Origin of the sequence: Gemmatimonas sp. (genome assembly GCF_027531815.1) — a bacterium.
GTDB lineage: Bacteria > Gemmatimonadota > Gemmatimonadetes > Gemmatimonadales > Gemmatimonadaceae > Gemmatimonas.
On sequence record NZ_JAPZSK010000004.1, the window covers coordinates 115,072 to 170,423 of the forward strand.

A 55,352-nucleotide genomic window follows, 5' to 3' on the forward strand; every position below is an offset into this window, starting at 1 on the left:
ACTCCACGTCGGCCACGATATGCGCGGCCAGCGCCTTGGCCACCGGCTCGGCGTTGCCCATGGCCACGGGCCACCCCACAATCCCGAGTGCCGGTGTGTCGTTGAGGCCGTCACCAACGTACATCACTTCGTGAAGCGCTACGCCATACTCGGCGGCGATCACCCGCAGGGCATACCCCTTGTCCACGCCGCGCCGGGTGAGATTCACGAACACCTGATCCGGGAGTGCCGGGCCCATCGCCGGAGAGATTTCCAGCCCTTCGTGCGGCTCGGCGACGAGGGCGTCCAGCTCGTGGTGTGGCACGATCCACTGCGCGCGCACGATAGGCGGTGACAGTGATTCGTAGGGCTGCGGCGCATACGGCAAGCCGAGCACTTCGGCGTGCACGCGTGCCACATGTGTCTCGCTCTCCGTGACGTACTGCGCGTCGGTGTACAGTTCGAGCAGGCGATTCTTCTCGCGCGCGCGCGCGATGAGCATGCGAATGGTGTCGTCGGGGAGCACCGCCGACTGCGACTGCCCGTCGTGCAACCGTACGATGCTGGCCCCATTCTGGAAGCAGTGCCATCCGGTAGCGTTCACACGATGTGCCAGCTCGCGCGTGACCCCCAAGCCCGGACGCCCCGAGCACATGGTGAGCTGAATGCCGGCGCGGCGCGCCATCTCCACCGCGTGCCAGACCGCAGCGCGCACGGTACCGGACGCACCGAGCATGGTGCCGTCCACATCCAGGCACACCATGCGCACGGGGCGTCGCGCGTCGACACCGATGTCCACGGCGCGCTGCTTTTGTGCGTTGCTCACCGCGATGCGGAAACGGAGGGCAATATGGCCGCCGCGATGCCGGCGGCGTCTTCGCCAACGATGAGGTGCACGACACCCTCGTCCACGCGCATTACGCCGCGTACACCGGCGGCTGTGAGTGTGGACTCATGCAGTCGTGACGGGTCGTGCAGGACCACGCGCACGCGGGTGAGGGCCACGGCTTCGGACGCGGTGATGTTGCCGATACCGCCGAGGGCGGCCGTGATGGCGGCCGCGCGGGTACGGTGCCCGTGTGTGATGACGACGGCTGGTGCGTCAGCGATGGCAGCCGACGCGACGTGGGGTGCAGGAGAGGGGCCGCGGGCGGACGTCAGCGGCATGGTCCGCATGAACTCTTCCATGTCCGTCTTGAGGTTCTCCGACCGGGTCCCGAAGATGGCTTGCATGCCATCGCCCACCTGCATCACGCCGGATGCGCCCAACCCCTTGAGGGCCGCGGCGCTGGCGCGCGAGACGTCGTGCAGGTCTACCCGCAGCCGGGTGATGCAGGCGTCGAGATTGCGGATGTTCTCGGGGCCACCAAAGGCCGCCACCAGTTGTGCCGCGAGACTGCCGCCTACTCCAGCGCCACTGCCCGAGACCTGCTCGGCATTCGCCGCCTCGTCGGACACCGTGGTACTGTCCTCGACTTCACGCCCCGGGGTCTTGAGATCGCGCTTGAGGATCATGGTGCGGAACAGCGCGAAGTACATCGCCGCCCACAGGGGGCCCAGCCACAGGAACCAGAGCCCGCGCGTGGAGTTGGGAAAGAGGACGATGTAGTCGATGAGTCCGTGCGAAAACGTGGTACCGTGCCGGATGCCCAGCTCCACCGCCACGAAGTACGCTGCGGCGGCCAGCATCGCATGCATGGCGTACAGCAGCGGCGCCACGAACATGAAGGCGAACTCGATGGGCTCCGTGATCCCGGTGAGGAACGAGGTGAGCGCCGCCGAGATCATGATGCCACCCACCTTGGTCCGATTTTCCGGACGCGCGGTGCGCCACATGGCGAGGGCGGCGGCGGGGAGTCCCCACATCTTGAAGAGGTAGCCGCCCGCGAGGTAGCCCGCGGTGGGATCACCCGCCGCGAACCGCGGGATCTCTCCAGTGAGTACTTGCCCCGTGGCCGGATCGGTGAACGATCCCACCTGGAAGAAGAAGGGCACGTTCCAGATGTGGTGCAGGCCGAAGGGAATGAGTGACCGTTCCACGACGCCGTACACGGAGAAGGCCAGCGCGGGGTTGCTGTTGGCGGCCCAGTGCGAGAACAGGTCGATCTGGTGACCAATGGGCGGCCAGACCACGCTGAGCACGATGCCGGTCACCACCGCCGCAAGAGCGGTGAGAATGGGCACCGAGCGCTTGCCGGCAAAGAAGCCCAGATACGACGGCAGCGTGATGCGATAGAACCGATTGAACAGCAGCGCCGCGATGGTGCCAATGAGGATGCCGCCGAATACGCCGGTCTCGATGGACGGCATGCCCATGATCTGCTTGGGCTCGTAGCCCACCAACGGAGCCATGACGCCCATGGTCGCCACCATGACCGCGAAGCCCACCACGGCGGCCAGCGACGCCACGCCGTCGTTGCCGGTGAGACCCAGCGCGACCCCGATGGAGAAGATCAACGGCAGGTTGCCGAAGATCGCTCCGCCTGCCTGCGCCATGACGCTCGACATGGCCGCCGGCAGGATGCTGAACTTGGCGCTGCCCACACCCAGCAGGATGCCCGCAGCCGGGAGCACCGACACGGGGAGCATCAGCGACTTGCCGATTTTCTGCAGCCACCCGAAGGCGGCGCGACCCTGACTCATGTGGATAAACTCCGGTTCGAGTGCCGCGTCATGTCTCGCCTCATGTATCGCATCATGAATGACGCTGCGTAACGATCGCCCGCACCTCCGCACCATCACCCGCCTCGAGGGCCAGGCGCGCCGTCTCCCGGCACTCGGCCAACGAAAGCGAACGCACGCGCGCCTTGACGGCCGGCACCAGCGGAATGTCGGCGCTCAATTCGTCGACACCAAGGCCAACGAGGATGGGCACGGCGTGCAGATCACCCGCCAGCGCGCCGCAGACCCCCACCCAGCGTGCGTGGGCGCGAGCGCCCGCCACCGTGCGCTCGATGAGCCGCAACACCGAGGGGTGCAGTGCGTCCACCTGCGGCGCGAGCCGCGGGTTGGTGCGATCCATGGCCATTGTGTACTGCGTGAGGTCGTTGGTGCCGATGGAGAAGAAGTCGGCCTCACGTGCGAACTGCTCGGCGATGAGCGCCGCCGCGGGAACTTCCACCATGATGCCCACTGGAACGGGCGCCACTCCCAACGCCTCACGTTCACGCTCCACGAGCGCCTTCGCGGCCCGCCACTCCGCCAAGGTGGCAATCATGGGAAACATCATGGCCACCTTGCCGGACCCGGACGCCCGGAGAATGGCGCGCACCTGCGTGCGAAAGAGCTCGGGACGCGCCAGCGTGAGACGCACGCCCCGTTCACCGAGGAAGGGATTCAGCTCGGCGGCGACATCGAGGTAAGGCAGCGGCTTGTCGCCGCCGACATCGAGCGTGCGAATGACGAGAATGCGGTCGTGACCCAAGGCACGGGCCACCGTGGCATAACTGGTGGTCTGTTCGTCCTCATCGGGTGCCGTGCGCCGGTCCATGAAGAGGAACTCGCTGCGCAGCAGCCCCACCCCTTCGCCGCCAACGTCGGCGACGCGCGCGCCCTCGCTCACGGCACCGATGTTGGCCACCACCTCCACGCGATGTCCGTCGGTGGTGGTCGCGGGCTCCATGGCCACGGCGAGCTCCCGCTCGCGGCGTTCGCTGTCCACCGCCTGCCGCGCGACGATGCGACTGTCGTCGGCGGCGCTGGGGGTCGTGTTCACGATGCCGCGATCTCCATCCACCACCACGCGCGTGCCGGCCGGCACCGCGAGGATGCGCGGATCCACGCCGGCCACCGCCGGCAGTCCCAGCCCGCGGGCGAGGATGGCCACATGCGAGGTGGCGCTCCCCATCGTGGTGCAGAGCGCCCGCACCTTGGTGCGGTCGAGCGCGGCCGTATCCGACGGGGTGAGGTCTTCGGCCACGACAATGGAGTCGGCCGGGACGTCCACCGGCGCCGAGCCGCCCACGAGCAGGTGCAGCACCCGTCGCCCCACATCGCGCAGGTCGGTGGCACGTCCGCGCATGACGGCATTGGAGAGCGCCGAAAGCCGGTCGGCTTGCGACGTATAGGCCTGTTGCCACGCCCAGGCGGCGGAGTCGCCCGCGCGCACCTGCGCGGCCGCGCGGTCGAGTACTTCCGGGTCTTCCAGCAGTTCCTGATGCGCTGCGAAGATGGCCGCGTGGTTGGCGTCGGCTTCTTCGGTGAGACGTTGCCGTAACCCTTCCAGCTGCAGATGTGCGGCACTCAGCGCCGACTCGAGCGCGCGCTGCTCCTGCACCGGGTCGGCACCCCGCTGTTCGACGACGGCGTCGTCGTGACGCAGGTGGAAGACCTGCCCGATGGCCAGCCCCGGCGACGCGGCAACGCCGCGCAGTACCCCGTCGGCGACTGGCTCGGTGGTGGAGGGGGCGACAATGGGCACTGGGGCTGCGGGCGCGGATGCGCCATGTGCCGCGTCGGCACCACCATCAAGATCTGTTGCGAGCAGCGTGACCAGCGCCTGAATGGCTTCGGCGGCGTCACCACCGCGCCCGACCACCGTGAGAGTGTCGCCGCCTCCCACTTCGAGCGCCATGATGGAGACGACACTGCGCGCGTTGGCCTCCTGCTCGCCTTTGCGCAGCCGGAGGTCGGCGGCAAAGCGCCGAGCGGCTGCCGCGACCACCGCCGCGGGACGTGCGTGCAGACCCGTGCGCGCCCCCACGATAACCGGGGCCGACGTGATGGCCGTGTCGGCGGAGGCCGGCGCCGCGGGGCTGCTGGGGGCGGTCTTGAGCTCCACTTCGAACAGCACGTCGTGGCCCGCGACCACCATGCCCGAACGCGGCCGCAAGGCGGCCACGAGGTCCATGTTGGAGATGACCACCTCCGTGAGCAGCGCGCGCGCGCGCCGAGCAACGGCGTCAATGTCGAAGCGGAGGAGCACGTCGCCGGCGCGCACCGGCTGGCCAGCCTTGACCGCGGGGTGGAATCCGGCCCCCTGCAGCAGCACCGTATCGAGCCCCACGTGGATGACGATTTCCAGGCCGCACGCCTCGAGCGTCACGGCGTGCGAGGCGCGATGGACCTGCCGCACCACGGCATCACAGGGGGCGACCACCTCGCTCCCCAGCGGGTCGATCGAGAGCCCGTCGCCGGCCAGTCGTTGGGCAAAGACCGGGTCGGGCACTTCGTCGAGGGGGACGATGACGCCTGAGACGGGGGCGAGCAGGGCGAGCGTCGCGCGACCGGGGGTGGGCGCGAGGGGGGACTCCGGCATCAGACGGGCGTGGCTGTGGGGGGCGAGGGCGGGGAGGAATCGTTGCTCCAAGCGCAGCCGCACGGAAGGGGGGTCTGTTACTGTGGGTCGCTTGAAGAGACAGGAAAAAGGTATAGTTTTTATACCGAAGAAGGGGGTTCTGTGGAGTTTGAGTTCGACCCGCTCAAGAGCGCCAGCAACTTCGCCAAACACGGCATCGACTTCGACTTCGACGCCGCGCAGGCGCTGTGGCGTGACGACCGACTGCTCGAAGTGCGAGCGAGGACCACCGATGAGCCACGCTGGCTGGTCGTGGGACGCATCGCGGGCGTCGTCTGGTCGGCGGTGGTCACGTATCGTGATGACCGCGTTCGTCTGATATCCGTGCGCCGCGCGCGCGCTGAGGAGGTGGCGTTGTATGAAGGCGAAGGACTTTGACCGCAAGTTCGACCGCGAGGTCGACATCACGGATGATCTCGACCTGTCCACAGTGCGCCGCCCGACGCAAGCACCGCGTCGCGTGAACGTCGACTTTCCCGTCTGGATGATTGATTCGCTCGATCAGGAAGCCGCGAGACTCGGTGTCACACGGCAGTCGATCATCAAGGTGTGGATCGCTGAACGCCTCGAGAAGCGGACGTCCTGACCAACCGCAGCGGTTGCGCGTGACGCCCGCGAGACTGGCGGCGACCCTGTCCGACCGCTACCGCCTCGACCGCGAGCATGGAAACCGGTTTTCAATTGCGCGGTGTTCGCCGCCCGCTGAGACGCGACTACGGCACCAAGGACACCAGGCGGCTTCCGTTCGTGCGCACCGCGGTGAAGTGACGCCGGTCGGTGGTTAGGATCTCGCGCGCACCGAGTCGTTCAGCCACAGCAATCACCGTTGCGTCGACGAAACCCAAATGGAAATCGAGATACTCGCGCATCAGAGCCGATGCCCGCAGCACGTCGTCCGACTCCACCGGCTCGATGATCAGCTCACCGTTCGCCACGGATCGTACGAATGCCTGCTCCGCCTGCGCGCTGATTCGCGTCTGTAGCAGGTAGGACACTTCGGGCAATACGGTGATGGGCACGCGAACGTGACGCGCCTGTGCGGTCCACCACGCGGTGACCCGCGTATGCCACGCATCGCTGCGATCGACCAGCGCATACAGTGGTCCGGTGTCGGCAATGACCATCAGCCGTGCGGATCCTTCCAGAGCAGGGTGTCCACCTGCTCGGACGTGTCGCTCGTGCCGCTCGCAAACTGCCCGGCAACGGACGGCAGCGGCGACGTGGCCCCCGGAGCGGCGAGGTACATGGCAACGGCCTCCCGCACGAGAGACGCTGTACTCACGCCCGTGCGCTGCGCGGCCCGCTGCAGCTGGAGCATCATCTGATCGTCAAAGAACACGGTAGTACGCTTCATGCCATATGTATGCTGGATATATATGGCTCAGGCAACCTGTTGCCGGGGAACCCGGTTCGCCTGGCGCCGCTTTCTCGCTGTATGCATGCCGCGATGCGCTTACTCCTCCTGCTCCTGCCTGTCCTGTGGCTGGTACTCGGCGCGTCCGCCGGGCCTCAGGGCGCCCCCATAGACCCCCTGCCCATGCCCGCGCCCGTCACGCTCTTCACCTTCGACCGTACCGACGAGGCCGAGTGGGACGTGGTCAACGACGGTGTCATGGGTGGCCGTTCGGCGGGCTTTGTGGCGGTCGAGCAGGGCGCCCTGCGCTTCACCGGCACGCTGGTCACGCAGGGGGGTGGGTTTACCTCGGTGCGGGCGCGCCGCGCCGTGGATCTCACCGGTCAGCTGGGTATCGAAATGCGAGTCCGCGGCAGTGGACGCCAATTCGAGGTGGAGCTCGACGACGGGGTGCGCGCCTACGGCCGCACCGTGTCGCGTCGGGCGCCCTTTGCCACGTCGGCCGAGTGGACGGTGGTGCGCGTCCCCTTCAGCGCGCTTCGCAGCACGATTTTCGGGAGAGCGGTGAACGCCCCGGTCATTGATGTGGCGCGTATTCGTGGCATGGGGCTCTACATGGCCGACGGGCAGGACGGGCCCTTTCGCCTCGACGTGGACTACGTGCGGTCGTACGGGGCGGGCAACGAATAACGACGCGGCCAACACGGTGCGTCAGCTGGCGTTCATGCCGATTCTGCGCAGGTAACGGCCGTGCCGTCTCACGCTCCCGAGCACTCTCGGCTGTCGCGTGATTTCCTCAACGATCCCGATCGGTATCGGCACCATCTGTTGGCCCACGACGAGGGGGAGCGCCCGCGAACCGCTGTTGCACCCACGCGGGGATCAGGAGATTGTCGGCGATGGCCGCGATCTCCTCGGCTTCTTGCCACGCGCGTTCGAGGGCGGCAAGGTCGCCTTCGAGTGCGACGCGTTCGGTGTCTTCGTGGAGGGCCATCTCGAGCGCGAGTTGCCGTTCACGTGTGCCGTCGCGCCACGAGCCGGAGAAAACCCCCTTGCCGGTCTTGATGTATTGCTGAATGAAGGCCTCGGCTGAACCGGCTTCGGCCAGCCGCGTCACGGCGGACTTCACGGTGTCGGCCGAGCCGCCCTCTTCGTTGGCGACCGTGAGCAGCTTGCCAAGGAGGCGCTGCGCCTCGTCACCGGCGAGGATCGTTCGTCCTTTCTTGTGCATCACGTTCAGGCGCCACGACTGTTCGTGGTCGTCGAGCTCGAGCTTGATGTTGCCGATGTCAGGGCGTCGGAGCGTGACGAGGCCACTCTTGTACGGCACGCGCCCCACGGGGCGCAGAAGCTGCCGATACATGGCCAGGTAGTTGACCAACAGATGCGAAATCGTCCCGGCGGCGGGGATGGCACCGTGCAACGCCGGGTCGATCCACTTGAGGGCCATCATGCCCATCGCGAGGGTAAAACTCCCTCCGACGATCGCCCATGTCTTCACTCGCCGTCGCACGAGCTCGCCGCCATACCGCCACGCCGCGAACTCCGGCCTGGTCGGCTGTCCCACGCGCACGAGCTGCAGCCCCTCGCTCAGCTTGGCGAGGCCGATGTTGTCGGTGCTGGCCTTGAGGGGGGTGGCGCGGTACAGGCGCTCGCAGGTCTCGATGGCCTCCCACCGCTCTTCGAGCGGCGAGAGGTTCCAGCGGGCGCAGCGCGGGCAGACGGCCCAGAGCCGGCCGCGTGCCGCGTCGAAGGCGAGCTTGCGCCCCACGGGGAACGACTCGACGACGTCGTTGGCGCCGAGGGCGCTGTGGCAATAGACACAGGTAGAGAACACGCGCGGAATTTAGCCCGGGCGCTGTGGCGTCCGCCCGCCACGTCGCGGGCGGACCTACGTGCCCTCAGCCGAACACCAGCCCGCCGTCCACGATGAGGTTCTGCCCGGTCACCGATCGTGCCCACGGGCTCGCGAAAAAGAGCACCGTATCAGCCAGCTCCTCGGGGGTCGTGACACGCCGCAGCGGCGTGTTGGCGGCAATGAGGTCGAACACCGCGTCGGGGGTGGCCGCACTGGCATCCGTGGTCCGCAGCAGCCCGCCCGACACCATGTTTACCGTGATGCCACGCGGCCCGAGCTCGGCCGCTGCCGTTCGCGTGAAGGCCAGCAGGGCGCTTTTGGCCGCGGTGTAGTCGTGGTACGGCACCACCGGGTTCTGCACGAGGTTGCTGCCAATGGTGACAACGCGCCCGAAGCCGGCCTGCGCCATGGCCGGCACCGCGCGCTGCAGCAGCGTGAGTGCGCCCACGCAGGCCGTGTTGGTCTGCTCCAGCAGCTTGTCCGGGGTGAGCGTGGCGATGGTGTCGCGCGCGTCGCCATTGAACCGGTAATCGGCGAGCGCGTTGTGGACGACGGTCGTGACCGGGCCCATCGTGCGCTCGATGGTATCGAACATCGCGCCCACCTGCGACGCATCGCGCACATCGGCTTGCAGCGCTACCGTGCGCGGCCCCAGCGTGGCCGCCAACGCCTCGGCCTGGGCCCGACTGGCGCGATAATTCACGACGACCTGCGCGCCCTCGCGTGCGAACGCGGCGGCAATGGCGGCACCCAGTCCGCGACCGGCACCGGAGACAACGACGACCTGCTTGGAGAGAGAATGGGACATGATCAGTCCTGCCAGAGCGTGTGGAAGTGGTGGGTGGGACCGTGGCCGTGTCCCACCGTGAGCTGATGTGCCGCCCCGATGGCGGCCGTGACGTACGTCTTGGCCGTGTGCACCGCGTCGGGGAGCGAGGCGCCGTGCGCGAGCTGTGCGGCGAGCGCGGCCGAGAGCGTGCACCCCGTGCCGTGCGTGTGCGTGGTGGGCAGGCGTGACGACTCGAACCAGTGCACGCCACCGTCGAACACCAGACAGTCCGGGCTCTCGTTGGCGTCCAGGTGTCCGCCCTTGAGCAACACGGCCCGGGCTCCCAGCGCGAGCAGCGCTTGCGCGTGTGCCATCATCTCCGCGCGCGTGTCGGCTACGGTCGTGCCAAGGAGCCGCGCCCCCTCCGGCAGGTTTGGAGTGATGACGGTGGCCAGCGGTACGAGGCGCGTGCGCACGGCGTCGATGGCGTCATCGCGCAGCAGGGGCGCCCCACCCTTGGCGATCATCACGGGGTCGAGGACGATCGGTACGCCGGGGTATGCCGAGAGCGAGTCGGCGACGGCGCTGGCGATGTCGGCGGTGGCGATCATGCCGATCTTCACGGCGTCTACGCGAATGTCGTCGAAGATGGCGGCGATCTGCTGCTGCACGAACGACGGCGGCACCAGATGCACACCCGACACGCCGCGCGTGTTCTGCGCCGTCAGCGCTGTGATCGCGGCCATGCCGTAGCAGCGCTGGGCCGCGAAGGTTTTGAGGTCGGCCTGGATGCCGGCACCGCCGGACGGGTCGGAGCCCGCGATCGAGAGCGCATTGGGAATGCGGGCGGGCGTCACGAGAGGGTTTCCGGTGAGAAGGGGAGGGAGCGGGCGATCGTATCGCTGAGTGCCTGGGCTGCTGCCTGTACATCGGGCTGGCCGCAGATGGCGGAGACCACGGCTACGCCCGCCACGCCGGTGGCCAGCACCGACGTGAGGTTCGTGCCGTGAATGCCGCCAATGGCGACCGCCGGCAGCGAGGTCGCGGCTCGCGCTGCGGCCAGGTCGTCCAGCCCCATGGCCGCGGCGTGATCGGGCTTGGTGCTCGTGGCGAACACGGGGCCGAGGCCAACGTAGTCCAGCACGGACCGGTCGGCCGCCACGGCGTGGGCAACCGTTTCGCACGAGAGGCCCACGATCGCGTGCGGGCCTAGACGCGCGCGTGCCTGGTGCGGCAGCACATCCGATTGCCCCACGTGCACGCCGTGGGCGCCAATGGCGACGGCGGCCTCGAGGTCATCGTTGATCACGAGCGGGACGTTGGTCCCCGCGAGCACGTCCATGAGCGCCCGCCCCAATGCCACACGCTCCGCTGTGGTGGCGTCCTTGTCACGGAGTTGCACCATGGTCACTCCACCACGTACGGCATCGCGCACCGTGTCCACGACGCCCCGCGCGGCACACAGCGCGGGGTCGGTGACGAGATAGAGGCGCAGCTGTGGGGCGATCACCCCCATGTCACGCGCTCGGTGGCGGCGAGCTCCGCCGGGGAGGTCGCCGCCAGGGCATCGAGGAAGCGCCACCCGAACGATCCCGGGCCCTCGGCCTCGCGGCCAGCGCGCTCCCCCGCGTGCGCGAACAGTACGAGCGCCGCCACCGCCGCCTCGAGTGGCGCGGCGACGGCCGCGTACGAACCGATCAGGCAGGTCAGCGAGCAGCCGAGAGCGGTGACCTGCGGCATGAGCGGCGAGCCACCTGTGATGGTGGCCACACGGGCGCCGTCGGTGACGAGGTCGATGGCGCCCGTCACCACCACCACGCCGCCCGTCTGCATGGCAAGGGCGCGGGCCGCTGGCTCGGCGGCCATGACCGGATCGGCCGCGTCGACCCCGCGGGCCGTGGTGTCACCACCGGCCAGGGCGAGGATTTCGCTGGCGTTGCCGCGCAGAATGGTGGGGCGCAGCGCCAGCAGCTCGCGTGCGGCCTGCGCCCGGTACGGCGAGGCGAAGTGCGCCACGGGATCGAGCACCCACGGCGTGCCCACCGCGTTCGCCGCCGTGGCGGCGGCCAGCATGCCCTGCACCCACGCGGGGGAGAGCGTGCCGATGTTGATGGTCACGGCGCGCGCGATGCGCGCGAAGTCGCCACTCTCCTCCACGGTGTGCACCATGGCCGGCGCCGCGCCCGCGGCGAGCAGCGTGTTGGCGGCGATGTTCATCGCCACATAGTTGGTGATGCACTGGGTGAGTGGCGCTTCGGCGCGTAGTGCGCCGAGCGCGTCAGCCGGGGTCAGTGTGAGTCGTGGCATGAGGCCTCGGGCGACGCAGGCCGCCGCGCGCGCCGGGCCGCAACTGCGCCCATGGCGACCGCGACTCCCTACGCCAGCATGATCTGGGTCAGGTTCAAAGGGTGCTTCTCAGCCCCGCGCACTACGGGACGCCCCTGTCGAGTGTGGGCAATCTAACGAACCGCACACGCCGAAACGAAACCCCGCTGGGCAAACTGTCGTTGGGACCGCCACCCCTACACATTCCACACATCGTCGGCTTCACGTCTTTCATCGGTCCGCATGGCCGCACCGCTCATCACTGCCCGCTCGCTGACGCGTCGCTACGGCGCCGTCACGGCGCTCGATGCCCTGACCGTGGCCATCGAGCCGGGGATCACCGGCCTTGTCGGCGCCAACGGTGCCGGCAAGAGCACTTTCGTGAAGATCCTGCTCGGCATCGTCGATCCGTCGGAGGGGGACGCCGCGGTCATGGGGCACGATGTCGTCCGTGAGCGCGCGAACATCCGGGCGCTGGTGGGCTATATGCCCGAACACGATTGCCTGCCCCCCGACATGAGCGCCACCGAGTTCGTGAGCTTCATGGCGCGCTGCAGCGGCCTGCCGGTGACCGCCGCTCGCGAGCGCACCGCCGAGGTGCTGCGGCACGTGGGGCTCTTCGAGGAGCGCTATCGCCCCATGGGCGGCTACAGCACCGGCATGGCGCAGCGTGTGAAGCTGGCCCAGGCGCTGGTGCACGACCCCCGGCTGCTCATTCTCGACGAACCCACCAACGGCCTCGACCCCGAGGGGCGCGACGAGATGCTGGCCCTCGTGAGTCGCACTGGTCGCGAGTTCGGCATCTCGGTGCTGGTGTCGTCGCATCTCCTGGGTGAGCTCGAGCGCATCTGCGAACGCATCGTGCTGATCGAACAGGGGCGGCTGTTGCGCGCCGAACAGGTGGGGGCACTCACGAGCGAAACCGCCACGCTGGTGGTGGAGCTTGATGGTGACGCGGCGGCGTTGGCCGCGTTCGTGGCGCGGGTGGCCGCGGCGGGGCTGCTGGTGCAGGCCGAGCGGCAGCGCGTCCTGGTGGAACTGCCCGATACGGCCACACCGGCAGCGCTCGACGCGGCCTACGATGCCGTGCGCGACGCCGCGGCCATGTCCGACACGGGTATCCTGCGCCTCGAGCGCCGGCGTGGGCATCTGCAGGATCTGTTTACCGGGGCGGGCGCATGACCACCACCGATTCCACCATTCACGACCTCGGCTATCGCCGCTATGACGGCGAGCGCGAGGGCGCGCGCGGGGCGTTCCGCGCGCTGTACTGGCAGGGGTTCCGTGCCATGTTTGGCGTGGGGCGCCCCATGAAAACCAAGGCGGTGCCGGTGTTCGTGAGTGTGGTGACGATGCTGCCGGCGCTGGCGAGTGTGGCCGCCAGCGGTGCCACGCAGGGGCAACTGCCCATCACCTACGCGAATGTCATCGGCGCACAGGCACTGCTGTTCCTGCTGTTCAGTGCCGCACAGGCGCCGGAGATGCTCTGCCGCGATCAGCAGCACCGCGTGCTGCCCCTCCTGTTCACCCGCGACGTGACGCGCACACACTACGCGCTGGCGCGGCTGCTGGCGCTGTTCACGGCCATGTTCCTGGTGGCGCTCGCCCCGCTGCTTATTCTCTATCTCGGCGAGATCGGGGTGGCCAAGGACCCGGGCGCCACCTTCGCGAAGATGGGGAACAAGCTTGGGCCGGTGCTGCTCTTCGCCACGCTGCTGGCGTGGGTGATGAGCACGGTGAGCGCCTTTCTCTCCAGTCTCACCCCGCGTCGCGCGTACGCCACGGCCGCCGTGATTGGCGGCTTTCTGGGCACGGTGGTGATTTCGCAGGGGCTGCAGGATCTGGCGGGGATGTCGGAAGCGGCAACCAAGATGATCGATCCCATCGAAACGCTGCGGACCACGGCGATGCAGCTGTTCGGCGAAACGAAGCGCTGGATGGAACTCACGCCGCCCCCCTCGGTTTGGGTACACGTGGCGGCGCTCACGGCGCTGGGTTTCGCGGCGGCGGCCGGACTCGTATGGCGCGTGCGGCGGGTACCGGTATGAGCGTGCCTTCGGTATCCCTCGGCGCCACGCCGCTCGTCTTCGACCACGTCTCGCACTGGTACGGCGAGGTGGTGGCCGTGAACGATGTCACGGCAGAGGTGCAGGCCGGGATTACCGGCCTGTTGGGTCCCAACGGCGCCGGGAAGACCACGCTGCTGCAACTGGCCGCGGGGTTGATGGGCCCGAGCGGCGGCGCGGTGCGAGTGTTCGGCGCGTCGCCGGTGCGCAACCCGGAGATCTTCCGTCACGTGGCGCTCGTGCCCGAGCGCGAGGCGTTGCCGGGCATGCTGTCGGCACGCGCTTTCGTGGAAGCGCGCGCCACACTGTTGGGGCTGCGTGATCCGCGCGCGGCGGCCCGGGCGGCGCTCGAAATGGTGGAGATGGACACGGTGGCCGACCGTGCGGTGTCGGGTTTCTCCAAGGGGATGCGCCAGCGCACGAAGCTGGCGGCGGCGCTCGTTCAGCAGCCGCGGCTGGTGCTGCTCGATGAGCCGTTCAACGGCCTCGATCCGCGGCAGCGTCTGCACATGATGCAACTGCTGGAGGCGCGCGCGGCCGAAGGGACCGCGGTGCTGCTGTCCAGTCACATTCTCGAGGAAATCGAAGGGGTGGCGTCGCGCATTCTGGTCATGATCGCGGGGCGCCTCGCCGCCAGCGGCGACCATCGCACGCTGCGACGCCTCATGACCGATCGTCCGCATTCGGTGCGGATCCGCGCCAGCAACGTCCGCGCGTTGGCCGCGCAGCTCGTCGTGCAGGCGCCGGTGGTGAGTGTGGAGGTGGATGGGGCCGACGCGCTCACTGTGCGGACGACCGACTACACCGCCTTCTCGCGCCTGCTGGTGCAGTCTGCGCGTGGCGCCGCGGTGACGCTGTACGATGTGCAGCCCACCGACGAATCACTCGAACACGTCTTCGCCTACCTGGTGCAGCGCTGATGCCCACCGTCGCCACTTCCACTGCGCCGCCGTTCGGGCGCGTGTCGTTCCCGCGTACGGCCCTGGTGCTCATGCGCCTCGCGTGGGCCCGTACGGGCTCGCCGCTGCTCATGCTGGGGGTGCTGGTGGTGCTGTGCCTGCCGGTGCTCTTCTCGCTCATGTTCGCGAGTCGCGGCGCGCTGTCAGGCGACCCGATCGACTTCCTGCTGGCGCGCTACGATACCATCGTGGCGGGGCTGGCCACGCCGCTCATTGCGCTGCTGCTGGGCACCAGTGCGTTCAGCGCCGAGACCGACGATGGCACGCTGCTGTACCTGGTCACCACGACCACGCCCCGCTGGTGGATCGTGATGGCGCGGTTGCTCTTCGCGTCACTGCTGACGGGGGTGCTCACGAGCCTGTCGGTGTTCGCCTCCGGGGTCGTGGCGGTGGGCCTCAGTGACCCGGAGGGGATCGTCACGGCGTACACCGTGGCGGTGTTCTACGGCGGCGTGACGTATGCCGCGCTGTTCACGATGCTGGCGCTGCTCACTCGGCGCTCGCTTGTGGTGGGGCTCATTTACGTGCTCTTCTGGGAGGGCGCCTTGAGCGACACCTTTCAGGCCATCCGCTATCTCAGCGTACGCCAGTGGATGAATGCCGTGGCCGAGCCGATGATCGCGGGTGGTGGCGATGGCGTGGGGCCGTCGGCCACTTACGCGCTGGTGGGCGCGGTCGTGGTGGTGGCAATCACGGTGTACGTGGGCGGCCGCCGACTGCACGAGCCGCGTATGGGGCGCATCGGGTCGTAGCCGACGGGCGTGCAGGGTGTGGGGTGGGCGTGACATCAGCCCACAACCCTGCACGCACAACCCGTTACGCTGAACGGGTGTGCTGTCGGTCGCGCACGCCCAGGCTGTGGCGGCCTCGTGTCAGCTCTGTTTTCTCAGCGCCGCCTGCAGCTCGAGTTCCGGAATGGCCTTGCGCAGCACCGCATCGATGGTGGTAAGCCGGGCCGCGGGGTCGCGCTCGGCGAGCAGCCTATAGCGTGATTCCAGATCGAGGTCGATCATGGCCGCGATTGTCCAGGCCAGCTGCGTGGGGTCGTCCGGCAGTGGTGGTACGGGGCCGTCGTTGCCGTTGATGACGTGCACCGCCTTCACGACCTGCTTGAAGTGCTGGGCCACGTCATCGCTGCGCACGGCGAGCGCGACGGCATTCGCCGTGGCGATATCGGGCACGCTCGTCACGGACGCCACATGATAGGGCGCCTCGCTGTCGAGGAACTGCTCGAGGGCAAATCGCTCGCGTCCTACGACGACGATGTTGGCGCGGCCGTCGGGCATCATCTCCACCTCCGTCACTTCGGCCACGCACCCCATGCGTCCGGGCGGGAGGTCGCGCTCGGCCACCCCGCTCATGGCGGTGAGCACGCCGAAGCGCGAGTCGCCGGCGCGAACGTCGGCGAGCAGCTGCCGGTAGCGCGGCTCGAAGAGGTGCAGCGGGAGCGCCGTGCCCGGGTAGAGCACGACGCCCAGCGGAAAGATCGGGAGGGACGACCGTGACATCAGAGAAATGTGGCGACGCGATCGACGGCGTGCCGGCGTGAGCGGACCCCGTCGTCGACCTGAACGCCGAGCATGGCGATGGTGCTTGCGTTCGGGTCGGCCGGGAGATCGGAGTGCCCCACCCGAAGTCAGCTCCCGGAGTTACCGGAGTTGCCGGAGTTGCCGGAGCAATTGCGATGTACCCCCTGGAGCAGCTGCAGCAACTGTCGACGCTCGTTTTCGCTGAGCCCGGCGAACAGCGTCTGCTCCGCGTTGGCGACGGGTGGACCGGCCGCGGCGATGAGCGCGCGCCCCTGATCGGTGAGCTTTGCGTGCACCACACGGCGATCTTTCTCATCGCGGTATCGGCTCACCAACAGCGCAGTCTCGAGCCTGTCGAGCATTCTGGTGACATCGGGGCCCGGTGCCGCGAGCTGTCGCCCCAGCTCGCTGCATCCCGCGTCGGACGCGGCGAGCCGGTCAACGACGAGCAGCAACTCGAACTGCGCGGCCGTGACGCCAAAGGGCTCGAGCACCCGAGACAGGGCGCGTTCCACATGAGCGGCCGCAGCGCGCAGGGCAAAAACGGTGCTGCTGAGGCAAACCGCCGACCGGGGATCGGTTGAGGCATTCATCTTACTTCTACGTTTACTGTTAAAACGAAGATTGTCAAGGAATTCAATACGGCAAAATGCCTTCTCCGCTACCCCTGACCGTTCGGGCGCCATACATTGCGTCTCCTCGACGGCCGCCGGTACGGGCCGCCGAGTGGTACGGCGCCGTCGCCAAGTGGTAAGGCAGGAGACTGCAAATCTCCCACCGTCGGTTCGATTCCGACCGGCGCCTCTCGACGACCCGTCGCCCCTTCGCGGGGCGGCGGGTTTCGTGTCTCCCTCCCCGAGTGGCCCGCCATGCCCAGCCGCGACGACCAGATTCTCCGGACATGGGAGGCGAATGTGCGTCCATGGACCCAGGCCGTGCGCGCCGGGGACATTGCCAGCCGTGTGGCCGTGACCAACGGCGCGGTGCTGGGCGCGGTGCGGGCGCTTGCCCCGCGCCGGCTGCTCGACCTGGGCTGTGGCGAAGGGTGGATCTGCCACACCTTGGCGGCTGAGGGGGTCCATTGTGTGGGTACCGACGCCATTGCCGGGCTCATCGAGGCCGCGCGCGCCGGTCATCCGGTCACCGGCACGCCCGCCCACTACGAGGTGGTGCCGTACGCCGACGTGGCGGTCGGCGCGCTCGCCGCTCGCCACGCCGGCGCCTTCGATGTCATCGTGTGCAACTTTGCCCTGTTCGGCGCCGAGTCGGTGGAGGCGCTGGTGACCGCGCTGCCGCCGCTGCTGGCGCCTGAGGGCCACTTTGTCATGCAGACGCTCCATCCGGCCGCCGCCAGCACGGACGCGCCGTACACGGATGGCTGGCGCGAGGGGTCGTGGGCCGGCTTCAGCAGCGACTTTCGGGATCCGGCCCCCTGGTACTTCCGCACGATCGGCAGCTGGGTGGCGCTGCTTCATCGGTGTGGCTTTCAGCTGACCGCGCTGCGGGAACCTGTGCATCCGCACACCGGAGCGCCCGCGTCGCTGCTGCTGGTGGCCGAACCCCGCCCCTGACCTCCGACGCCCGGAGCGGCGGGGCGTGCTGTGCGCACAGGTGAGGGAATTAACGGGGTACCCAATTGCTGTGACTGCCGGGGCCAACTAGCGTCCGCACACAACTCGTTCTGCAGTTCCGTCCCGACGAGTGCCCCCCTCCTCGGAGTGTGTGCATGCTCTTCCGATCGGTTCTGGGCCGCCTGGCTGTTCAAGGCGCCCTGTTGACCATACCCGTAGCCGGAGTACCGGCCCTTCTTGCTGCGCAGGCGGTCGCCCCCACGGGCACTGTGCGTGGCCGTGTGACCGACGGCGCGACCGGCCGCCCGCTGGCCGACGTGCAGTTGCTCGTGACCGGCACCCGCATAGGCGCCGTGACCAATGCCAGCGGTGACTTCACCCTTGTGGGGGCGCCCACCGGCCCGCGCACCGTGGTGTTCCGCCGGATCGGCTACCAGCCGGTGACGCGCGCCGTGACCGTGACCGCCGGCGGCACCGCGACGCTCGATGTCACGCTCACGGTGAGCGCCGTCAACCTGAGCGAAATCGTGGTGACCGGCTCCGCCGCACCGACCGAGAAGCGCAAGGTGGGTACGAGCATTGCCTCGCTCGACAGTACCATGATCAGCCGGGCGCAGGCGGTGACGGTGGACCAGGCGCTGCAGGGTAAGATCGCCGGCGCGCAGATCTCACAGAACTCAGGTGGCCCGGGTGGTGGCGGCATTTCGGTGCGCCTGCGCGGCACCAACTCCTTCATTTCTGGGTCCGACCCGCTGTACATCATCGACGGCGTGATCGTGGACAACGGCTCGGGACAGCTGGCCGACCTCGGTGGCCGCTCGAATCCGCAGAACCGCCTGGCCGATCTCAACCCGCAGGACATCGAGCGGGTGGAAGTGATTCGTGGCGCGGCGGCAGCGGCGCTGTACGGCTCGCGCGCCAACAACGGCGTGGTGCAGATCTTCACAAAGCGCGGCAGCATCGGCAAGCCGCGCTTCTCGCTCAACACCCGCTACGGGATCAACGAACTGCGCGAACAGCAGCCGTTCAACCTGTACCCGTTCGATGTGAACGGCCTGCCGGTGTCGCGCTTCAACTATCAGGACGACATCTTCCGCCGCTCGCCCAGCTCGGAGCAGAATCTCACGATCGAAGGCGGCAACGACCAGACCCGCTACTTCATCAGCGGCAACTACGCCGATGACCAGGGGATTCTGCGTTCCACCAGCTCGCAGCGCACGGGCGCGCGCATCAATCTCCAGCAGCAGCTGGCGAGCAACCTGGTGGCCAACGTCACGTCGAACTTCGTGACCACGAACAACCAGTTCCAGGCGTTCGGCGAACAGAACGACTACGGCATCATGGGGTCGCTCTTCTTTGCCCCCACGAACGTGAACTTCCGCCCGGTCAACGGCGTGTATCCGCTGCCGCCGTCGCTGGGCACCAACCCGCTGCTCGCTATCGATCGCATCCGCAATCCGCAGACGATCAACCGCTTCATCGGCAGCACGAAGCTCACCTGGACGCCGCGCAGCAACCTGCTGCTCGATTACACGCTGGGCGTGGACAACTCGAGTTTCGAGCAGCGCCAGTTCGTGCCGCGCAACGCGGTGCTGGGCACGAGCCCGTTGGCGACCGGCCGGTCGCAGTCGGTGTTCCAGGATACGCGCGTCATCAACCAGGACGGTGTGGGCTCGTACTCGTGGCGTCTGGGCGACGACTTCGGCATGCGCACCACGGCTGGCTTCAACTACACCTCGCAGCGGCTGCGCACCACCGTGGCCACGGCCAACGGCCTCGCCCCGGTGGGTGAGCTGGTGAGCGCCGGCTCGGTGTTCGCCGCCGGCCAGACGGACATCGAGCTGCGCACCCTCGGGTTCTATGCGCAGCAGGAAGTGGATTGGAACAACCGCCTCTTCTTCACGGGTGCGGTGCGCTACGACGCCTCCAGCACCTTTGCCCCCAGTGAGCGCTGGCAGGCGTTCCCCAAGCTGTCGTTGTCCTACGTGGCGTTGGAGAATCGCCCCGGTCTCGTGAACAGCCTGCGCCTGCGCACGGCCCTCGGCTGGGCGGGGTCGCAGCCGGGCATCGTGAACGCCTACTCGCAGTACATCACGTTTGCGCAGCTCCCCTTCGCCGGACGTCCGGGCTTCGTGAACGACGTGACCTTCGGCAACCCCACGCTGCGCAACGAGCGCGCGCGCGAGGCCGAAGTGGGCGCCGAGGCCGGATTCCTGAACGGCAAGGTGGGCGTGGAAGCCACCTACTACGACCGGCAGGTGAACGACCTGCTCTTCTTCCGTCCGCTGGCCACCAGCACCGGGTTCTCGCGCCAGTTCGCGCCCATCGGCTCGATGAGCAACAAGGGCGTGGAGCTGCTGGTGCGCACGGTGAATGTGGACCGCAAGAACCTCAAGTGGGAATCGACGGTCACCTACACGCGCAACCGCAATCTTGTGGAGAGCCTGAACATCCAGGACTTCCAGTCGGCCGGCGGGTATCCCAACCGCATCCGTGTGGGTGAGCCGGCCGGTGTGTTCTATGGGTCGTACGCGGCGCGCGACTGCGTGACGGGCAGGCTGCTGGTGGACTCGCTCGGGCGCTACCGGCGCAGCAACCAGGCGGCCGACATGGGCGCCACGCTCGCGCAGCGCCGCGCAATCAGCAACGGGACCTGCAATGACTCGCTCAACGCCGTGATCGGCGATCCGAATCCGGCGTGGATGGGCTCGTTGCTCAACGAGTTCACGATCGGCCGCAAGCTGCGGGTGCGCGTGCTGCTGGACGGTGTGTTCGGCAACGACGTGATGAATCTCTCCACGCGCGCGCAGAACGCCGGCATTGCGAGCAACTCGAAGACGTTCGAGAACGAGCTGCTGCCGTACGGCGACCCGCGGAAGTCGGCGCCGGGGTTCAACGCCCGCACGCAGGGGATCTTCGAATACTGGGTGGAAGACGGCAGCTTCGTGAAGCTGCGCGAGCTCTCGGCCACCTACGCGGTGGAGTGGGCGCCGTTGCGCCGCGTCTTCAAGGAAGGGGTGGACCTCACGCTGTCCGGCCGCAACCTCGCGGTGTGGACGAAGTACAGCGGCTACGATCCCGAGATCAACCTGTTCGGTACGAATGCCGGCGGTGTGGGTAGCGGGCAGACGACGGCGGCCGACCGTGGTTTCGACTTCGGCGGGTATCCCATTCCGCGCACGTGGTCGCTCAGCGCCCGCTTCACCTACTGACAACCGGAGACTCCACCTCATGCGCATGACATCTTCGCGCGCGGTGCTCTCCACCGCGCTTGCTTCCCTGGTGCTGGGTGCCTGCAGCCTCGACCTGCAGAACCCGAACTCCCCCACGGAAGTGCAGGTCACCACGAGCGCCGACGGCGTGATCGCACTCGCGACAGGGCTGCAGGGGCGCTTCGCCGCCTCGTACGGCAACTTCGCGTACATGGCCGGTCTTGTGACCGACGAGTTTGCCTCCACCAGCGCCGCGCTCATATCCATCAGCGATGCCGAACAGGGCGCCGTGGCACCCGGTACCGGCATTGCCGACAACGTGTTCAACTCGGTGTATCGCACCGTGCGTACCGCCGACGACCTGCTGGCAGGCGCCAACGCGCTGTCGTCGCAGTTCGACCCGGGTACGCGCAGCGGTCTGATCGCGCTGGCGCAGGCGCTCAAGGCAGAAGCCATTGGCGAGGCGCTGCAGAGCTACCAGCGCGTGCCGATCAACACGTTCGGCCAGACGACGCCGCAGTACGTGACGCGCGCGGAGGCGCTGCCCTACGTGCGGGCGCTGCTCGACTCGGCGAACGCGCAGATCACGGGCACCCCGCCGAGTGCGTTCTTCACCGGCAGCATCCTCACCCCGGGGGTGAACCTCAACGGCATGATCCAGCTGTTCCGCGCGCGGTATGCGCGGATGGCGAACGATCATGGCAATGCGGTGACGTTCGCCAACCTCGTGCCGCGCAGTGGGCCGACGGCATTCTCGCTGCTGCAGTTCCCGGCTCCCACGGTGAACTTCTACGCGAATGTCACCGGTGGAACGAACGGCATTGCGCCGCGCCGGCAGTGGCGGACCGGGATGGCGGCGGGCGATCAGCGCTTCACGTGGTTCGTGGCGCCGTCCACCACGCTCTCCGGGCGTGTCGGCGCGCTGCTGGACAACTGGAACCGCTATGCCAATGCGCAGGCGCCGTTGCCGGTGTACTTCCCCGACGAGGCGTTGCTGATCAAGGCCGAAGGGCTGGCGCTGCAGGGGCAGCCTGCGGCGGCGCAGGCGGCGCTCGACTCGGTGCGCACCGACTGCACCGGCGGCCGCGGGTTGGATGATCCCAAGGCGTGCCTGACTCCGCTCACGGGCTCGCTCACGCAGGCGCAACTGCTCGACGAGATCTACGTGCAGCGTCGCTACGAGCTGTTCGGAACCGGGCTGCGCTGGGAAGACGCCCGCCGTCGCAACGCGGTGCGCGGTCCGGTCGCGGCGCCGAGCGTGCCGCTGGACGGTCAGCGGTGCTGGCTGCCGTACGCCATCGGCGATCGCAATGCCAACCCGAATGTGCCAGCCGACCCGACGGAGCCGACGTCGTTCCCCACCGGCTGCCAGCCGTGAGGCCGCTCACCATGAACAGACCTGCCATGATGAAGTCTTTCCGTCCCGTGCTGATGACGGCGATGGTGTCCCTGACCGCGGCGCTGGCTGCCTGCGGCACCACCGACGCCGCCGACCCGCTGGCCCCCACCGGACCCACGGGGCGCGTGCGCTTCGTGAACGTGATCACCGATACCACGCGCGGGCGGGTGAACGCGATTCTGGAGAATGTCCCGTTCGGGGTGAACCTGACTTACACCCAGAGCACGCCCATTACGCTCGCGGCGCCCAACACGGGTAACTACTCGCCCATTCTCGCGGGGAGTCGCACGCTCGTGCTGCGGCGTACGGCCGACACCAATACCGTGGTGTCCACGATCGGCTTCACGGTAACCGGCGGACAGGATCAGACGATCTATGCCACCGGCGGCGCCGGCGCGTCGGCCATCGGCAGCTACATCACCACCGATGACAACGCCCTGTCGGCCACGCAGGCGCGGGTGCGTGTGGTGCACCTGAGCCCCACCGCGGGCGCCGTGGATGTGTTCGTCACCGCGCCGGGTGCCGACCTGGCGGCCGCCACGCCCACACTCACCAACGTGACGGTGCGGAGTGCGTCAGCGTACCTCGCCGTCAACGCCGGCACCTACCAGGTGCGCGTGGTGCCGGCGGGCACGCCGCCGGCGGGTCGTGCTGCCGCCGTGGCCATCAACGTGGCGTCGCTCGCGCTGGCGGCCAACACGGTGCGTACGATCGTGGCGGCCGACAACAACGTGGGCGGGGCGCCGCTGCGCGCGTTCGTGCTGCTCGATCGCTGACGACGCTCCACGCGAGACACGGCGGCCCCCCGGAGCGACTTTCCGGGGGGCCGCTGTGTTGTTGCGACGGGAAACCGTCCCGTCGTTCACGTGACCGTCGCGCGATCAGTTCCAGAACGCGCTGAAGTCGTAAAAGCTGGCGCCGCCCTGCGGGTCGTAGATGCGGATGACGGCGGTAAAGTTGTTCCAGGCCGACGGCTGCTGCACAACCTGTACGTTGCCACGGCCGCTGTGACGATCGACCGTGATGGTGAGATCGCGAGCCGGCAGGCCATTGCCTCGCACGCTGCTGTTCACGTCCTCCACTCGGCGCCCGCTGCGGGTGATGGCCTCCACGCGGCGGCCGTTGATGCGCAGTTCGACCACGTCGTCGACGCGGCCGCTCCACCGCAGCAGGCCGCGGTCGTCGCGGTCGTCGCGATCGTCCCATCCCCCGCGATCGTTGCGGTCACGCGCGTCGTTGTCGCGCCTCGACCGGTCGTCGCAGTCGTCGCGGCGCCCGCCACGACCCCACCCCCAGCCGCGGCCGTTGTTGCCCGGGCGGCAGTCGTCGCGCTCCCAGCGATCATCACGATCACGATCACGGTCACGGTTACGATCACGGTCACGGTCGCGCCCGTCATTACGCCCGTCGTTCCAGTCGTCGCCCTGCCAGAAGGCGACCACCCGATAACTGTCGGCGCCGCCGCGCGGGTCGGCAATGCGGATAGTCGTGGTGAAGCCGTTGCGAGCGGAAGGTTGCTCCACCACGCGCACATCCCCGCGACCGTCGAGCAGACGCACCACCACATCTCCGCGATTGCGTGGCAACCCTTCGTTGACGCGCGCGCGGTTGGGCATTCCCGCATCGATGCCGCGCGTCCGCACATCACGCCCGCGCATGGTGATGAACACCTCGCGGTCTACACGCCCGGTCCAGGTGAACAGCTGTCGGTCCACCGGCGCCGCGTGCGCGGTGGCGGCGTGCGCCGTGGCGGCAGCGAGCAGTGTCGTGGCGGCCAACGCACTGGCCGCACGCAGGAGACGGGAACGGCCTGCGGTGGACGCGGGAACGACGCGGGTCGAACGATGCACAGTCATGGTGTCCTCGTGGTGACAGGTGCTCGTCCGTAGCGCATTGGCAATGCCATGCGGGACCGGTCGCCGGCCGTTGGGGTGCGCGACCCGCCCGTGCGAGGGCAAGAGTCTGTCGTTTCAACCGGTTACGCGTCGCGTGGGAGCGCGTACCCGTGATTGACTGGTGCGGAACGACCGGCTTCGCTGTCCGGAATTGCGGACACTTGCGGCGAGCCAACGCGGACGATCATGACCACTCCCCTGCGGCTCATCGCCGCGCCGGCATCATCCCACAGCGCCCGCCGACACCGCTGCGGACCGACGCGCCTGTCGCATGAGTACGGCCGCACCGAGGCTGCCGGTCAGCAGGGAGCCGCACAGCACGCCGATCTTGGCGGCATCGAGCTGGGGGCTCTCCCCAAAGGCCAGGCCCGCGATGAACAGCGCCATGGTGAAGCCGATGCCGCCGAGAATGGCCACGCCGAAGAGGCCGCCCCAGGTGCAGTCGGCGGGGAGTTCCGCCCAGCGCACCTTCACGGCAAGCCATGCCGCGCCGAAGATGCCCAGTGGCTTGCCGATGAGCAGCCCGAGCATGGTAGCCGTGACCGCGGGCTGTGTGGCGAATGCGGCCACGTCGGCCGGCAGCGTCACGCCGGCGTTGGCCAGCGCGAAGATGGGCACGATGCCGAAGTTGACCGGGCGTGCCAACACCTGTTCGATGCGGTGCTGCACACTGTGCTCGCCGCGCGACGGAATGGTGAAGGCCAGCAGGACGCCGGCAATGCTGGCGTGCACCCCGGACTTGTACACGGCGATCCAGAGCAGCAGCCCACCCAGCAGGTACGGCCACACGGCGTGCACCTGTCGCTTGTTGAGCCAGAAAAGCACCAGCATGATGACCACGATGGCGGCCAGCGCGAGGGTGGCGACGCTGGGGGTGTAGAACACCGCGATCACGAGTACGGCGCCAATGTCGTCGGCAATGGCAAGCGCGGCCAGGAAGATGCGGAGGGCGGCGGGGACGCGATTGCCGAGCAGGGCGACGATGCCCAGGGCAAAGGCAATGTCGGTGGCCATGGGAATGCCCCAGCCGCGAGCGGCCGGGGTGCCCATGGCCACGAGCGCGTAGATGGCGGCGGGGAGGAGCATGCCGCCGGCGGCGCCAACCACCGGCAGCGCGGCCTTGCGCACCGAGGAGAGCGCCCCTTCCTGCAGCTCATACTTGATTTCGAGGCCGACGAGCAGGAAGAAGACGGTCATGAGGCCGTCATTGATGACGTGCAGCGCCGACCACCCGGCGACCTCGGCACGGAGGAGCCCGTGATAGCTGGCCTGCGCCGACGAGTTGGCCCAAACGAGGGCCACCGCCGCGCACAGCAGCAGCAGCAGCCCGCTCAGCGCCTGACTTGGCGGCGGCGCCTTTTCGGAAACGTAGCCTTCCTCGATCACGGCTTCGGCAGCATCATGCATCGTCACAAGCTATCCTCACACGCGGCCGCCGCCCATCGTGCGGTTGACGGATCTCCGCGTCGTGCGTTTGGTATGTAGAGGTTCCCGCGCGGAATCAATGAGCGATTTCCGCCCTCCGGTTCCGTGTCACGAGTGCTCCCGCGATGTCGCTGCGCCGCGTCACCCACCCGATGGTTCTTGTTCCGCTCGCCGTCGTGGCGATCGGCGGTGCGTTCGCGGGCGGTATCCGGTACGAACGCGAGGCCACCCGGGCGCGCGACGAATGGGCGGATGCGCGCCTGCTGTCTACGGCCATTGATTCGGTTCGCGCCAACGCGCTCGATTCCCTGCCCAGCGACGAACTGATCCGCCGCGCCGTCTCGGGGATGTTGCGGGAGTTGCAGGATCCCTACGCGGCGCTGCTGCGACCCGACGGCTATGCCCGCTACCAGGGGACGCTCCAGGGAACGGGGCAGGGGATCGGACTCGTCTTGCGACGGGACGGGGACCGCTATCGGGTGACCCGTGTCGCCCTGGGGTCACCGGCACTGGCGGCCGGCGTGCGCGCGGGCGATCGCATTCTGGCGGCCGACGGTGTCCCGGTCTCGGCGGTGCGCGACACCAACGCACGCGTCGGCGACAGTACGCGCCTCTCCGCGCAGCAGGTGCGACTCACCCTCTGGCGCGCGCCGCACGGCGACACCGTGGACGTGAGCGTGCAGCGCGGCGCGTGGCACATGCCGGCCGTGAGTGAGCAGGGCATGCTGGCCGATTCGGTGGGATACGTGCGGCTCGCGACGATCTCTGCCGGTGCCGCCGACGAACTCGAGGAGGTGGTGGACGGTCTGCGCCACCGCGGCGCGCAGGCGCTGGTGCTCGATCTGCGTGGCAACGCGGGCGGACTCTTCGAGGACGGGGTGCGCGCGGCCGGCCTGTTCCTGCCGCGCGGCGCGCTCGTGTCCTCGCTGATGGGACGCGGCGGTGCCGACGTGCAGCCGTACCGGGTGCGGCATTCGCGCTGGAGTGAGCTCCCGCTCACCGTGCTGGTCGATGGCCGCACGGCGAGCGCGGCGGAGGTCATTGCGGCCGCGCTGCAGGATCACGGGCGTGCGCTGCTCGTGGGCGCCCCGACGTACGGCAAGGGGCTCGTGCAACGCGTGGTCCGGTTGTCGCCGGAGCTGGCGGTGCGGCTGACCACGGCGCGGTGGCTCACGTCGCGCGGCGTGGCGCTGGAGCGACGCACGGGCAAGGGGGTGGCGGCCCGCGGCGGCCTCGCGCCCGATGTGCTGCTGGATGACGCATCGCGAGCCGATCCGGCCGGGGTGCCGGTCGGCTGGAGCGCGTCGGTATCGCGCCGGGCACAGGTGGTGGCGGATACGCTGGCCATGCGCGCCCTGCGTCACGGGTGGGCCAATCGTCCGTTGCCGCTGCTGGAATCGCACCTGCGTGATTCCATCACGATCATGGCACCGGCTCCCCGGAGTCGGCGCGCGGGTCGGCAGGCCACGGCGCGCGCCGCCTACGCGGAGTGGCTGGCCGTGACCACGCGGATGGCGATGGTGCGGGTGCTCGAAGTGCAACGCGAGAGCGAAGCCCTGCTGCGGTACGCCGTGCGCGAGGATGCCGCGCTGCGCGAGGGACTGGACGTGGTGGCGCCCGGCCTCACCCTTTCGCGACGATGATCCGGCGACGGCTCTCCGGGGCGCTCCTCTGGGGTAGCCTGATCCTGCCGGCGACGGGGCCCGCGAACGGGGGGAGTGACCGTCTCGATGCGTGGATCGTAACCCGCTTTCGCGGGGCGCAGCTGTTCCCTGATGCGGAGTTCACCGCCACGTCGCTGGCCACCAGCGGACCACGTCCGCGCGTCGAAAGTGTGATCGCAGGTGGCCGCACGGACACCCTGCTGGCCGTGCACTTCAGCGCCATGTGGGCGGCCCCCGCGCTGGGCAAGGCGGTGCGGGTCCAGCTGGCCGGCCCGTCGGGCATGCTCACTCCGGTCACCGCCCGCATCGTGGGACGGCGAGCCTTTCGGGCGCCGCGAACCCCCGGCCCCTCCACCCTGCGCCCGGACTCCAACTGGCGCTACGGCTGGGCCTATCTTGCGATCATGCCGCACGACCCGACTCGCCCCGTTGCCCGACTGCGCGGCTGGCTGCTGCTCGCGCCCTCATCCTCCGCGTCGACTCCGTGAATGTGTGACCCGAAGCTTCCCGCGCACCGTGTCTCGCTGGCCGGCGCGCGAGCAGGCGGGGCGCGATGTGCGCTGCTGGCCGGTGTCCTCGCGGTCGTCGCGCCAGCGCTCGCGCCAGCGCTCGCGGCCGAGGCGCAGGAGGCGGGGGCGGCGCGGTCCTCGCGCGTTGCCGGCGGCGTCTGGCGTGACCCGGCCGCCGATTCGCTGGTGGCGCGCGCCATCGCGCTGCGCGGACGGCAACTGGCCGACAGCACCCTGCTCAGCTACCAGGCGGACGCCCGCGGATTCCTCGCGTTTCTGGCGCAGCTTGGTGAGGGCGTGGTGATCCCGCCGCGCGTGGTACAGAGTGAGCAGCTCGCCCTCAGGATCTCGTGGTGGCAGCCGGGGCGCAGTGCGCAGCGCCTGGTGGGACGCCGAGATACCACGCTGCTGCCCGCCGATGTGGGCTACTACCGCGATCGCTACGGGGTGGTGCTTGACAACCTGCCCGATCGCATTCGTCTGGGTGACGGACAGGATGTGCGCGATGTGGCGCATCCGCTGGGAGCCACGGCGCCGCAGCAGTACGAGTACACCATGGGAAGCGCGGTGCGCATCGGCTTGCCAGGGCGCGACATTCTGGTGGACGAGGTGAAGTTCCGTCCGCGCGACGGCACGTTGCCCGGCGCGATCGGTTCGGTGTACCTCGACCGCGAAACGGCGGCGGTGGTTCGCCTGTCCATGACCTTCACGCGCGCTGCCATTCTCGACAAACGCATCGAGACCCTGGTGGTGACGCTCGAGAACGGCCTCGTGCGCGAGAAGTACTGGCTGCCGCGCCGTCAGGAAGTGGAAGTGTCGCGCGGCAGCACCTGGTTCGACATTCCGGCGCGCGGCATCGTGCGGGGCCGGTGGGAGATTGCCAACTACGACGTGAACGAGCGCATCCCCCCCGAAACCATGCTGCTGCCACGATGGAGCTCGGCGCCGCGGGATTCGCTGCGGGCGCACCCCTTCGAAGGGCGGGTCGTGGACGCCCTGCCTCCCGAGATCCAGATGGCGAGCAGCGAGGAGGTGGTGCGCGCGCGCGTGGAGGCGGAAAACGCCGTGCGCGCCGCCATGCTGGTGCGTCCCGCCACGGGCTCGGTGAGCGGGCGCGGCCTCAGCGACTTCGCGCGCTACTCACGCGTTGAAGGACTCGCGCTTGGCATCGGCGGCGCCCACACGACGCGCTCGGGGCTCCTGCTGCAGGCGCGCGTCCGCGTGGGGTTCAGCGACGAGCAGCTCAAGGGGCAGCTCAGTCTGGCGCGCGTGCCGACGTTCGGGCGCGTTCCCCCGTGGCAGCTGTTCGTGGAGCGCGAGTACCGCGATCTCGCCCTCGCCGAACGCTCGGGGGTGGCGAACTCCCTGGCGGCGGGACTGTTCGGCGGCGACTACACGAACCAGGTGGACATGTGGGCCGCCGGTGTGCAATGGCGTACGCATCCCGCCAGCCGGTTCACGTGGCGCGTGGCGGCCGAGAGAGATCGCGCCACCGACGTCTGGTCGTCGGGCCCGCTCCGCGGACGCTTCGAACCAACGCTCAAGGCCTGGCCGCTCACGGGTGCTCGCGCCGAGGTGCGCGGAAGTGGGGGATGGGTTGCCGCCGAGCCGATGGGGTGGCGTGGAACATGGCAGATGTCGGCCAGCGCGGGAGCTTACCGCGGGCGCTTCACCACCACGCGCTCCACCGTGCTCGAAGCAGAGACGCGCACCGTGGAGCCCGTGGTGGGCCGGGTGCAGGGACTGCTGCAGATAACCAGGCCGCTTCCCCATGATCAGGCGCTCTTCTTCCAGAGCTTCGCCGGTCTCGGGGGGGGGCAGGTCGTGCCGCCGCAGTGGCGGCTGTTTGCCGGCGGCCCATGGTCGGCGCCGGGATACGATTACCTGTCGTTCTCGTCGGGGGCCATGGCCTCGCAGCGCGTGGAGTGGCGCCTGCCGGTGTGGGGGCCGTCGATTCCGCTGGGGCGATTCGGCAAGAGCCCGCCGCGCGTGGTGCTGGCGCCGTATGCGCAGCTGCTCGTCACCGCGCGCACGCGCGTCTTTGATGCCGGTGACCCGTCGTTCCTCATCACGCCGCAGAGTGACGGGCCAGCGCTGCGTACGCCGCGCGCGGCCGGTGGGTACGGGTCCGTGGGACTCGGCGCGCTCTTCTTCTACGACCTGGTGCGTGTGGATGTCGCGCGCGGACTGCGTGGCGGGACGTGGCGCTTCAACGTCGACATCGATCGCAGCTTCTGGGGCATGTTGTGAGCACGACGCGTCTTGCCAAGGCGTACGACGAGGCCTACTTCGACAAGTGGTATCGTCATCCGCGGCACCGCGTGAAATCGGCGGCGGAGTTGGCGCGTCAGGCCGCTTTCGTGCTGCGCACGGCGGAGTTCGTGCTGGGGCGCCCTGTGCGTACCGTGCTCGATGTGGGATGTGGTGAAGGGCAATGGCGCGCCGCGCTGCGTCGGCATCGTCCGTCGGTGCACTACGATGGTGTGGATCCCAGCGAGTATGCCGTGGCCCGCCACGGTGCGCGTCGCCGCCTGCAGCTGGGGGGGATCGAGTCGCTCGACACGCTGGCCCTGCGGGACGCATACGATCTCGTGATCTGCTGTGGCATGCTGAACTACCTCGACGCCGTCGCACTCACCCGCGGGGTGGCGCAGGTGGCGCGCCGCACCGGGGGGGTGGCCTACCTCGAGCTCTTCGCGCGCGAGGACGCGTTCGAGGGGGATACCGACTGGCCGGCGCCGAAGCCGGCGCGGTGGTACCGCGACGTCATGCAGGAGGCGGGGCTATTGGCCATCGGTATGCAGTGCTACGTGACACAGGCGGCACGCGACCGTGTGTCGGCACTGGAACACATTGAGACGTCGGCGTGACCATGCAGAACGAGTCCCCGTCGTGGCGCGATTTCCTGGCGGCACGCAAGGCCGAGCGTCAGGCGTGCGACGCACCGCGCCCATTGCGGGCGCTGGCCGAAGAGTTCGCCTTTCGCACGCTCGCGCTGCTGTTCCCGCAGTTCGCGCATCCATCGCGGCTGGGCGCCCTCGACGTGGACGACGAGGCGGCGCATCTGGAAGCGCTGCTGCGGGCCGCGATCACGCCGCTGGTGCCCCACGCCGAGGGCGTGGTGGACACCGTGCTGTCGCGGCTGCCTGCGGTGCACGCCGCGCTGGTGCTGGATGCCGAGGCCATCCTGCGCGGCGACCCGGCGGCAGAGAGCCTCGAGGAGGTCATCGTGGCGTATCCGGGCTTTCTGGCCACGGCGGTACACCGGGTGGCGCACGAGCTGTACCTGCTCGACGTGCCGTTGTTTCCGCGTGTGCTGTCGGAGTGGTCCCACCGGGAAACCGGCATCGACATTCACCCCGGGGCGCGTATCGGCACCGGGTTTGCCATCGACCATGGCACCGGCGTGGTGATCGGCGAGACGAGTGAGATTGGTGATCGGGTGCGCCTGTATCAGGGCGTCACGCTGGGGGCGCTGGCCGTGAGTAAGAAGCTGGCGAACCGCAAGCGGCATCCGACGATCGGCCACGACGTGGTGATCTACGCCAATGCCACGATCCTGGGGGGCGATACGGTGGTCGGCGAAGGGTCGGTGATCGGCGGCAACGTGTGGCTCACCACCTCGGTGCCGCCGCGCAGTGTGGTGCAGTTCAGCAGCCGTGTCGAGCAGCGCGGCGGCGATGATGGATTGGAGTTCCACATCTGACGGGCCACCTTCGACGCGGGACCGGGTGATGAAGGCACGCAGCATTCTGGAGACGATCGGCCACACGCCGCATGTGCGGTTGCAACGCCTGTTCGATGCTCGGATCGAGGTGTGGATGAAGCTGGAGCGTGCGAATCCCGGCGGCAGCATCAAGGATCGCATTGCCCTGGCGATGATCGAGGATGCCGAGCAACGGGGCGTGCTCACGCGGGAAAGCGTGATCATCGAACCCACATCGGGGAACACCGGGATCGGTCTGGCCATGGTGGCGGCGGTGAAGGGCTACCGGCTCGTGCTCGTGATGCCGGAAAGCATGAGCATCGAGCGGCGGCGCATCATGGCCGCGTACGGCGCCACCTTCGACCTCACGCCGCGCGAAAAAGGCATGAAGGGGGCCATTGCCCGCGCGCACGAGCTGGTGGCGCAGACCCCCGGCGCGTGGATGCCGTCGCAGTTCGACAATCCGGCCAATGTGCAGGCGCATGCCGACACGACCGCCCGGGAGATCGTGGCCGACTTCCCGGAGGGCTTCGACTACCTCATCACGGGGGTGGGAACCGGTGGGCACATTACCGCCGTGAGTGATGTGCTCAAGGCGCAGTGGCCCTCGCTGCAGACCCTGGCCGTTGAGCCCGCGAAGAGCGCGGTCATCAGCGGGGGCGCGCCCAGCCCGCACCGCATTCAGGGCGTGGGGCCGGGGTTCATTCCGGGCAACCTGCGTCTGGCGACGTTGAACGGCACCGTGTTGGTGAGTGAGGAGGACGCGTTCACCTACGCCCAGCGGGCGGCGCGGGAGGAGGGGCTGTTCATCGGCATTTCGAGTGGGGCCTCGCTGGCCGCCGTGGCGCAGACGGCGGCGGAGATGCCGGATGGTGCGCGCGTGCTTACGTTCTGCTACGACACCGGGGAGCGGTATCTGTCCATCGAGGGCCTCTTCCCGGCGTGATTCCCTCCCCGGTCGAAGATGCCGTCGTAATGCCCACTGCCCAGCACCAGCTCGATACGTACCTCGACAAGTTCGCCCCGGAGATTGCCGCGCACGCGCGCGCGGTGCTCGACCGTGCCCGGTGCTTCGTCCCCGGTGCGATCGAGTTGGTCTACGACAACTATCATGCCCTGGTGGTAAGCTTCGGGCCCACGACGCGTGCCGCCGACGCGGTGCTGTCGGTGGCCGTGTATCCGCGGTGGGTCACCCTGTTCCTCATGCACGGCGCGGCGGTGGATGATCCGTTCAACCTGCTGCACGGGACGGGGAGCGCGGTGCGCGGGGTGCGCATCGCGTCGCTGGCGCAGTTCGACGACGAGCACCTGCAGATGCTCGTGGAGGCGGCGGTCGCCATGGCCCCCAAACCGATCGACGAGAAGCGGGAGCGCCTGCTGGTCATCAAGTCGGTGTCGGAGAAGCAGCGGCCGCGTCGCTGAGGTCGCTCCCGCGTGGTGCGGCATTTGTCAGCCCGGCGTGTAGACTGCATGCCCATGGATATCCTGACCGCACTGTTGTTGGTTGCCGCGGGCGCGCTGCTGGGCGCGCTCGTGGCCTGGACCGTGACCCGGCGCGTGGCCCGGGCGGAGCAGGCGCGTGCGCTGAGTGAGGCCCAGGCCAGGGCGCGGTCGGAGGAAACCGTGCTGCGCGAGCAGCTGGCCCGCCACGAGGCGGAAGCGGCGCTCACGGCGCGCCACGGCAATGTGGCGGAGTTGCTCGCGCCCATTCGCGACACGCTGACGCGCTACGACGATGCGCTCGGACAGCTCGGGCGCGCGCAGGCACAGATCGCCGGACAGATCGGCGAGCGCCTCGAATCGGTCGTGCTCTCCGGTGAGCAGTTGCGGCGCGAAACGCAGCAGCTGTCGCAGGCGCTCCGCGCGCCAACGGTGCGTGGGCAGTGGGGGGAATTGCAGCTCCGTCGAGTGTGCGAGCTGGCCGGCATGCTGGCGTACTGTGACTTCGAACCGCAGGTCACCGTGCGGGGAGACGACGGCGCGCTACGCCCCGATCTCGTCGTGCGATTGCCGGGGGCGCGTCGGCTGGTGGTCGACGCGAAGGCCCCCCTCAGCGCGTATCTGGAGGCGTCGGCTGCTGCCGACGAGCGGACACGTGCGGCGCGGTTGAGCGAGCATGCCGCGCAGGTCAAGAATCACGTGCAGAAGCTCAGCGCGAAGCGTTACTGGGCACAGTTCCCCGACGCGCCCGACTTCGTGGTGCTGTTTCTCCCCGGCGAGGCGTTCTTCGCGGCGGCGCTCGATGCCGACCCGACCCTGCTGGAAAGCGCGCTGGGTGAGCGCGTGCTGTTGGCCACGCCGACGACGCTCATCGCCCTGCTCAAGGCAGCCGCCTACGGATGGCGTCAGGAGCGGGTCGCTGAAGAAGCGGAGCAGGTCGCGCTGTTGGGGCGTGAGCTGCATGATCGCCTGGCCGTGTTTGATGACCAGTTGACGGAACTCGGCAAGGGACTGCAGCGCGCTGTGACGAGCTACAACCGCGCCCTCGGCAGTCTCGAAACGCGGGTGCTGGTGACCGCACGCAAGCTGGGAGCGCGCGCCGGGGTGGAGTCTGTGCTCGCACCACTGGCGCCGCTCGATGCCGACGTGCGTAGCCTCGGGGACGCGCACGACGCACAGTGAATGGACGGACGCGCGCGGAATGTGTTCCCTGTCTGCACATTCATCGTGGCGTCGAGACCATCCTGCGCCCCGCCGCTGTGTCGTGTCGGGCCTCTGCTCAGAGCGAACCGAGCAGGTCGTCGATGGCCTTGCGATCGGCATCTTCCAGCGACTCGGCGCCGTGAATGATGCGTTGCAGGATGTCCACGGCCTCCGCTGCCAGATCATCCGGGTGGCGACGATCCCTGGCGAATCGCACGATATGGCCGAGCAGGATCGTTTCGAAGGGTGTCTCCTCTCCCTCCTCGTCCTCGTCGTCCTCCTCGTCGTCCTCGTCATCGTCGCCGGCGCCGCCGCCGAGCGACGCCTCATAGCTGGGCACGCTTTCCTTCCACGGCTCGGCGTTGTGCACGTCGGCCTCGAGCAGTGAGCGCGGCACGAGGGCAAAGAGCCGGCATTGCAGCCCCGGGGCCTCTTCGTATGCGAAGAGGCCGAGCGGCACCGGCTCATCGAAGAGCCGCAACTCGACGAGGCGCGCAATTGCCTCGGCCGGCATGGCGCTGCGGGCCACCATGCGGCCGTCGATGTACGCGGCGAGCGCCGACGATTCGGGCGCCCGCGGATCGTCAAGCTGGGCGATACTCACCGACACGGGCTCGCGCGTTGTCACGAAGACCGCGGGGCGAGCCTCGCTTTCGTCGGACGTGGGCGTGTCGTCGGTGGGATCGAATTCGTCAGCGGACATCGGCAGAAACCGTCTCAGGCGCGGGGGTACCAGCTACCCTCGCAGGTTAGGCACCTGACCGTCGCCCCGGAAGGGGAGAGCACACGGTCTCAGGCGGCCGGCGCCACCTCGTTCACATCCGTCTGCTCGAACACCGTGCCCAGCCAGTGCAGGACGGGCCACAGCTCCACGGCGATGATCGTTGCCGCGACCATCGTGCCGGCGAGGACTGACCAGCCGCCCCAGTCGTTGGCCAGCCAGAGCACGAGTGCGCCGGCGCCCACCGGAAAGACCAGCGCGACCGCGGCCACCAGCGTGGTCGCCGCGGTGGTGAGCAGGTTCTGGCCCATGGTTTCGAAGCCGCGACTTTCGGTGCCGAGGCGTACCCAGGCAGGGAACAACAGCGCCGTACCGTTCTGGATTGTGAACATGAGCGCGTTGAACGCCGGCACGCCCACCATGACGGAGACGAGCATGGGCGCGGTGGCGCCGCTTTGCACCAGCAATCCCGGGTCCTGCAGGAACATGACCACCGGCACCAGCAGCAACGCCCAGATGGTGATGGAGTGCAGGATGGTCACGGCCGCGATTTCGGCCGCGACAATGCGCCACCCGTCGAGCGGGTAGGTCTTGAGGACGGCGAGCCGCGGGAGGTCGAGCCGCAGATCGAAGCGCATCCAGAGGGGGCCAATGAACAGCAGCATGGCGCCCCACCCGATGGCCACCCCCATGAAGGCATCACCGGCGCGCGGCGACGCCTGACGGGTGACCACGGCGAGCACGGACAGCCCGACCACGAACGCGATCAGTTGGCTCTTCCAGGAGCCACCGCGCAGCGCTGCCGCGACATTCTTCCAGGCGATCGCCACTTCCGGACGTCCATGCAGCGCGAGCGCAGGTACCGAGACCAGCTTGCCCTTTCGGGATCGCGCCTGCCCCATTTGCGACGCGCGGAATCGCTCCAGCCGTTCGGCCCGGTGCTGTGTGGCCTCCAGCGCCGCCTCCTCGAAGGCGGTATCGAGACGCACGAGCCACAGATAATGCCCCAGCGCGATGAGCCCACCCCAGAGGAGCGCCAGTGACCACGCGGGCGTGCCGGCGCGTACGATGGGGTCGATGAGCAGGCGTACCGGAAACAGGGCAGCCGCCGGAATGGGCGACTGCAGCGCGTCGGTGAGTGTCCGCACGATCTCCATGATGCCGCCATCGCCGGCACCACGCAGTTCGGGGATGGCCGTCACGATCCCGTAGACCACGGCACCGACGAGTCCCGCGAAGATGGTGGCGGGAACCAGCACACGTCGCCACCCGGCACGGCCGTGCTCGACGGCGCTCGCGCGCACGATCGACGCCCCCACGCGGTGCATGGAGAGCGTGGAGAAGAGCAGCCACCACCCCAGCGCGCGCTCCCAGGTGGCCAGGTCACTGGCGTTGCCGCGGAAGATGACGCTGAAGACGATCGTGTTCACGAAGATGGCCAGCTGCATGCGCAGCAGCTTCGTGTGTACGAGACCACGCCGGCTGATGGGGGCGGGGAACAGGAACTGCACTTCGGGCAGCGTGAAGGCGAGCACACTGCGATCGGCGCCAAAGATCCACCAGCGCGCCGACGACAGCAGTACCAGGGTACTCACGAGGACCACCGTGCTGTCGGAACGCAGCAGCTGCGTGAGCGACGTCCCGTTTGCCTGCGTGTTGCGAAAGAGCGCCCAGTACAGATACAGCACGCCGAGTACGACGGCGATGATGTAGCGCGGGTTCCGGATTCGCGCCGCCTGGGAGCGCACCCGGTTCATGAAGCTGCGTGCATACAGGAACAGCAGGGCCGCCGCGGGAGCGGGGTGACGCTCGCGCTCGTCGATCACGCGGCGGAGAGGTCGGTGCTCGCGGTATCGCCGGTGAGCGCGATGAAGATCTCCTCCAGCGTGCGGCCGGCCAGTGCAGGGCGTTCGGCGACGATCTCGGCGATGGTGCCCAGTGCGACCATTTGCCCGCGTCGGATGACGAGGAGGCGCGTGCAGAGCTCCTCGACCAGGTGCAGGAGGTGGGAGCTGAGAATGACGGCCGTGCCTTCGCGCGCCCGCGCCGTGATGGTCTCCTTCATGCGACGAATGCCCACGGGGTCGAGGCCGGTGAGTGGTTCGTCGAGCAGCAGCGCGGCCGGCCGATGCAGCAGGCCGCAGGCGATCGCCAGCTTCTGCTTCATGCCGCGCGACAGCTCGGGCGGGAGGGCATCGCGCTTGCCGGTGAGTTCGAGTTCCTCGAGCAGCCGCGGAATTTGCGGCGCCGCGTCGTGTACGCCGTAGAGGCGCGCCACGAACTGCAGGTGTTCGGTCACGGTGAGGTAGTCGAACAGCTGCGGTTCATCAGGGATGAACGCGAGGCGGGCCTTGGCGGCCACGGGATCACGCTGCAGGTCGATGCCGTCGATGGCGATGCGCCCCGAGGTGGGCTGCAGGATGCCCGCCAGGGCGCGCAAGGTGGTGGTCTTGCCGGCACCGTTTGGCCCCACCAGCCCCAGCACATCTCCGGGTGCCACCTGAAACGAAAGCGACTGCACCGCCACGGTGTCGCCGTAGAGCTTCGTGTACCCGGAAACGTCGATCACTTAGTAGAGACGGCGGAGGGGAACCCGGCAACGACTCATGGGGCGGGCGGCAGCGACACCGACGCTGAGAGAGTGGCGGTCAAGGTAGCGCCTGGGGCGAGGCATCGCTCGGTGGTTCGGGCGCGGGCGGCCATGACCGTCCCGGCGGCAGCGCCTCCGGCCGCACCGATAATGGCGCCGCGCGTGCCTCCTCCCATGACCCGCCCCATGATGCCGCCGATGATGGCCCCGGTGATGACTTTGCCCTTGTCGCTGCCACCCGTGGAGACCTGCCGATCGGTGACGCTGGATGCGGTGACGCGTACCGAGCCCTCGGCGGGAATGAATTCGCCGTTGAGCTGCAGCCCGCGGAGCCGGAACTGCACCTCGCCGTTGAGGGAATCCACCTGCGTGACTTCGACCAGCACCGGCGTTCCGGCCATGAGGGTGACGCCATCGGGGGCGGTGACCTCGCGCCCCAGCGACACGACGAGGCGATCACCGCGGCGATACGTCATGGTACAGATGGCCTCCCGGGTGACGCCGGACAGCTCGGTGCCCGCCGCCAGCGTGCGCCCGCGCCCGGCGGGTGCCGGCGTGTCGGCCACTCTGCCGCTGTCCACCGGCGATGGTTCGGCGGCGGCCGGCGCGGGCGCCCCGGCCGGCGGCTTCGGCTGTGGCAGGGGCTGAGGCACGGGACGCGGCGGCGCCGCGGCGGGGGCCGGCGCCCGTTGCGGACTCGAGGCGCTGGCCGTGACTGGCGCCGGCCCCGAGAGAGTGGGGCTGGACACCGCGGTATCGCCGATGGCGACGGTCGAGGTGGCCGATGCCGCCAGCGTAAGGTCGCGCGCGAGCGATGAATCGGTGGCGTCGTCTGCCGGACGCGACTCGCGACACCCGATCAGCAAGACCAACCCCAGCAGGGGCGTGGCCCCGAAGTGGAGGATTCCGCCGCGCCGAAAGTGAAGTTGCGCCATGTGGAAGACGATAGTCGAAAACAGGAGTGCCGCGCCACCGCTTCGTACGCCGGGGTGCGGCTCGCGTTCCCCTAGCCCCTTCTTGGTCGATGCCGTCCACCACCGTCGACGTGACGACGCCCACCCCGGTACAGCAGGTCTTTGTTGCCCGCCAGCCGATCTTCGACGCCCAGGACACCCGCGTAGCCTACGAACTGCTGTACCGGGCTACCCGCGAGGCGACGCACGCTCACGAGGGTCCGCCGTCCCAGCCCCTCATGTGCGGGGATACCGCCCTCCACGCGATGCTGTCCATCGGCCTGGAGCGACTGGCGGGGGGAACGACGGCCTTCGTGAACATGACCGAAGAGCACCTGCTGGGAGGACTGCACAAGATTTTCGACCCGCGCACGGTGGTGCTCGAATTGCTGGAAACGATCGACGGGACGCCGGCCGTTGTGGCGGCCTGCGAGGCAGCGGTGGCCGAGGGGTACACCCTGGCGCTCGATGACTACGACGGACGGGCGTCCCTGGACGTCCTGTTGCCATTCGCGACGATCGTGAAGGTGGACGTGCTGGACCGCGACCCGCAGGCGCTGGCCCCCATGATCCGGGGCCTGCTGGCGCGCGGCCTCGTGGTGCTGGCGGAACGGGTGGAGTCGCACGAGATGCTGTCGGCGATGCGCGCACTGGGGTGCACGCTCTTTCAGGGGTACGTGTACAGTCGGCCGGAGACGCTCGGAGGGCGCACCGTCAACGTGCACCAGGCGGCGATCTTCCAGATCATGGCCTTGCTGAACAAGCCGGAGACCCCCGAAGCGGCGCTGGACGAGGCGTTTCGTAGTCACCCGTCGCTCTCCCTGTCGCTCCTGCGCCTCGTCAACTCGGCGTCGTTCGGCGGGCGGGGGGTGGACTCCATTCCCTATGCCCTCCGCGTCGTGGGCCGTGAGGCGCTGTCGCGCTGGATGCTCGTCATGCTGGCGGTGAGCGTCAGCAGCCGCAGCGCCGTGGCCCATGAGGCCGTCCTGCAGGCCCTCGTGCGCGGACGGTTCTGCGAATTGGTCACGGCGCGCGGTGCCAACGGCGACCCTGGACCGCGCTTCCTGGTGGGGTTGCTCAGCCGCATGGATACGCTGCTGGGCCTCCCCATGGATCAGGTGCTCGACCGCCTGCCGGTGAGCGACGACGTACGCGCGGCGCTCCTGAACCGGACGGGAGTCCATGCCGAGACGCTCCGTCTGGCCGACGCCTACGACAGCGGCGACTGGGCGGTCGTGGACTCGCTCGGCGGGGATGCGGCGCTCTCCGCGTTGTATACGGAGGCGGTGCTCTGGGCGCACGACCGCCTGTCGCCGGAGATGCCGTCGTAACCTGCCGGCCAGCGCCCACGCTCGAGCGGCGCCGTCGTCACGCGTCCGTCAATACGCTTTCTTGAGCGGCGTCGACAGGGTGGTGACCAGCGAGTCGCGCTTCTGCGTGGCGAACGCCTCGGCACTGGGGGCGCTTTCGGGCGTTTGGGAATAGGGGAGCAGAATGGAGATGCGGCGGTTGCTGGGGGCCATGCGATCATCCGGCACCCGCGGGTGCGTGTCGGCATAGCCGCGCACTTCCACCACGCGACCGGGCGCCACGCCTGCGGACTGCAGGATGCGGCGTGCGGCATTGGCGCGATCGGTCGAGAGCTCCCAGTTGGTGTACGCCGCATCCTGCCCGAACTTCGCCCCGTCGGTGTGTCCCTCCAGCACCACTGGATGGCCGCTGGCGGCCAGCTCCGTTCCCACCAGCTGCAGCGCGAGCATGGTCGCGGCATTCATGCGCGCCGAGCCGAGCGGGAAATACACGTCACCACGCCCTGATTCCACCAACTCGATGCGCAACCCCTCGCGGGTCACCTGCACATCCACCACGGCATTGAGCCGCTTCATCGAATCGCTGGCGGCCAGCTTGTCGAGGATCGACGTGCGCAACTGCTCGAAGCTGCGCTGCTCGGTGGTCCGCAGCATCATGCGCATGGGCGTCCGCTGGATGGGAGTCGGCGTCGTGCCGACGCTGAGCGGACTCGATCCCGCGCCGAACCCCTTCTTGTAGCCGACGGGGTTGGAGAAGTAGCCCTCGACGGCCTGCTTCGTCTTCTCGTCCATGCCCAGGATCCACATCACCATGAAGAAGGCCATCATGGCCGTCACGAAGTCGGCGTACGCGACCTTCCACGAGCCACCGTGATGTCCGCCGCCACCGACCACTTTCTTCTTGACGATGATGATCTTCTTGCCGCCGCGCGCCGCCATGGATCAGGCCACTCTCTTGCGCGTGAGTTCCTCGAGCTCGGCGAAGCTGGGCCGCTCATGGGGCTCGATGTTGCGGCGCGAGAACTCCACCGCCGTCATGGGCGCATCGCCACGCGCAAACGACAGCAGCGCCGTGCGGACGCACAGCATGTAGTCGTGCTCTGCGTGGATGCGCGTTTCCATGGCCTTGGCGATGGGACCGAACACGCCGTACGCCAGCAGGATGCCGATGAACGTGCCCACGAGCGCCGCGGCCACCTTCTCACCGATCTCGGAGGCAGCGCCGCCGATCGAGCCCATCGTGATGATGACGCCGAGGACGGCAGCGACGATGCCGAACCCCGGCATGGCATCGCCCACGGTGGTGATGGCGTGCGGCGCCAGCATCTGCTCGTGGTGATGCTTTTCCAGATCGACATCCAGAATGTCCGCGAGGTTATGGTCCTCCACCGTGCCGGTCAGCAGCACCTTCAGCGTATCGCAAAGCAGCGCCGTGGCGTGGTGATTGGCCAGGAAGGACGGATACTTCTGGAAGATGTCGCTCTTCTCGGGGTCCTCGATGTGCGCTTCCAGCCCCACCAGGCCGTCCTTGCGCACTTTCTGGAAGACCTCGTAGAGTACCTCCAGCAATTCCGCGTACGCCTTGGCGCCATACGGGTTGGGCTTGAGCAGTCCGAGCAGCTGCGCCACGCATGCTTTCAGCACCGCTGGTGGGTTGCCAATGATGAGCGTCCCGAGCCCTGCGCCGCCGATAATGATGAACTCGGTCGGCTGCCAGAGCACCGCGACTTCGCCATGGTGCATGACGTAGCCACCGATGACTGAGCCGAAGACGATCACCAGACCGATGATGACGAACACGCGAGCGATTCCGGGGTGCGGGTGAAGGGGGCAGCGAGCGTGGCGCCCAGCGCGGAAACCGGGGCCGAGCGCTGGCTCTCGATTCAGGACGATTTACTGCGCAGTCTGGCACATACGATCAGCAACCGGCTGGCGACGGTCAGTGGCGTGGCCAGCCTGCTGGAGGGCGGCACGGTGCCGGATGCCCGGATGCTCGATGGGCTGCGGCAGGATGCGGAGCGGCTCGAGCGCGTCCTGGACCGGCTGCGGCAGCTGCCGCGCCGTCCGGATGCCGCGCCTGAGCCCATGCTGCTGGCCGATGGTCTCGAGGCTGCGCTGCAGCTCGTTGCGGAGCACCCGCTGCTGCAGGGACGCACCGTGGGCCGGGTGGTCGTCGGTGAGGTCCTGCCGGTGCGGGCCGAACCCCAGTCGGTGGTGCACGCGGCGTGCGTGGCGCTGCTGGCGGCGGCCCGTCGTGGTCCCGGGGCGCTGGTGGTGTCGCTGGAGACGGTGGCTGACCGTGTGCACCTCACGGTGCACCGGGACGGGTCGCCTGACGCGGACACGGCCGTCCCGGAGGGCGAAACCGCTCCCGCGCCGCCGGCCGATGCCCCCGTCCTCGCCTGGCTCCTGGCAGCCAGCTATGGACACGCGCTTGCCGTGCCCCACGGATGTGGATTCTCGCTCCCCACGCTGGCGGCCGTGCGGCGACGCGGGGGGTGACCCTACGCCGTGGCTTTGGGGCCGGCGGAGGGCCCGGGGGGTACTGCGGCACCCGGTGGGCCGAGGGTGGCGAGCCACGCCCCGGCCGCCGAGCCACTCGCGGCACGCTGGTTCTGCTGTGCCACCTGCTGGGCAATCTCGCCGCGGAGAATCTTGACGTCGGCCGGAGCCTCAATACCCAGGCGCACCCCGCCGCGATCGCACGAGACGACCACGATGCGGATGCCGCCGTCGATCAGAATGGAGTCGCCCTCGCGGCGTCCGAGAATGAGCATGGTCAGACCAGATTGACGAGCGTATCCAGCATCTCTTCCGCTACCTTGATCATCTTGGCCGCCGCTTGGAAGGACTGCTGGGCACGCAGCATCTTCACGAGCTCCTCGTCGGTGCTCACGCCGCTCACAGCCTGGCGGCGCAGATCGGCCTGATCCGTGAGGGTCGTCGCCACGGTGGCCTCGTCGTTGGCCGACGCGGTCTGCAGGCCGACCCGCGTCACGAGTCCGCGAAAGAAGCCGACGAACGAGCCGGTCTCCGTGGCGCCGGTGGGCGTGGTGAAGGAGACGGTATTCTCCGCGGTGCGCAGCGCCGAGAGCGCCTGCGCGACCGTGTTATCGGTCGGGGCGCTGGCATTACCGGAGGCCGCAATCTTCGACGGGTCGGCGATGATCGTGCTGTGCAGCTTCAGCGTGGCGGCCGAGACCGGCACGGCCAGGGTGCCGGGGTCGAAGAAGTTGCCGGCCGCGACGCCGGGGATCGCGCTGCCGGTGAAGGTGAAGCCCCCGCTGTGCGCCGTGTTCACGGCGCTCACCAGCTGGCTGGCCATGGCGTCGAGCCGGGTGCGCACGCCGGGGATTTCGGAGTTGACCACCGTGGCCAAGGCCTTCAGCTCCCCGGCCAGCGGGAACAGCCGGTCGGGCGGATTGCCGAGTTGAATACGGACTGGCAGGTCGGTGAGCGGTGTCGCCGGGAGCGGGTTGGGGGTCTCCAACTGCAGGGACACCGACACCGCGGTCGCGCCGTCCACGAGCAAGGAGTTGCCGATGAGCACCGACACCGAACCGTCGGGCTGCTGCAGCGCTCGCGCGCCCGCGAGCTTCGAAAGCTCGTCGAGCTTGAGATCGCGCAGGTCCCGCAGGTCGTTGGCACTGTTGCCGCTCGACTCTGCGCCCACGATGCGCACATTCAGGTCGGCCACCTGGGTGGCCAGCGCCGAGATGCGCTCCACCGTGTTGCCGAGCCGTTCGAGGGTGCTCGTGCGCAGCGTGGTGAGCTGCGTGTCGTAGCCATTGAACAGCTGGCCCAGCTGCCGGCCTCGCTGCTGCACGACGGCGCGCGCGGCGAGGCTGCTCGGCTGGGCCGAGAGATCGCTCCACGCATTCCAGAACTGGTCGAGTGCGTTGGACATGCCAGCGTCGCTCGGTTCGCCAAAGACCGCCTCGAGCTCCTGCATGAGGTCACGGCGCATCCCGGCATCGCCCGCCTGCCCGTTGGCGTTTCGGAAGGACTCGTCGAGGAGAAGGTCGCGCTTGCGGACCACGGTGGACACGTTGACGCCGGTGCCCACGTTCCCGTAGGGCATGCGCAGCGGCGTGTTCGGCGCGAGCACGGCCTCCTGTCGCGAATAGCCCGGTGTCTCCGCGTTCGCGACATTCTGCGCGATGGTCTGGAGGGCAGTCTGGTGCGCGACGAGCGCGGAGCGCGCGATGCTGAGGAGGCCGTTATTCATGGGTCAGGCCCGGCGATTGACGAGCACGCCGCGCGGCGCGCCCGGCCCCGGGGGCACGAGTCCCTCGGTGGCGTAGGTGGCCGGACTGGCCGATCCGCCGACGAGCGTCTGCACATGCTGGTCGGTACTGGTGAGCGCTTCCCGGAGCAGCCGGCGGTTCATGCTCACCTCCCGGCTGAGCGTGTCGGCGGCCTGCTGCAGGTGCAGCCGCGCCTCGCGGAACCGATCGTCCACCAGGTCGCCGAGCACATCCTCAACCTCGCGCAGGGTCATTTCCTCGGAGCCACCGACCAGCACGTTGAGCTGGCGGCGCCGCTGTCGCGCCTGCCCCAGCGTGGCGAGGATGCGGTGCGTGGCGAAGGTGCTGTCGTCGACGCCCTGGATGTCGTCGCTGCCGACGGCGGCCCGCTGCCGACGCATCTGCGCGATGAGATCATCGAGCAGGCGCCGTTCACTGACCAGCGCGTCGTGCAGCGCGGCGATCAGCGCCGAGGATTGCAGTCCGGCGCGGGGCGCGGGTTCCTGGGCATACATGGTCAAGGGCGACATCAGCGATTCGTGGAACTGGAAGTCGATGAGGACGGGGTGGCCGCCACGCGGCCACGCAGTTGGCGATACACGGACTCGGCGAGCCCGCCCTCCCATTGGTTGGGAGTCTCGGCAGCCAGATGCTGATCCATCAGTCCCGTGAACATGTCTTCGCCGGCGTTGGCCGAAACGATGCCGTCTTGCTGGGGAACGGTTTCACGCATCGCCTTGAAGAGCTGTTGGACGAACAGCCCCTCGAGCTGCTTGGCGGTCTCGCGCAGTGCACGATCGGTCGCCGGGGGAATGGGGGGCGCCACCGGGGGCGTGACCGTCACCAGGGAGGCCCGGGGGCGTACGGGATCGGTCACCGGACGATGATCTCCGCGGTCAGGGCGCCCACTTCACGCAGGGCGGCGAAGATGGCCGCGATCTCGCTGGCGGGGGTCTGGACGGCGTGCAGGGCCGAGGCGACGCGCTGGACGGGGATGCCGGCGGGGAGGCGAACGCTACCCGGAATGGCGGCCGTGTCGTTGGGCTCGAGGGCGCCGATGGCGAGCGTAATGGCCCCGTGACTGACTGTAGCGGCGCCCACCACCATATCGCCGCCCGCGACCACGGTGCCGTCGCGCCCGTCGATGATGATGCGGGGGCGCGCCTCCGGGGCCACGGCGAGATCCCGGATCCTGGCCATGGCGACCGGCTTGGCCAGGGAGTCGGCGAGCGTGACGATCACGGCCCCCTCGTCCTCGACGATCGCGGTCTTCTCCCCCATCGCGCCGTTGATCGCCGTGGCAATGCGGCTGGCCAGCCCAAGATCGGGTTCACGCAGCAGGAGCCGCGAGGTGGCGCCGATGGTCGGACGCGGGAGGTCGGCCTCGAGGACACCGCCCGTGGGAATTCGCGCGGCGGTCTCGTGCGTCGGCGCGTAGCGCGTGGTGCTGCCGCCCTGACTGATGAGGAGGGCCCCCTGTGCGCTCGCGAGTGGCGGCCCGCTCGGGTCGGCCACCAGCGGCGTCATGAACAACGTGCCGCCCTTGAGTGATCGCGCATCCCCCATGCTGGACACCTGCACTTCGAAGCGTCCCCCGGCGCGGAGGAACGGGGACACCTCGGCCGTCACGAGCACTGCCGCGACGTTGCGCATGCGAATGAGGTCGGCAGGGACTTCCACGTTGAAGCGGCGGAGGATGTTGATGACGCTCTGCACCGTGGGGCCGCCGGTCTGTCCCCCGATGGCCCGGTCACCGGTGTTGTCGAGCCCCACGGCGAGCCCATACCCCACCAGGCGCACCGGCAGGGCCCCCTCGGCCTGCGTCAGGTCCCGGATCTTGACGTCGTTCTGCGCGACCGCGAGCGACGGCATGAGGAGCAGCAGGGCGATGGCCGCAGCGACGGTGCGGAGCAGGCGGACGGTGTCGTGGGCCACAACGCGGACCCTGCGCGAGCGGAGCAGCAACGTGTTCACGGCCACACCATCCCGAGGACCTTGCTGATGATGCCCTGCTTGGGTTTCCCGAGCGGGCCCGGCGAGGCGTAGCCCAGTTGGGCGTCGGCCACGCGGCTCGACTCGATGAGGTTGGTGACGGAGACGTCCTGCGCCCGCACCCACCCGGTGAAGACGATGTCCTGCATGGCCCGGTCCACGTCGATCTTCTTGGTGCCCTTCACCTGCAGCAGGCCGTTGGGCCCCACGGCGACCACGCGCACACTCATTTCGTTCTGGAACCGGTTTTCGCGCCGCGCCTGGCCGCGTTGTGTTTGGTCAGCGTTGTTGCGGGCGTCGATGTTTGCGGACTGGCTGCTGCCGGGGACGCGCGCGTTCAGTCCGAAACCGCGATTGCGGAGGTCCTGATTGAGGTTCTCCTTGACCGCCGTGCTGATCGTGTAGTCGTCGATGAGTACGGTGATGATGTCGCCGACGGCAAACTGGCGACGGTCGCTGACCCAGGCGTTGCGCGGCGGAGGGGCGGGGATGGCCGGGGCGTTGGCCGCCGGGGCGTTGGCTGCCGGGGCGTTGGCTGCCGGAGCCGTGGCCGCCTGACTACCGGGGGGTTGGGATGCCGCCTGCGCCGACACCGTAAACGGGGCGAACGCGAGGGCGGCGGCGAGGGCCAGTGGCGAGCGCTGACGGGACATGAGGAGTCTCAGCGAAGGCGAACGGTATTCGGCGCCACGGCGACGCCGTCGAGCCGGCGGGTACGATTGATGCGGACGCCCACGGGGGCGCCGAGGGCGGCGCTGTTGGTGGCAACGCCGCTCAGGACGAGCGTGAGCAGGCCATCCCGCCACACGGCGGTCACGGGTGTTCCGCTCGCAATGACGGGCGGCGGCGTGACGGCCGGGAGCCGAAGCCGTTCGCCGACGGCGATGGGCCGCCGCGCGATCCACCCGACCTGCGCTCGCGTGGTGTCGGGGGCCATGCCGTTCCAGCGCCAGGTGATCACGGTGTCTGCCACGCCGATGTCTTCGGCGCGCAGCGTGTCCCCCCGTCCGAGCTGGCGGAGCGCGACGGCAACGGATACCCGGCGCTGGTCGGCGCGCAGCGCGCCGGCCGTGTCCGGCCGCGCGCGTGGCGCCTGCGCCGCGAGCCCCAGGGGCAGCAGCCCCGCGAGTCCCGCGATCGCGCGGAGTGACCACCGGGATGCGGTGCCGTGCGCGGCCGGGCGATGGGTTGGCGAGTACATCAGGAAGTCCGTGTCCGGTGCGGCTTAGTTCACGATGTTGTTGGCGATCTGGCCCATCTCGTCGGCCGTCTTGATGGACTTGGAGTTGATTTCGTAGGCGCGCTGCGCGGCGATCATCTCCACCATCTCCTGCACGATCTGCACGTTCGAGCCCTCGAGGCTTCCCTGCTGCAGGCGTCCCATGCCGTCTTCGTTGGCGAAGCCAAGGATGGGCTGGCCCGACGCCGTCGTGGCCGTGAGCATGTTCTGGCCGAGGTTGAGCAGGCCGCTTGGATTGGCGAAGCGCGCGAGCTCGATGCGTCCCACCTCGGTGGGGAGCAGGTCGGTTCCGCGCTTGACACTCACCACCCCGGCACTGGAGATGGTGAGCTCGCTGCTGTCCACCGGAATGCGCACCGGCGGCTGAACGGCGTAGCCGGCGCTCGTGACGAGGACGCCCTGATCGCTGATCTGGAAGCTGCCGTCGCGCGAGTATCCGAGTTCGCCGTTGGGCAGCTGCACCTGGAAGAAGCCCTCGCCTTCGATGGCCACGTCGAGGTTGCGCCCGGTCTGTTCGATGGGGCCCTGCTCGTGCAGTCGCTGGACGCCGGAGAGCCGGGTGCCGCGGCCGACCTGAATGGCCGGCAGCGTCTCTGCCTCCGTGCCGCCGATGACCTGCTGTCCCTGAATGGTCTGGTAGAGCAGGTCCTCGAACTGCGCGCGGCTGCGCTTGAAGCCGGCCGTGTTCACGTTGGCGAGGTTGTTGGCGATGACTTCGGTGCGGGTCTGCTGCGCCATCATGCCGGTTGCGGCGGCGCGAAGTGCGGGATTCATGGGTCAGGTCTCCGGTGCGTGCCCGTGGCGGGCGTGCTCAAACGGGCTTGGCGAGGTCGGTCACGGCGATGCCGCGCACCGCATCGATGGTGGACAGCGTCTTCTGGGCGGCCTGATAGCGGTGCAGCACGCTCAGCATGTCGGTCATGGCCGTCATCGGGTTCACGTTCGACTCCTCGAGGAACCCCTGCTGCACCCGCCGTTCGGCGGACGGGATGGCCTGCCGGGAGGCATCGGGCACAAACAGCGTGCCCCCTTCGTGCTGCAGGTCGGTGCCAGTCGGGACGCGCTCGAGGCGCAGGCGGGCCAGTGGCTTGCCATTCACGGCGATCTGACCGGCGGCGTCGATCTCCACCACGCCGGTGGGCGGCATGGTGATCGGCCCGTCTTCGCCCAGGACCGGATTACCGCGGCCGTCGACCAGCTGGCGTTCGGGACTGAGGCGAAAGCTGCCGTTGCGCACGAACCGTTCCCCCCCGGGCGTGTTCACCACGAAGAATCCGTCCCCCTCGACCGCGAGGTCGAACGGGTTATGGGTCTGGGTGAGCGTGCCGGCCGTGAGGTCAACGGCGGTGTCGGTGGACGCCAGGGCGTTGTCCATGAGCCGCGAGAAGGCCATTTCCGCCTTGAAGCCGCGGGTGGACGCATTGGCGAGGTTGTTGGCCAGCACCGCCTGTCGGCGCTCCAGCATCTGGAGCGCGGCAGCCGCACTGCTCATTCCGTTGGTTTGGACGGGACCTGGCATGTCGTAGTCGGTAAGGGGACTCGAACTCGCCAGGGAGAAAAGCAATGGTCGGGCCACGCGGGCCCGACCTGATGAAGTTGATAGCAAGATCTTGTATTACAACGACTTGCCGTTTCTTCGCGGCCGCGTGTCGGCGGTCCGGGCCCGACCGTCGGCACGGCAATTCGTGCCGGATCCCAGCGGGGGCGGCCGCTATTGCCGTGCGGGAGGCGCTACCGTACCGCGAGGGCTCCGCCGTGGATCTCGAGCAGCATCGAGACGGCGTCAAGCGGGAGACCGGTCTTCCAGGCGATCTCGGTCGGGGCGGCGCCAGCGGCTGCCAGCGCCCGCACGGTGCGCGGGGTCTTGCCCCCCCGTCCACCGCGCAGGGAGATCGTTGGGGGCGCGGCCGTCGCCGGGCGCGGTGCGGCATGGCGAGTGTGGGCCAGCGCACTGCGGCGCCCCCGCCGTTTCCGGAGGGCGCTTCCCACGCGGCGCAGTGGCTCGATGAGCAGCGCGGCGGCGGTCGCCGCTCCCAACGCGGCGAAGGCCACGAGCCGCTGGTCCGGCGACACGGCGGGCGACATCAGGAGTGCACCGATGGCCAGCCCGACGATGCTGACGCCGACGCCAAGGGCGGTCATCTGCAGGACTTCCTTCCAGACCTTCGACATGCGGGGACTCCGTGGTAGGGTCAAGAACGTGCGCGAGGCGAGTCGTGCGTCAGGCGTCGCGGAGCGGCTTGAGCTCCACGCGCAGCTTGCTCAGCGCCTTGCTGCGTATCTGCGAGACGCGGCTTTCGGTGAGCTCGAGCACCTTGGCGATCTCGTGCAGCTTGAGCTCCTCGAAGTAGTAGAGCGAGAGGACGATCCGCTCCTGCTCCTTGAGCCGGAGGATCGCATCCTTGAGATGGGCGACCTCCTGCTCGTGCGTGAGCGACGCCTCGACGTCGCTGTCTTGCTCACTGGTCAGTGTTTCCGCCGGAACGGGCGCCGTGCTTTCCCGATCGCCTGGGGCCCGGTCGAGCGGCATGTGATGGGCGCCTTCGACGTCCGCCTGCCAACGCCAGAGCGTGTCGAGGTCCACGCCCAGCTGCGCGGCCAGTTCGCGATCCTCCGGCGCGCGGCCATGCGCTCGCCGAAAGGCCTCCCGTGCGCCGGTGATTTCGCGGGTCTTGCGCCGGACAGAGCGCGGCACGTGATCCTGCTTGCGCAGCTCGTCGAGAATCGCGCCGCGAATGCGGGGTGCCGCGAAGGTGCTGAAGGCGAGGCCACGGGTGGCATCGAAGCCTTCGAGGGCCGTCATGAGGCCGATCGTCCCGGCGCTCACGAGTTCATCGAAGTCGGTACGCGCGGCGAGCGTCCGTGAGACCTGCCGGGCCACGTGATGCACGAGACCGAGGTGCTCTTCGAGCAAACGGTCGCGGGCAACCACATTACCCGCCCGATAGGACTGCCAGAGGTTTGCGTTCATGGCTGTGGAACCGGAGGGGGCAGCGAGAGACACGATCAAGTACCGGGGCGGGAGAGGGGTCGTTCGGCCAGCACGCGCATCACGACGTGGTGCGCGGCGATGGCGGCCGGCGATCCGGCGGCTGCGTCAGGAAAGGGCATGCCCGCGCGCAGCGCGGCATCAAGGGTGGGGTCGGCCGGAATGGCCCCAGCGAGGCGTGGCGTGAAGCCGAGGAACTGCCGGGCCCCCGCCTCGATGGCGTCAAAGCAGCGAGCCGCTTCACTCCCTTCATGCCGGTTGACGAGCACCTCGACCGGCAGGGCCGGGCGGGCAAGCCCGACGGCTTTGCAGAGGGCATAGGTCGCCGCGAGGCCCACGGGATCACTGCCGGCGGAGACGGCCAAGAGCCGCTCACTGCCAGCGGGTGTAACGGCGCCGAGCACATGGTCAAGGCGGGCACCGCAGTCGAGGACCACGAGGTCCATCGTTTCGGCAAGCGTGCTCACCCGGCGCATGCAGGCCTTGCGTTCGGCCGCGCTCATTGGCGCCGCGCTGCGCGGGGCATCGGCGAGCCGCGGGGGGCCGCCGGCCACCAGGGTGAGTGTTGCACTGACCGGCGTGGCAACATCCGCCGGCACGGCGCGCCCGGCACGCAGGTCGGTCCAGCTGCCGCGCGGGGTGACCCCGAGTGTCAGCGCCAGCGCGCCCACGAAGTCATCGGTGTCCACCAGCAGCACGCGCCGACCCTCGCCGGCGGCACTCACGGCCAGCAGCGCCGACAGCAGCGTGGCCCCGGCGCCGCCGCGCCCGCTCGCAACCAGCAGCGTGGGTGCCGCCCCGTTGCGGGCGTCGCCGGCGCTGCGCGTGCTGCGGATGCCATCGGCTTGCGTCGGTGGTGCCGCTCCGCGCGGCACGGTCAGGAGCAGCGACATCAGGCCGGTGCCCAGTCGGATTCGGCGTCGGCCGCCAGGCCCCACGTGCGCAGCAGCCGCGGCACCCCGGGCTTGAGGTCGGCGGGCACGTCCTGGCCATCGGTGATCCAGCGGGTGGGCATCTCGAGCGACAGCGCCAAATCGGTGACACCCGATTCCCGCGGCACCTCGTCGAGCTTGGACAGCAGGAGATGCGTGGCGCCGCAGTGGGCGCGCGACGGGGCATAGGCACGGGCGATGTCCACCGCGAGGTCGGCGCGCAAGCTGGCCGGCAGGATCAGGTGCACCTCGTCGGGGGCGATGGCATCGAGCAAGGTGCGCCATCGCTCCGTGAGCTCCGTACTTGCTGGGCTGCGCCCCGGCGTGTCGATGAGAATCACGTCACAGTCGGCCGAGAGCCGCTTCATGGTGGTCTCGATCTCGCGCGCATCGTAGACGACCTCGAACGGGATGTCGGCGAGCTCGGCGTAGGTGGCCAGCTGCTCCATGCCGCCCACGCGGTAGGTGTCGAGCGTGAGGAGTCCCGGGCGCGCGGCCCCGAACATGCCGCGGCGCACCGCCAGTTTGGCGGCGGTGGTCGTCTTGCCGGCCCCGGTGGGGCCCACCAGCGCGATGCCATAGGGGCGGCCGTCGGCCTTGCGCAGCGTGGGCGGCAACGGCGCCGCTTCGAGGCGCGCACGGACGGCATCGAGGGCGTGGCTCGGCGTTGCGAGCACCTCCACCATCGGCACCCCGCCGTCGCGCACGGTGCGCGTGTGGAGAATCATCACGTCGTCGCCCAGCGTGCGCCGCGCGCGATCGGCCACGCGCGACAGGTCGACGCCGCGGAATCGTTCGACCGGCAGCAGACTAGCCATTCGGCATCTCCCAGGTGGCAACGCTGCTCAGCGTGATCTGCGCGGGGAGCTCGGCGAGCGAGACGACCGGGAGGCTGGGCAGCACGGGTTCAATCAGGCGTCGCACCCCCACGCGCAGTGACGGCGGCGTGATGAGCGGCAGCGGACGGCCATCCACCGCGTAGGTGGTGGCGAGGTGGTTCAGGTCCCGCAGCATTCCTGCGAGGGATTCGGGGGTGAGCATCGGCGTGGTCGCCTGCGCCGTGCGCGGCGAGAAGAGCCCCAGCAGGGCGCTTTCGAGACGCGCCCCGATGGTGATGCCCCGGATGGTGCCCGTGGGGTCGGCAAAGAGCCGGGCGATCACGTTGGTGAGCGCCTTGCGGACCACTTCCGTCAGCACCTCGGGATCCTTCGTCGCCTCCGCGCCGTCGCCGATCGCCTCGAGAATCGTGACGAGGTCGCGAATGGGGACACGCTCGCGCAGCAGGCGCTGGAGCACGCGGTGCAGCACGCTCAGGGACACCTTTCCGGGAATGATCTCTTCCACCAGCGCTGGGTGCGACTTCTTGAGCGTCTCCACCATCTCCTGCACCTCCTGGCGACCCAGGAGCTCGGCGGCGCTCCCCTTCAGTGTCTCGAGCAGGTGGGTGGCGACCACGGTCGTGGGTTCCACGACCACGTAGCCCAGCGCTTCCGCCTCGGCACGGCGCGAGGCCGCGACCCAGCGTGCCGGCATGCCGAAGCTCGGGTCGATGGTGTCCATCCCGTCGATCTCCGCCACCACCGCACCGGTGTTGAGGGCCATCATGAAGCGCGGCAGCACTTCCGCGCGGGCAACCTCACTGCCGCGCAGCTTGATCACGTATTCGTTGGCGGGCAGGCGGATGTCGTCGCGGATGCGGATGGGCGGCACGAGGATGCCCAGTTCGAGCGCCGCCTGCTTGCGCAGCAGCGAGATGCGTTCGAGCAGATCGCCGCCCTGCCCCTCGTCCACGAGCGGGATGAGGGCATACCCCACCTCGAGTTCGATCGGGTCGATCTGCAGCAGGTCCTGCATCGGATCGGGTGTGGCTGAGACCTCGGGGGCGTCACTCACCGTGGGCGACAGCATCAGCGCCTCGGCGGTGCGCTGCGCCTCGGCCTGCGTCGACAGCTTTGCCAGCACGGCGGTCCCCGCGGCCATGGCGAGGAAGGGAAACATCGGGAGCGCGGGAATGAGCGAGAAGGCGCCGAGCACGCCCGCCACCATCCACATGGCGCGCGGATGGCCGCCAAGCTGCCGACTGAGCACGGTGCCGATCCGGTCGGTGCTCGTCGCCGCCGTGACCATGATGCCGGCCGCGGTGGAGATGATGAGCGCCGGGACCTGGGAGACGAGCCCGTCACCCACCGTGAGGATGGTGTACGTGCTCGCCGCCTTGCCCACATCCATGCCGCGCTGGATGACGCCAATGAAGATGCCGCCGACGATGTTCACGATCACGACGAGAATGCCGAGAATCGCGTCGCCCTTCACGTACTTCGAGGCACCGTCCATCGCGCCGTAGAAGTCGGCGGTGCGGGAAATCTCGTCGCGGCGGGTGCGGGCCTCCTTCTCGTCGATCAGGCCGGCGGAGAGGTCGGCGTCAATCGCCATCTGCTTGCCGGGCATGGCATCGAGGGTGAAGCGCGCCGCCACTTCGGCGATGCGGCCGGCACCCTTGGTGATGACGATGAAGTTGATGCCGATGAGGATGAGGAAGATGACGATCCCAACGGCGTAGTTGCCGCCGATGACGAACTGGCCGAAGGCCTCGATCACCTTGCCCGCATGCGCCTGGGTGAGAATGAGGCGGGTGGACGAGACGTTGAGGCCGATGCGGAACAGCGTGAGCAGCAGGAGCAGTGCGGGGAAGCTGCTGAAGTCGAGCGGGTTCGTGGTGTAGAGGGCGACCAGCAGCACGACCAGCGACGAGCCGATGCTCGCGGCGAGGAAGAGGTCGAGCAGCACCGGCGGTAGCGGGACGATGATGAGCGCGAGAATCATCACCACCACGAGGGCGACGGCGATCTCGGCGATGCGCATCTTCGGCGCGCCGGGGTTGAGGGGCAGGGCAGCAGAGGTCATGCAGGTCTCCTCAGGCGGCGGCCGTACCGCGCCAGCCGGCGCCATGGCGCTGCTTCTCACGCATTACGAAGGCCAGCACCTCCGCGATGGCCAGATACATCTCCACCGGAATCATGGTGCCGACCTTCGCGATCTTGATGAGGGCCCGGGCGAGCGGCTTGTTTTCGATCACGGGCACGCCATGCTGAAAGGCCAGCTCCTTGATCCGCTGCGCGATCTTGCGTTCGCCCAGCGCGACGATGTACGGTGCCGGCGCCACCGCGGGGTCGTACTTGATGGCAATCGCGATGTGCGTAGGGTTCACCAGCACCACGTCGGCGGTCTTCACGCTCGCGAACATCGTGCGCCGCACGCGCTCGCGCGCGACCTGGCGGCGACGCCCCTTCATTTCGGCGTTGCCTTCCTGCGACTTCATTTCCTCCTTGACTTCCTGCTTCGTCATCTTGAGGTCCTCGTTCGTCTTCCAGCGCTGGAAGCCGTAATCGGCGAGCGCAAGAACGAGGAACATGAAGCCGGCATTGCGGAGCAACGCGAAGCTGTAGGCGTTCACGAGCTCCATGAGCGCCATCGGGGACGGGGACACGGCGAGGGCCAGGACGTCGGGCCACGCGTCCTGCAGCGTGGCGTACACGGCATAGCTCACGATGACCATCTTGAGCATCCCCTTCGCCAGCTCCACCCATCCCTGCAGGCCGAGCATGCGCTTGACGCCGCTGATCGGGTTGAGACGCTCGAACTTGGGCTCGAGGGTCTTCGTGGTGAGGAGGCCACCGGTCTGCAGGGCCTGCACGGCGATGGCGATCACGGCGAGTGAGGCCATGGCCGACACGATGCTCACGATGACGCGGAAGCTGAGCGCCTGGAGGTAGGTGATGAGGCCGACCCCCTCGTGTGCGCCGTCCCCCGCTGTGGCGAGCGTCCCGCCGACGGTCTCCACGAGAAAGCGCCACAGCGGTGGTCCCGCAAAGGAAAAGACCACGAGGGAGCCAAGGAGGAAGGCGGCCGTGACGAACTCGGGGCTCTTGGCGATTTGCCCCTTCTCCCGCGCGTCATCGAGGCGTTTGCCAGTGGGTTCTTCGGTCTTTTCGCCGGACTCGTTCTCTGCCATCGGTCGTTATCGCGACGCCCCCGTCGCCGGCGCCGGGGCCACCAGGGCCGCCCGCGCAAAGGAGTCGAGGGTCTGATGGTACGGCGTGGTCCAGCCGCTGAGCGCTTGCACCACGAGACCGATGGAGCCCGCGAAGGTGAGTAGGCCGACGCCGATCTGCAGCGGGAAGGCAAGACTCATGACCTGCAGCTGCGGTGCCGCGCGCCC

57 protein-coding genes, 1 tRNA gene and 1 riboswitch (2 of these 59 only partly in view) are annotated in these 55,352 nt (G+C 68.8%); of the genes, 22 read left to right on the top strand and 36 right to left on the bottom strand.

What is annotated here, in order from left to right:
- The 3 genes in view from O9271_RS04325 to ptsP are tightly spaced (at most 52 nt apart) and all read right to left on the bottom strand, a layout consistent with a single transcriptional unit that may run on beyond the window.
- Window positions 1-805, bottom strand: partial view of a Cof-type HAD-IIB family hydrolase gene (locus tag O9271_RS04325; protein WP_298266389.1) — the 5' portion only. 50 nt of this gene lie to the left of the window's left edge; 805 of the gene's 855 nt are visible here — the first part of the coding sequence; it begins with the start codon at window positions 803-805; its stop codon lies beyond the left edge, outside the window.
- Window positions 802-2,622: a PTS glucose transporter subunit IIBC gene (ptsG, locus tag O9271_RS04330; RefSeq protein ID WP_298266390.1), complete on the bottom strand. Its 1,821-nt coding sequence runs from the start codon at window positions 2,620-2,622 to the stop codon at window positions 802-804. The genes O9271_RS04325 and ptsG overlap by 4 nt, the downstream gene beginning before the upstream one ends.
- Before the next feature lie 52 nt (window positions 2,623-2,674).
- Window positions 2,675-5,236 (bottom strand): phosphoenolpyruvate--protein phosphotransferase, encoded by a 2,562-nt coding sequence (gene ptsP / locus O9271_RS04335; RefSeq protein ID WP_298266391.1) that lies wholly within the window; start codon window positions 5,234-5,236, stop codon window positions 2,675-2,677.
- 141 nt (window positions 5,237-5,377) lie between these two features.
- On the opposite strand from ptsP, the gene O9271_RS04340 reads away from it, so the two are divergent.
- Entirely contained in the window at window positions 5,378-5,653 is a 276-nt protein-coding gene (locus O9271_RS04340) for a BrnT family toxin (RefSeq protein WP_298266392.1), read from the top strand.
- Window positions 5,634-5,861, top strand: coding sequence for a hypothetical protein (locus O9271_RS04345; RefSeq protein WP_298266394.1), 228 nt, complete (start codon window positions 5,634-5,636; stop codon window positions 5,859-5,861). The genes O9271_RS04340 and O9271_RS04345 overlap by 20 nt, the downstream gene beginning before the upstream one ends.
- Window positions 5,862-5,988: 127 nt before the next feature.
- Here O9271_RS04345 and O9271_RS04350 read toward each other — a convergent pair whose 3' ends face one another.
- Both O9271_RS04350 and O9271_RS04355 read right to left on the bottom strand, forming a co-directional pair.
- Window positions 5,989-6,399, bottom strand: coding sequence for a PIN domain-containing protein (locus O9271_RS04350; RefSeq protein ID WP_298266396.1), 411 nt, complete (start codon window positions 6,397-6,399; stop codon window positions 5,989-5,991).
- A complete protein-coding gene (locus O9271_RS04355; protein WP_298266398.1) occupies window positions 6,399-6,629 on the bottom strand; it encodes a CopG family transcriptional regulator in 231 nt (76 codons plus the stop codon). The genes O9271_RS04350 and O9271_RS04355 overlap by 1 nt, the downstream gene beginning before the upstream one ends.
- Window positions 6,630-6,812: 183 nt before the next feature.
- Between O9271_RS04355 and O9271_RS04360 the strand changes: the two genes are divergently transcribed.
- Window positions 6,813-7,319, top strand: a complete 507-nt coding sequence (locus O9271_RS04360; RefSeq protein WP_298266400.1) for a CIA30 family protein — start codon at window positions 6,813-6,815, stop codon at window positions 7,317-7,319.
- Window positions 7,320-7,425: 106 nt separating this feature from the next.
- On the opposite strand, the gene O9271_RS04365 is transcribed toward O9271_RS04360, so the two are convergent.
- From O9271_RS04365 to thiM, 5 genes are all read right to left on the bottom strand, one after another.
- Complete coding sequence (locus tag O9271_RS04365; RefSeq protein ID WP_298266402.1) at window positions 7,426-8,466, bottom strand: hypothetical protein; 1,041 nt, start codon at window positions 8,464-8,466, stop codon at window positions 7,426-7,428.
- A 64-nt stretch (window positions 8,467-8,530) separates the two neighbouring features.
- Window positions 8,531-9,295, bottom strand: a complete 765-nt coding sequence (locus O9271_RS04370) for a 3-oxoacyl-ACP reductase (RefSeq protein WP_298266404.1) — start codon at window positions 9,293-9,295, stop codon at window positions 8,531-8,533.
- Between the two features lie 2 nt (window positions 9,296-9,297).
- The gene (thiD, locus tag O9271_RS04375; RefSeq protein WP_298266406.1) at window positions 9,298-10,113 is read right to left on the bottom strand and encodes a bifunctional hydroxymethylpyrimidine kinase/phosphomethylpyrimidine kinase; all 816 of its coding nucleotides are present in this window, start codon (window positions 10,111-10,113) and stop codon (window positions 9,298-9,300) included.
- On the bottom strand, window positions 10,110-10,772 hold the full coding sequence (gene thiE / locus O9271_RS04380; RefSeq protein ID WP_298266407.1) for a thiamine phosphate synthase: 663 nt from the start codon (window positions 10,770-10,772) through the stop codon (window positions 10,110-10,112). The genes thiD and thiE overlap by 4 nt, the downstream gene beginning before the upstream one ends.
- On the bottom strand, window positions 10,763-11,563 hold the full coding sequence (thiM, locus tag O9271_RS04385) for a hydroxyethylthiazole kinase (RefSeq protein ID WP_298266409.1): 801 nt from the start codon (window positions 11,561-11,563) through the stop codon (window positions 10,763-10,765). The genes thiE and thiM overlap by 10 nt, the downstream gene beginning before the upstream one ends.
- A 48-nt stretch (window positions 11,564-11,611) precedes the next feature.
- Window positions 11,612-11,709: riboswitch (TPP riboswitch) on the bottom strand.
- Window positions 11,710-11,824: 115 nt separating this feature from the next.
- On the opposite strand from thiM, the gene O9271_RS04390 reads away from it, so the two are divergent.
- Genes O9271_RS04390 through O9271_RS04405 form a run of 4 tightly spaced genes read left to right on the top strand, consistent with a single transcriptional unit; the run spans window position 11,825 to window position 15,358 of the window.
- Window positions 11,825-12,763 (top strand): ABC transporter ATP-binding protein, encoded by a 939-nt coding sequence (locus tag O9271_RS04390; RefSeq protein WP_298266410.1) that lies wholly within the window; start codon window positions 11,825-11,827, stop codon window positions 12,761-12,763.
- Window positions 12,760-13,629: an ABC transporter permease gene (locus tag O9271_RS04395; protein ID WP_298266412.1), complete on the top strand. Its 870-nt coding sequence runs from the start codon at window positions 12,760-12,762 to the stop codon at window positions 13,627-13,629. Before O9271_RS04390 ends, O9271_RS04395 begins: the two co-directional genes overlap by 4 nt.
- Window positions 13,626-14,567: an ABC transporter ATP-binding protein gene (locus O9271_RS04400; RefSeq protein WP_298266413.1), complete on the top strand. Its 942-nt coding sequence runs from the start codon at window positions 13,626-13,628 to the stop codon at window positions 14,565-14,567. Before O9271_RS04395 ends, O9271_RS04400 begins: the two co-directional genes overlap by 4 nt.
- Complete coding sequence (locus O9271_RS04405; RefSeq protein WP_298266415.1) at window positions 14,567-15,358, top strand: ABC transporter permease subunit; 792 nt, start codon at window positions 14,567-14,569, stop codon at window positions 15,356-15,358. The genes O9271_RS04400 and O9271_RS04405 overlap by 1 nt, the downstream gene beginning before the upstream one ends.
- Before the next feature lie 120 nt (window positions 15,359-15,478).
- Here O9271_RS04405 and O9271_RS04410 read toward each other — a convergent pair whose 3' ends face one another.
- Window positions 15,479-16,114, bottom strand: coding sequence for an LON peptidase substrate-binding domain-containing protein (locus O9271_RS04410; protein WP_298266417.1), 636 nt, complete (start codon window positions 16,112-16,114; stop codon window positions 15,479-15,481).
- A gap of 128 nt (window positions 16,115-16,242) precedes the next feature.
- Entirely contained in the window at window positions 16,243-16,821 is a 579-nt protein-coding gene (locus O9271_RS04415; protein ID WP_298266419.1) for a MarR family transcriptional regulator, read from the bottom strand.
- A 47-nt stretch (window positions 16,822-16,868) separates the two neighbouring features.
- On the opposite strand from O9271_RS04415, the gene O9271_RS04420 reads away from it, so the two are divergent.
- The 5 genes from O9271_RS04420 (at window position 16,869) to O9271_RS04440 (ending at window position 23,093) form a co-directional block, all read left to right on the top strand.
- Window positions 16,869-16,939, top strand: a tRNA-Cys gene (locus O9271_RS04420).
- A 65-nt stretch (window positions 16,940-17,004) separates the two neighbouring features.
- Window positions 17,005-17,706 (top strand): methyltransferase domain-containing protein, encoded by a 702-nt coding sequence (locus tag O9271_RS04425; RefSeq protein ID WP_298266421.1) that lies wholly within the window; start codon window positions 17,005-17,007, stop codon window positions 17,704-17,706.
- Window positions 17,707-17,861: 155 nt separating this feature from the next.
- The gene (locus O9271_RS04430; protein WP_298266423.1) at window positions 17,862-20,918 is read left to right on the top strand and encodes a TonB-dependent receptor; all 3,057 of its coding nucleotides are present in this window, start codon (window positions 17,862-17,864) and stop codon (window positions 20,916-20,918) included.
- 19 nt (window positions 20,919-20,937) lie between these two features.
- Complete coding sequence (locus O9271_RS04435) at window positions 20,938-22,296, top strand: RagB/SusD family nutrient uptake outer membrane protein (RefSeq protein ID WP_298266425.1); 1,359 nt, start codon at window positions 20,938-20,940, stop codon at window positions 22,294-22,296.
- 26 nt (window positions 22,297-22,322) lie between these two features.
- On the top strand, window positions 22,323-23,093 hold the full coding sequence (locus tag O9271_RS04440) for a DUF4397 domain-containing protein (protein WP_298266427.1): 771 nt from the start codon (window positions 22,323-22,325) through the stop codon (window positions 23,091-23,093).
- 105 nt (window positions 23,094-23,198) lie between these two features.
- Here the strand turns inward: O9271_RS04440 and O9271_RS04445 are convergent, their stop codons facing one another.
- Window positions 23,199-24,173: a hypothetical protein gene (locus tag O9271_RS04445; protein WP_298266429.1), complete on the bottom strand. Its 975-nt coding sequence runs from the start codon at window positions 24,171-24,173 to the stop codon at window positions 23,199-23,201.
- A gap of 261 nt (window positions 24,174-24,434) precedes the next feature.
- Entirely contained in the window at window positions 24,435-25,619 is a 1,185-nt protein-coding gene (nhaA, locus tag O9271_RS04450; protein WP_298266431.1) for a Na+/H+ antiporter NhaA, read from the bottom strand.
- A gap of 143 nt (window positions 25,620-25,762) precedes the next feature.
- Here nhaA and O9271_RS04455 point away from each other — a divergent pair, with 143 nt between their 5' ends.
- The 8 genes from O9271_RS04455 to O9271_RS04490 are packed head-to-tail and all read left to right on the top strand — an operon-like array spanning window position 25,763 to window position 34,138.
- Window positions 25,763-27,280: a S41 family peptidase gene (locus tag O9271_RS04455; protein WP_298266433.1), complete on the top strand. Its 1,518-nt coding sequence runs from the start codon at window positions 25,763-25,765 to the stop codon at window positions 27,278-27,280.
- Window positions 27,277-27,789, top strand: coding sequence for a hypothetical protein (locus O9271_RS04460; RefSeq protein WP_298266435.1), 513 nt, complete (start codon window positions 27,277-27,279; stop codon window positions 27,787-27,789). The genes O9271_RS04455 and O9271_RS04460 overlap by 4 nt, the downstream gene beginning before the upstream one ends.
- Window positions 27,790-30,060, top strand: coding sequence for a hypothetical protein (locus tag O9271_RS04465; protein WP_298266437.1), 2,271 nt, complete (start codon window positions 27,790-27,792; stop codon window positions 30,058-30,060).
- A complete protein-coding gene (locus O9271_RS04470; RefSeq protein ID WP_298266439.1) occupies window positions 30,057-30,680 on the top strand; it encodes a class I SAM-dependent methyltransferase in 624 nt (207 codons plus the stop codon). Before O9271_RS04465 ends, O9271_RS04470 begins: the two co-directional genes overlap by 4 nt.
- A 2-nt stretch (window positions 30,681-30,682) precedes the next feature.
- Window positions 30,683-31,516 (top strand): serine O-acetyltransferase EpsC, encoded by an 834-nt coding sequence (epsC, locus tag O9271_RS04475; protein ID WP_298267233.1) that lies wholly within the window; start codon window positions 30,683-30,685, stop codon window positions 31,514-31,516.
- Between the two features lie 28 nt (window positions 31,517-31,544).
- The gene (cysK, locus tag O9271_RS04480; protein ID WP_298266441.1) at window positions 31,545-32,462 is read left to right on the top strand and encodes a cysteine synthase A; all 918 of its coding nucleotides are present in this window, start codon (window positions 31,545-31,547) and stop codon (window positions 32,460-32,462) included.
- Complete coding sequence (locus O9271_RS04485) at window positions 32,459-32,938, top strand: hypothetical protein (protein WP_298266443.1); 480 nt, start codon at window positions 32,459-32,461, stop codon at window positions 32,936-32,938. The genes cysK and O9271_RS04485 overlap by 4 nt, the downstream gene beginning before the upstream one ends.
- A gap of 54 nt (window positions 32,939-32,992) precedes the next feature.
- On the top strand, window positions 32,993-34,138 hold the full coding sequence (locus O9271_RS04490; protein WP_298266445.1) for a DNA recombination protein RmuC: 1,146 nt from the start codon (window positions 32,993-32,995) through the stop codon (window positions 34,136-34,138).
- Window positions 34,139-34,235: 97 nt separating this feature from the next.
- Here O9271_RS04490 and O9271_RS04495 read toward each other — a convergent pair whose 3' ends face one another.
- From O9271_RS04495 to O9271_RS04510, 4 genes are all read right to left on the bottom strand, one after another.
- Window positions 34,236-34,862: a hypothetical protein gene (locus O9271_RS04495; RefSeq protein WP_298266447.1), complete on the bottom strand. Its 627-nt coding sequence runs from the start codon at window positions 34,860-34,862 to the stop codon at window positions 34,236-34,238.
- Between the two features lie 89 nt (window positions 34,863-34,951).
- Window positions 34,952-36,706, bottom strand: a complete 1,755-nt coding sequence (locus O9271_RS04500; RefSeq protein WP_298266449.1) for a putative ABC exporter domain-containing protein — start codon at window positions 36,704-36,706, stop codon at window positions 34,952-34,954.
- A complete protein-coding gene (locus O9271_RS04505) occupies window positions 36,703-37,449 on the bottom strand; it encodes an ABC transporter ATP-binding protein (protein WP_298266451.1) in 747 nt (248 codons plus the stop codon). Before O9271_RS04505 ends, O9271_RS04500 begins: the two co-directional genes overlap by 4 nt.
- A 35-nt stretch (window positions 37,450-37,484) precedes the next feature.
- Window positions 37,485-38,405, bottom strand: coding sequence for a hypothetical protein (locus O9271_RS04510; RefSeq protein WP_298266453.1), 921 nt, complete (start codon window positions 38,403-38,405; stop codon window positions 37,485-37,487).
- An 89-nt stretch (window positions 38,406-38,494) separates the two neighbouring features.
- Here O9271_RS04510 and O9271_RS04515 point away from each other — a divergent pair, with 89 nt between their 5' ends.
- Window positions 38,495-39,754, top strand: coding sequence for an HDOD domain-containing protein (locus O9271_RS04515; protein WP_298266455.1), 1,260 nt, complete (start codon window positions 38,495-38,497; stop codon window positions 39,752-39,754).
- A gap of 48 nt (window positions 39,755-39,802) precedes the next feature.
- Here O9271_RS04515 and O9271_RS04520 read toward each other — a convergent pair whose 3' ends face one another.
- Window positions 39,803-40,672, bottom strand: coding sequence for a flagellar motor protein MotB (locus O9271_RS04520; protein WP_298266458.1), 870 nt, complete (start codon window positions 40,670-40,672; stop codon window positions 39,803-39,805).
- Between the two features lie 3 nt (window positions 40,673-40,675).
- The gene (gene motA, locus O9271_RS04525; RefSeq protein ID WP_298266460.1) at window positions 40,676-41,533 is read right to left on the bottom strand and encodes a flagellar motor stator protein MotA; all 858 of its coding nucleotides are present in this window, start codon (window positions 41,531-41,533) and stop codon (window positions 40,676-40,678) included.
- A gap of 39 nt (window positions 41,534-41,572) precedes the next feature.
- Between motA and O9271_RS04530 the strand changes: the two genes are divergently transcribed.
- On the top strand, window positions 41,573-42,235 hold the full coding sequence (locus O9271_RS04530; RefSeq protein WP_298266462.1) for a hypothetical protein: 663 nt from the start codon (window positions 41,573-41,575) through the stop codon (window positions 42,233-42,235).
- Window positions 42,236-42,237: 2 nt separating this feature from the next.
- Here O9271_RS04530 and O9271_RS04535 read toward each other — a convergent pair whose 3' ends face one another.
- From O9271_RS04535 to O9271_RS04610, 16 genes are all read right to left on the bottom strand, one after another.
- Window positions 42,238-42,510, bottom strand: a complete 273-nt coding sequence (locus O9271_RS04535; RefSeq protein WP_298266470.1) for a carbon storage regulator — start codon at window positions 42,508-42,510, stop codon at window positions 42,238-42,240.
- Window positions 42,511-42,512: 2 nt separating this feature from the next.
- Window positions 42,513-43,961, bottom strand: coding sequence for a flagellar hook-associated protein FlgK (gene flgK, locus O9271_RS04540; protein WP_298266472.1), 1,449 nt, complete (start codon window positions 43,959-43,961; stop codon window positions 42,513-42,515).
- Window positions 43,962-43,964: 3 nt separating this feature from the next.
- The gene (locus O9271_RS04545) at window positions 43,965-44,510 is read right to left on the bottom strand and encodes a flagellar protein FlgN (protein WP_298266474.1); all 546 of its coding nucleotides are present in this window, start codon (window positions 44,508-44,510) and stop codon (window positions 43,965-43,967) included.
- The gene (locus tag O9271_RS04550) at window positions 44,510-44,857 is read right to left on the bottom strand and encodes a rod-binding protein (RefSeq protein ID WP_298266476.1); all 348 of its coding nucleotides are present in this window, start codon (window positions 44,855-44,857) and stop codon (window positions 44,510-44,512) included. The genes O9271_RS04545 and O9271_RS04550 overlap by 1 nt, the downstream gene beginning before the upstream one ends.
- Entirely contained in the window at window positions 44,854-45,954 is a 1,101-nt protein-coding gene (locus tag O9271_RS04555; RefSeq protein WP_298266478.1) for a flagellar basal body P-ring protein FlgI, read from the bottom strand. Before O9271_RS04555 ends, O9271_RS04550 begins: the two co-directional genes overlap by 4 nt.
- Complete coding sequence (locus O9271_RS04560) at window positions 45,951-46,625, bottom strand: flagellar basal body L-ring protein FlgH (RefSeq protein ID WP_298266480.1); 675 nt, start codon at window positions 46,623-46,625, stop codon at window positions 45,951-45,953. The genes O9271_RS04555 and O9271_RS04560 overlap by 4 nt, the downstream gene beginning before the upstream one ends.
- Before the next feature lie 8 nt (window positions 46,626-46,633).
- Window positions 46,634-47,173 (bottom strand): flagellar basal body P-ring formation chaperone FlgA, encoded by a 540-nt coding sequence (flgA, locus tag O9271_RS04565; RefSeq protein ID WP_298266483.1) that lies wholly within the window; start codon window positions 47,171-47,173, stop codon window positions 46,634-46,636.
- A 24-nt stretch (window positions 47,174-47,197) separates the two neighbouring features.
- Window positions 47,198-47,986, bottom strand: a complete 789-nt coding sequence (gene flgG / locus O9271_RS04570; RefSeq protein WP_298266485.1) for a flagellar basal-body rod protein FlgG — start codon at window positions 47,984-47,986, stop codon at window positions 47,198-47,200.
- Between the two features lie 37 nt (window positions 47,987-48,023).
- Window positions 48,024-48,731: a flagellar hook basal-body protein gene (locus tag O9271_RS04575; RefSeq protein WP_298266487.1), complete on the bottom strand. Its 708-nt coding sequence runs from the start codon at window positions 48,729-48,731 to the stop codon at window positions 48,024-48,026.
- 212 nt (window positions 48,732-48,943) lie between these two features.
- On the bottom strand, window positions 48,944-49,384 hold the full coding sequence (locus O9271_RS04580; protein WP_298266490.1) for a hypothetical protein: 441 nt from the start codon (window positions 49,382-49,384) through the stop codon (window positions 48,944-48,946).
- Between the two features lie 49 nt (window positions 49,385-49,433).
- Window positions 49,434-50,183, bottom strand: a complete 750-nt coding sequence (locus O9271_RS04585; RefSeq protein WP_298266493.1) for a FliA/WhiG family RNA polymerase sigma factor — start codon at window positions 50,181-50,183, stop codon at window positions 49,434-49,436.
- A gap of 35 nt (window positions 50,184-50,218) precedes the next feature.
- Complete coding sequence (locus O9271_RS04590) at window positions 50,219-51,094, bottom strand: cellulose synthase operon protein YhjQ/BcsQ (RefSeq protein WP_298266495.1); 876 nt, start codon at window positions 51,092-51,094, stop codon at window positions 50,219-50,221.
- Complete coding sequence (locus O9271_RS04595) at window positions 51,094-51,951, bottom strand: hypothetical protein (protein ID WP_298266498.1); 858 nt, start codon at window positions 51,949-51,951, stop codon at window positions 51,094-51,096. The genes O9271_RS04590 and O9271_RS04595 overlap by 1 nt, the downstream gene beginning before the upstream one ends.
- The gene (gene flhA, locus O9271_RS04600; protein ID WP_298266500.1) at window positions 51,944-54,037 is read right to left on the bottom strand and encodes a flagellar biosynthesis protein FlhA; all 2,094 of its coding nucleotides are present in this window, start codon (window positions 54,035-54,037) and stop codon (window positions 51,944-51,946) included. Before flhA ends, O9271_RS04595 begins: the two co-directional genes overlap by 8 nt.
- A 10-nt stretch (window positions 54,038-54,047) precedes the next feature.
- Window positions 54,048-55,145, bottom strand: coding sequence for an EscU/YscU/HrcU family type III secretion system export apparatus switch protein (locus O9271_RS04605; protein ID WP_298266502.1), 1,098 nt, complete (start codon window positions 55,143-55,145; stop codon window positions 54,048-54,050).
- A gap of 6 nt (window positions 55,146-55,151) precedes the next feature.
- A protein-coding gene (locus O9271_RS04610) for a flagellar biosynthetic protein FliR (RefSeq protein WP_298266504.1) crosses the window boundary here: on the bottom strand, window positions 55,152-55,352 show its end. It continues 624 nt past the right edge of the window; the window shows 201 of its 825 coding nt (coding positions 625-825); its start codon lies beyond the right edge, outside the window; the stop codon is at window positions 55,152-55,154.

Bases quoted from the DNA above. Each gene is read 5' to 3' on its own strand.
- ptsG (WP_298266390.1), bottom strand. From the start codon at position 2,622: ATGAGTCAGGGTCGCGCCGCCTTCGGGTGGCTGCAGAAAATCGGCAAG.
- ptsP (WP_298266391.1), bottom strand. From the start codon at position 5,236: ATGCCGGAGTCCCCCCTCGCGCCCACCCCCGGTCGCGCGACGCTCGCC.
- O9271_RS04345 (WP_298266394.1), top strand. From the start codon at position 5,634: ATGAAGGCGAAGGACTTTGACCGCAAGTTCGACCGCGAGGTCGACATC.
- O9271_RS04350 (WP_298266396.1), bottom strand. From the start codon at position 6,399: ATGGTCATTGCCGACACCGGACCACTGTATGCGCTGGTCGATCGCAGC.
- O9271_RS04355 (WP_298266398.1), bottom strand. From the start codon at position 6,629: ATGAAGCGTACTACCGTGTTCTTTGACGATCAGATGATGCTCCAGCTG.
- O9271_RS04360 (WP_298266400.1), top strand. From the start codon at position 6,813: ATGCCCGCGCCCGTCACGCTCTTCACCTTCGACCGTACCGACGAGGCC.
- O9271_RS04370 (WP_298266404.1), bottom strand. From the start codon at position 9,295: ATGTCCCATTCTCTCTCCAAGCAGGTCGTCGTTGTCTCCGGTGCCGGT.
- thiE (WP_298266407.1), bottom strand. From the start codon at position 10,772: ATGGGGGTGATCGCCCCACAGCTGCGCCTCTATCTCGTCACCGACCCC.
- thiM (WP_298266409.1), bottom strand. From the start codon at position 11,563: ATGCCACGACTCACACTGACCCCGGCTGACGCGCTCGGCGCACTACGC.
- O9271_RS04390 (WP_298266410.1), top strand. From the start codon at position 11,825: ATGGCCGCACCGCTCATCACTGCCCGCTCGCTGACGCGTCGCTACGGC.
- O9271_RS04395 (WP_298266412.1), top strand. From the start codon at position 12,760: ATGACCACCACCGATTCCACCATTCACGACCTCGGCTATCGCCGCTAT.
- O9271_RS04400 (WP_298266413.1), top strand. From the start codon at position 13,626: ATGAGCGTGCCTTCGGTATCCCTCGGCGCCACGCCGCTCGTCTTCGAC.
- O9271_RS04405 (WP_298266415.1), top strand. From the start codon at position 14,567: ATGCCCACCGTCGCCACTTCCACTGCGCCGCCGTTCGGGCGCGTGTCG.
- O9271_RS04410 (WP_298266417.1), bottom strand. From the start codon at position 16,114: ATGTCACGGTCGTCCCTCCCGATCTTTCCGCTGGGCGTCGTGCTCTAC.
- O9271_RS04415 (WP_298266419.1), bottom strand. From the start codon at position 16,821: ATGGCGCCCGAACGGTCAGGGGTAGCGGAGAAGGCATTTTGCCGTATT.
- O9271_RS04425 (WP_298266421.1), top strand. From the start codon at position 17,005: ATGCCCAGCCGCGACGACCAGATTCTCCGGACATGGGAGGCGAATGTG.
- O9271_RS04430 (WP_298266423.1), top strand. From the start codon at position 17,862: ATGCTCTTCCGATCGGTTCTGGGCCGCCTGGCTGTTCAAGGCGCCCTG.
- O9271_RS04435 (WP_298266425.1), top strand. From the start codon at position 20,938: ATGCGCATGACATCTTCGCGCGCGGTGCTCTCCACCGCGCTTGCTTCC.
- O9271_RS04440 (WP_298266427.1), top strand. From the start codon at position 22,323: ATGATGAAGTCTTTCCGTCCCGTGCTGATGACGGCGATGGTGTCCCTG.
- O9271_RS04445 (WP_298266429.1), bottom strand. From the start codon at position 24,173: ATGACTGTGCATCGTTCGACCCGCGTCGTTCCCGCGTCCACCGCAGGC.
- nhaA (WP_298266431.1), bottom strand. From the start codon at position 25,619: ATGCATGATGCTGCCGAAGCCGTGATCGAGGAAGGCTACGTTTCCGAA.
- O9271_RS04455 (WP_298266433.1), top strand. From the start codon at position 25,763: ATGTCGCTGCGCCGCGTCACCCACCCGATGGTTCTTGTTCCGCTCGCC.
- O9271_RS04460 (WP_298266435.1), top strand. From the start codon at position 27,277: ATGATCCGGCGACGGCTCTCCGGGGCGCTCCTCTGGGGTAGCCTGATC.
- O9271_RS04465 (WP_298266437.1), top strand. From the start codon at position 27,790: ATGTGTGACCCGAAGCTTCCCGCGCACCGTGTCTCGCTGGCCGGCGCG.
- epsC (WP_298267233.1), top strand. From the start codon at position 30,683: ATGCAGAACGAGTCCCCGTCGTGGCGCGATTTCCTGGCGGCACGCAAG.
- cysK (WP_298266441.1), top strand. From the start codon at position 31,545: ATGAAGGCACGCAGCATTCTGGAGACGATCGGCCACACGCCGCATGTG.
- O9271_RS04490 (WP_298266445.1), top strand. From the start codon at position 32,993: ATGGATATCCTGACCGCACTGTTGTTGGTTGCCGCGGGCGCGCTGCTG.
- O9271_RS04495 (WP_298266447.1), bottom strand. From the start codon at position 34,862: ATGTCCGCTGACGAATTCGATCCCACCGACGACACGCCCACGTCCGAC.
- O9271_RS04510 (WP_298266453.1), bottom strand. From the start codon at position 38,405: ATGGCGCAACTTCACTTTCGGCGCGGCGGAATCCTCCACTTCGGGGCC.
- O9271_RS04515 (WP_298266455.1), top strand. From the start codon at position 38,495: ATGCCGTCCACCACCGTCGACGTGACGACGCCCACCCCGGTACAGCAG.
- O9271_RS04520 (WP_298266458.1), bottom strand. From the start codon at position 40,672: ATGGCGGCGCGCGGCGGCAAGAAGATCATCATCGTCAAGAAGAAAGTG.
- O9271_RS04535 (WP_298266470.1), bottom strand. From the start codon at position 42,510: ATGCTCATTCTCGGACGCCGCGAGGGCGACTCCATTCTGATCGACGGC.
- flgK (WP_298266472.1), bottom strand. From the start codon at position 43,961: ATGAATAACGGCCTCCTCAGCATCGCGCGCTCCGCGCTCGTCGCGCAC.
- O9271_RS04545 (WP_298266474.1), bottom strand. From the start codon at position 44,510: ATGTCGCCCTTGACCATGTATGCCCAGGAACCCGCGCCCCGCGCCGGA.
- O9271_RS04560 (WP_298266480.1), bottom strand. From the start codon at position 46,625: ATGTCCCGTCAGCGCTCGCCACTGGCCCTCGCCGCCGCCCTCGCGTTC.
- flgA (WP_298266483.1), bottom strand. From the start codon at position 47,173: ATGTACTCGCCAACCCATCGCCCGGCCGCGCACGGCACCGCATCCCGG.
- flgG (WP_298266485.1), bottom strand. From the start codon at position 47,986: ATGAATCCCGCACTTCGCGCCGCCGCAACCGGCATGATGGCGCAGCAG.
- O9271_RS04575 (WP_298266487.1), bottom strand. From the start codon at position 48,731: ATGCCAGGTCCCGTCCAAACCAACGGAATGAGCAGTGCGGCTGCCGCG.
- O9271_RS04580 (WP_298266490.1), bottom strand. From the start codon at position 49,384: ATGTCGAAGGTCTGGAAGGAAGTCCTGCAGATGACCGCCCTTGGCGTC.
- O9271_RS04585 (WP_298266493.1), bottom strand. From the start codon at position 50,183: ATGAACGCAAACCTCTGGCAGTCCTATCGGGCGGGTAATGTGGTTGCC.
- O9271_RS04590 (WP_298266495.1), bottom strand. From the start codon at position 51,094: ATGTCGCTGCTCCTGACCGTGCCGCGCGGAGCGGCACCACCGACGCAA.
- O9271_RS04595 (WP_298266498.1), bottom strand. From the start codon at position 51,951: ATGGCTAGTCTGCTGCCGGTCGAACGATTCCGCGGCGTCGACCTGTCG.
- flhA (WP_298266500.1), bottom strand. From the start codon at position 54,037: ATGACCTCTGCTGCCCTGCCCCTCAACCCCGGCGCGCCGAAGATGCGC.
- O9271_RS04605 (WP_298266502.1), bottom strand. From the start codon at position 55,145: ATGGCAGAGAACGAGTCCGGCGAAAAGACCGAAGAACCCACTGGCAAA.